Raw genomic sequence first — 45,087 nt, forward strand, 5'->3', positions numbered from 1 at the left:
ATTCAACACTATAAACGCGCTGCTTCTTAATGACTTGAATATTTGCTTTCATATAAATTGATTTTTTAGGTCAACCTATATCAGGGACGTACACGTGATTCGTGACTCGACTCCCGACTCCCGATTTTCGACTTCCGATTTCTGATCACTAAAAAACCATCTTAACAATTTGATCCAATTCCTTGGTCTCTCCAAGTTTAAAAACCATTCCTTCACCGTAGTTTATGGGGATCTTAAAAATGTTTTCCAAGGGAATATCCAATAAATAGGCCCAGATGCAACGTACCACACCGGCGTGAGTAACCAAGGTGATTCTACGGGCTTTGTGGCCGCGTAACTCATCTATAAATAAAGAAACTCTTTTGTATAGTAACTCGAGACTTTCTCCTTCAGGTGTTTTTGCATAAACAAAATCGTCCATCCATTCTTGCAATTGTAAGGCGTTGATGTTATCCCATAATTGATTTTCCCAAGTGCCAAAATGCATTTCCATTAGAGAATTGTGATATTCAATTTTAGCTGCTGTGATATGTTGTGCTAAGATGCGGCAACGTTTTAGTGGGCTACTAAAAACCTGATCGAACTCGCTGGGTAATTTAGATTTAACCTGGTCTATATGTTGCAGGTAATCGTTGCTTAATGCTACATCGGATTGTCCGTAGCAACTTCCTTTTTCTACATCGACTTCGGTATGCCTTATAACATAAATTTCCATAACACTAAGTAACTTAAGAGAATAATAATTTCCGATAATTGCTCTACGGCGCCCAGACAATCGCCGGTATATCCGTCAATCCATTTGTTGAAATATCGTTGAGAAAAATAATAAACGGCTGCAAGGGGTAGTAGAATGAGAATAAATGGCCACTGGTAAATGGTCAATGCAAAAAGAGGAAGTAGTCCAAAGCTGTAAACACCGAGTACTTCTTTATAGGAATAGGCTTTTGCGATGGGTTTAGATTTGCTGCTTTCATCCTCTCTGGAATAGCTTGAGGTAAAGGTGATATTTATAGCAGTAAATCGGGCAAGCGTATGATAATTGATAAATAGTAGGGCTATTAGGAGCGGATTATCAGTTGTGATAATCAATATTTCGCTGAGTGCAAGAAATTTTAGAGCAAACAAAAAAATCAAGGCTACGGAACCGTAAGTCCCGATTCGGCTGTCCTTCATGATATCTAAAATGCGCGATTTGGTCCATCCGCCACCAAATCCATCAAACCCATCGGCGAATCCATCTTCATGAAACGCACCTGTGATAAAAACACCGGCTGCTAATGAAAGTAGCACAGCAATTTCGATGCTAAATACAAAGCTACATAAATAGTATACTAGAAACGACAAGCCTCCGACGATCCAACCAATTATTGGAAAATATCGGGTGGATTTATTGAGTAATTCCGGAGTATAACCCACCCATTTTGGACAGGGAATCCTCGTATAAAACATTAGAGCGGTAAAAAATATTTTCAATTCGGTTTTCATCAGTCGTTTTTAGTAGATACACCAGCGCTGTCGAAACTAGCCATTTCGTTTAAGAAATGAACCGCACTTTTGATTAGAGGATAGGCCACAGCGCAACCGGTACCTTCTCCAAGTCGCATACGTAAATTCACAAGCGGATCAGCTTTTAAAAACTCGAGTACATGCTGATGTCCAGATTCGTCAGATAAGTGACAGAAAATGGCGTTGTTTTTTATTTCGGGAATGAGGTGTACCGCGATTAAATAGGCTGCGGTAGTAATAAAACCATCGACCATAATCAGCATATTCTTTTTATAGGCACTAAGCATGGCACCGCATATTTGCGCTACTTCAAATCCTCCGTATGTTTGGAGTACCTCCATAGGGTCGTTAATCACTCCATGAAAGTTTTGACAATCTTTTAGAATACGCACTTTGTTGGCCAATTGATCGTTGTTGCTTGCAGTACCTTTTCCTGTACAGACTTCTAAGGGGAGATTACAAATACTACTCATAATCATCGCAGCGGAAGAGGTGTTTCCAATTCCCATTTCACCAAATCCAATGATGTTACAACCTGTATCAAAAATTTTAGTTACGATTTGATCGGCCTTATTGAAACAGAGATCCAATTGTTCGGCAGTCATGGCTTTCTCGATCAGAAAATTTCCTGTGCCCATTCCGACTTTGGCTGTGATTAAATCGGGATGTGGTTCAAAATCGAATTTTACACCAGCATCTACAATTTTGATATCAATATCGTTTTGACGGCCAAAAACATTAATAGCGGCTCCTTTACTTAAAAAATTCAGCACCATTTGATAAGTAACCTCTTGCGGATATGCACTAACACCTTCTTCGGCAATACCGTGATCACCTGCAAAAATCACAACAGTAGGCTTGTTTAAAATCGGAGTTAAGCTCTGCTGAACCAATCCGATCTGTAAAGCGACGTTTTCAAGTATCCCTAAAGAACCTAGGGGTTTTGTTTTCATATCGATTTTATGCTGTAAATCTTGTATCATGAAGTAATCAATTATTTGTGAAGTCAATCAGTTTGTATTTTTAAGCAATGAGTCGCTTTCTATTTGGACTTTTTAGACTAAATCTAAAGTTAGAATCTCTTTTTTAATGCAAATTTTAAAACTGCGGTAAATATAAGTGGAATTTTTGTTTCGACTATTTTATAAATCACAAAATACCGTGGAGTTTTCGACTACTAATCGATAAGCCGTAGTCATGTTATTTACGAAAAACTGCCGCTACTCGACGTTTTAAATGAGGAGTGGCGGCAGTTTTGTCTGTGTTTTTTGAATAAATTCTCAATTTTAGCGTAGAAGCCAACAAGAATATCGATGTTTTTAAATTGTAAAATGCTGATAACTTTTCGTTTAGCTTTTTTAATACAACTCTTGAAAATAAAAAAATAAAAACTTTAAAAAACAGCCTTAAAACCAATTCAAAGTCATAATATTGCAGTGTTGATTAAGTTTGTTATTTGATCAACGTTACTCCCTATGTCAGGCTTCCAATTCTGCTTAGGGAGATTTTTTTTGTGGTAAATCGAGCAATGAAAAACTTCAATTATATAACTCCATTTTATAAGCCTTTTTGGCTCTTTTTTTTGAACATCTCGAACTTTCTTAAGTTTTGTCAACAGTCTTAATTCAACTAAAAAAAATCTGATCCATACAGATAAAACCCTAAACGAATCTTTGTATTTAGAGCAAGGTAGGTATTTCAATTTTATCAGTTAGAAATAATTGAGGTTGTTGTTGTAGTTTGCGTTCAGCAAAACGGTTAAATTCCTTGATATACTCTTGTTGATTATGTGCGTCCAAACCGATCTGATCTTTCCATATCTCGTAGAATACAAAGGTATTTGGATCTTTGACTCCCTGATGTAGATCATATTGTATACAAGCGATTTCCTTTCTGGTTTCAGTAACCATTTTTTGCAAAAGTATCGAAACAGCGGATTGATGCTCTGGCTTTACCTGTATAATGGCAGTTAAATAAATGCTCATATTAATTCTTTTTGATTAATAAATTGATTTTGAAGGTGGTTGTCATATAAAATGCGGTAATTTTCTACGCGTTCAGCGGTCGCATTTTTTTCTAGATCGTGAAAGTGGAATCCATCAATTCTCGTTAATCCTGCGAATTGGTTCATCTTGTGGAAACCAAATAAAATACCGTCATCAACACTGTGTTGGTCAAAAAATTCGCCTTCTAAGGTGAATGCCGTTTCTGGAGCATTCCATGAAGAAGTAACCATATAACTTTTACCCGTCATTAATCCACCTGTTCCGTAATTGATATCTGGATTGGTTCTGCTTCGTCCATCACTAGCGTAAATACCGTTGTTATGACCAGCTGTGAAAACTTCATCTATATATTTTTTAAAGCGATTTGGCACTTGAAACCACCAAATCGGTGTATGATAGATAATGACATCGGCCCATTTGAATTTTTCTACTTCCAAATGCGCATCATAATCTTCATTGATATTGGTAGTCTGTACCTTAAAACCATTTCGAGATAGCGTTTCGCTAGTCCATTGTGTAAGACTATTATTAAAAAGTCCTCCTGAATGTGCGAAGGTTTGTCCGCCATTTATAATAAGTATATGTTTCATTGTATTATTTTGATTATTGATACTGCAAAGTTCTATAATATTTATAACTCATAAAAATAATTTAAATAATACATTTATATCATAATAATAATAGTTGTAAATTTATTTATAAAACCAGGCAATCATTTATAGTAACTCTTATGAAAATGCTACTGTCGGGATTATTTACCGGATAGATTTATTGTTTTTTACTGTAAAATTTTGTAAATTAATGGTATACGATAGGTTTGTATGAAAGAATTTCCAATTTAGAGCACATATTGCTAAGATTAAAATAATTTAAATCATACATTTGTATCATATAAATTATAGGTATGAGATGGAATTTAGAGTGGTTACGAACTTTTAAAGCGATATATGAAACGGGAACCTTATCGGCTGCTGCGCAGCAACTATTCATTTCACAACCGGGGGTGAGTTTGCATTTAAATTCGTTGGAATCCTATACGGGATATAAATTGTTTGATCGGTCAGCTCGAAAAATGGTTCCCACTGAAAAGGGGAAGATTTTATATAATTGTGTTTTTGAGCCCTTGAAAAAGATGGAAAATGCGGAACAGCATTTTCACAAGCGTTCGAAAGAGGAGCGAGCAACTATTAGTGTAGGAATGTGTTTTGAGACTTTTCAATATACTTTAGAGGAACATATAGCGAGTTTACCGTTTAACTTGATTATAAAATTTGGCGAATATCCTCAGATGCAGCAGGATTTGGATAACGGTCTTTTGGATTTGATTATCACACCGCAAATCGGAACCCAATTAAATTTAGAGTATCTGCCGTTTTCCAAAGAACGTATTGTATTAATTGCAGGTAACAATACCGATACTACCGAAATAGAAAGTTTGTTGACCTCTAATAAAATTAAGGAGGTATCTAATTTTCTCAAGCAGCAGCTTTGGTATAGTACGGCTGCGGATATGGATCATTTAAAAAACTTTTGGATGACACATTTTGGCGAGCATCCCGATTTCAGTCCGAATTATATTGTTCCCAATATCAGTTCTATCATTCGCTGTTTAAGTGATAATATCGGATTTTCTGTTGTTCCTGATTTTCTGTGTCGTGAGGCTATCATCGAAGGAAAAATAAAACTGATTTGGGAGGGTGTTGTTCCCTTGGAAAACACCCTTTACTTTGGTACTAGAAAGAAAACCATGTATCACAAAGAGATCGAGCAACTGGAAAAATTATTGAGAAATAAATGGGAGAATGTAGTAATATCTAATCCATAGAGAAACTTTTAGATACAAACTAATGATTGTTTTTAAGTTGTTGTTGTTGCATCCAGTTTTTGATTTGGGTTAAATCACGTTCAAGTTGGTCAATACGTTCGAGTTGTGCACTGTTTACTTTTTCTAGCTGTTCATTTTTTGAAGCTAATTCTTGTATGGAGTTAATTACAGGGCCAAGTAAATCATTATAGCGAACGCTTAACATCTGTTCTGCATCTTGAGTATCAACGACGATTCCAGCATTTTTATAATGAATGTCTTGAAGCGTTTGTACTAAGTCTTGAGCGATGATTCCCCATTCTTTGGTTTGGCTGTTGTTATTCTTACGAATATATTCCACGGGTTGAAGTCGATTTATAAAATCGAGACCGAGAGGAAGTGGTGCTATTGCGTCTTTATACCGTCGATCAGAAGTTACTGTAAACGGCACTTGACCGGCAATGGTGGTTATCGCTGTATTTCCCAACTGTATGGTGTTAGAAGTTAGAACTTCTGCTTGGCTACCTACAGCAACAGTATTGGTCAGATCGTACTTTATCGGACCGGATTGGTATCCTATAGCCGTATTGTTATTTCCTGATGTGATATACATCATACTTCTATAACCAATTGCTGTATTGTTGCTAGCATCTGAGCTTTTAGGTAAGGATTCAAAGCCAATGGAGACATTATTGTTGCCCGTAGTATTGGTCTGTAAGGCATTACTTCCCAAAACAGCATTGTATGAACCACTGTTGTTTGACGACATGCTTGAAGTACCTACTGCCGCATTATCATTACCGTTGTTTCGATTTAAACTATATGCTCCATTCGCTACGTTATTATTTCCAATGGAATTGGTAACTAGGGCTTCATGACCGCTGGCTGTGTTATTGCTACCGTTGGTATTGCCTTTCATCGCCGCTGAACCCAAGGCGGTATTTCGTGCGCCATTGTAATTATTGGAAAGGCTATTGGCTCCCAAAGCGACATTATCATGACCGACAACCAAACCTTGCGAATTTCCGTGAAGGCTGTTGTAGCCTATAGCCGTATTATAGCGACCGTTAAAACTACCCGCCATGGTGCCTTTGTAGGAATTGACCCCGTAAGAGGTGTTGAAAGTGGTTTGAGTTAATAATCCCGCATGAATGCCATTTCTCTTGAAAACCAGATCGCTATCATCGGTGGTGCCGATAAAATGCTCACCAGCAACGGTACCGCTATTACCACTTAGGCTCCATCCGTCTGTTGGCGCTACCGCGTCAAGTAACCGAACCCATTTTGCTGTAGTTTCATTCCAATAATAATAACCTGGTGTAATATCCGCTGTTGTCGCCGTATTGTAAACCATTAAGGAATGAGTGGGATTCGCTATAGTGGTCATATCATCGATGCTTTTAAGTGCTACACGCGATAAAAGAACCCCTTTATCTGTGAATTTTATCTCCAAAGCAGAAGATTTATCGGGTTGCAAGGTGCCGATTCCAATTTGTGCATAACTACCGTAACTAAAAATGCTAAAGATAAAGATCAAAAACCTGTTTTTCATAATATGACCATTTAGGAACAGCTTTCTCGTATTTAAGATTTAACTGAAATAACTGTTCTAATTTTTAAAAATATAAGCTCGATGAATAACTCAAATTTATATAATATTATTGTGTTTTAATAATTAATGTTGATATATTATCAATTAAATGACGTTTTTTAGCAATAAATTATTTTTGTTACTCTACTTATTTTAGGTTTTTATTGTATTTAGTATTTTTTTGTTTTAAATTTTAAGGTAGAAGTATTATCAGTTAACGCTTTATATGTTTTTACTGTATAAGTGCTTAACTTTTAGTTTTTTTTAAGGTAAATATCGATTGTTTAGCAATAAAAAAAGAGCGTCATCGGTAGTTGCTTTTTTTGTGTGAAACAACCGTTGAATGCAAAGTGAGATCATATTTGCTTAAAAATCAATAACGGCATCACTTAGTATTAAAAAAGACTGTCCTTTTAGACAGCCTTCTTTAGATTAGCGATACGTGTTAAGTTCTCTTGTAAAATGGAGTATTTATGCTATGTCGCTTGTAATATTTCTATATCTACTCTTATCGCAGATTAGACACATAGTTCATCAGTTGTTTTTTGCCTGTTTCAAAGGTAAAACTATCGTATACTATATAGAAGTTCACCTTATCTGTGCATCGTGGAAATAGTATTTTACCCGCTTCTACTTTTTGATCGTCAAAGCTAAAGGTTTTCAAGAGGGTTTTAATCTGTTGTGCGGTAAACAGACTCACTCGCGCTTGTTGTGTGATCACAGTTAATTTGTCCTTGTCAAAAGAGGCTGTTTTTTTTAAGTTTTTGACGAAACGATCAAAAGATATTTGGTCCATGGTTTGCGAATTGGAATTTCCGGATTCCCAAGATTCATTGCCGTAGGGGTTGTTCCATACATCGTCCCATTGATTAAAACCGTATTGTTGTCCCTTTACCGCATAACTATCGAGGAGGTATAGTCCGTAATTGCTGAAATAATCCAACACCAATCGGCTGTCGTTACGCACTTGAATTTGACTGCGATATTGCAGATAACCGTCTTCATAAATCGAGATAGACATACTTCCCGAATTCAGATCGAAAAATCGGAACTTTCCCGATTGATTGGTCATCGATTGCGTTCCTATTTCAACAGTAAATTGGCCTCCCTCTGGGATTCTTACAAAAACTTCGGCATACCCATAATTTTGATTCCACTGGTATCGCTTTTTTGTTTCTCGATTGCTTTTGTTGGAACGCGAAGACTGGCGATTCGATGAATTATCATATTGATCGCCGCGACTGGATGTGTTGCTGTTTGTGTTGGATCGGGTTGATGATTCTTGATATCGGGCTGTGGTAGTGCCGCTGATTTCATTTTTAAGCAATTCACCGGTTTTACCAGCTTCTTGACCAAACAAGATTGTGGCTGTAAATAGGGCTAAAAGAGTAATGGTTGTTTTCATGTTGTTATGGCTTAGTTCTAAAGGCATATTTCAGTAACCGTGCCAAAAAGAATCGATGGATATGAATTTAGTAAACGTTATTTTAGGTGGACAACTTAACTTTTTTAGAATGAACGTGATACTGTTTTTTTAAAATAGTAATATTAACAACTGCGGATTCACGAGTAGATCAGTTGATAATTGAAACGAGGTTTGTTTTGCTTATATAGTACTATTGTTATTTTAATGGGCAAGGGCATTTTTCAAGTTTATGGTTTTTTATAACTATAAGTTCGACCGCTAAAAAAACCTTATTTTTGCAGTATAAATTTTATGCTATTGCCATGTTTTCTGAAAACCTATTAAAACAGTTAGACTTTATAAGGGAAATTGATAAAGTCAAATACATTCAACGTAAAACCAAATTGTTCGACAGTGACAGGAACGAAAATGATGCCGAACACAGCTGGCATCTGGCACTGATGGCATTGGTATTAGCAGAACATGCGAATGAGCCGATTGACCTTTTAAAAGTAGTAAAAATGGTGTTGATCCACGATATCGTTGAAATAGATGCAGGAGATATTTTTATATATGATACCGCAAAGAATCACAGCAATACCGATGCAGAAAGAGCGGTTGCACAGCGAATTTTTGGATTGTTACCCAAAGCGCAAGCTGATGAAATGTTAGCCATTTGGGAAGAATTTGAAGCGGGTAAAACCGCCGAAGCTAAGTTTGCCAGAACCATGGATCGATTGGAGCCCTTATTGCAGAATACTTCTAACAATGGCGGAACCTGGAAAGAATTTGATGTCAGTTATGACAAAGTCATCGAAAAAAAGAAAGTCATGGCCGAGGGGTCTGAAGTGATTTGGGACTATGCGGAGCAATTGATAGAGCAAAGCGTTGAAAAGGGTATACTTAAGAAAAAGTAATTTTTTGGGATTGCAGTTTGCATAAATAAAAGTATTGATGAAAAAAGAAGAAAGCGAAGCGTCGAGTTGGTTGATGTGCGAGGATTGTTTGGGTCGTGGAAAAAAAAGTAGAAAGCTCAGTACTCGAGCTCGGCGCGACTATGCTTTGTTAGTTGCTGAATTTGAACGATCTAATAAACAGGGAATAGCACCTATCCGACCAACAGGACACCAATATCCCTGTGAAAGTTGTGGGGGATCGGGATTGCTTTATTCTTCACATTATCCGATACCTGATAGAGAGAACCAACCTCATGTTGCGATTATTGGTGGGGGAATAGGTGGCGTAGCTTTGGCAGTAGCCTGCTTGCATCGCGGTATTCCGTTTACACTTTATGAGCGCGATTACGATTTTGAGGCGCGATCGCAGGGTTATGGATTAACCTTACAACAGGCGAGTAAAGCCATCGAAGGTTTGGGACTTTTTTCTTTAAAAGACGGGGTTATTTCTACACGCCATTTGGTACATACAACAGATGGAAAAGTCATTGGAGAGTGGGGCGTTAGAAAATGGATGCAGTCTGAAAGCATAACTTCTGCAAAGCGAAGTAATGTTCACATTGCTCGACAATCTTTGCGGTTGGCACTATTGGAACAGCTCGGTGGGCAGCAGATGGTCAAGTGGGGGCATCAATTAATTGATATAAAGCAAACGGACGGAGCGGGAGTAGACTTGTCATTTCGCGTAAATGGAGTTTTGCAACAAGCCAAAGCTGACTTGGTTGTTGGTGCCGATGGTATCCGCAGTTCGGTACGTCGATTGTTGATCGACGAGCAAATTAACCCATTGCGTTATTTGGGATGTATCGTGATATTGGGTATTTGTCCTTTAGCGGCTTTAGAAGGATTGCAAAGTACTTTACTCGATTCGGCTACGGTATTTCAAACCGCCAATGGCAACGAGCGCATCTATATGATGCCTTATACCAAAGACAGCATCATGTGGCAATTGAGTTTTCCGATGGATGAAGCAGAGGCGAAAATCCTTAGTGCTCAGGGGCCACAAGCATTAAAGGATGAAGCCTGTCACAGGACACCTTGGCACGATCCCATCACTCAGATTTTAGCGGCAACAGATCCGGCTCAGGTTTCAGGCTATCCTGTTTACGATAGAGAACTCTTACAGCCCGAGGACTTAGTCCATGCTGGAGCAGTAACGCTCATTGGCGATGCAGCACATCCGATGAGCCCATTTAAGGGGCAGGGTGCCAATCAGGCCTTAATAGATGCCTTGATGTTGGCACGCGGTATATCTAAGGGGTGTGGATTTTTTAATCCGTGGAGACAACAAGGACTAAGAAAAAGTGTGTTGTCCGAGTTTGAATCTAACATGTTAGAACGCAGTGCTGTTAAGGTACAAGACTCCGCCGCCGCTGCCGAATTTCTACATTCTGAAACCGTGCTCTTCGAAGGCGATGAACCCAGAGGACGCTGTTTAAAGTCGACTACGAACAATGATTAATGTTGAAGTGCTAATGCTGTCAGTGAAGTTGCTGTTTGAACAAAATAGTCGGGACAAATCTTTTAAAACATTCCGACAACATACCATTTTATTATAATTAATAGCGCATTAGATATTCGTTCGTTCGAGCGTTAATCTGAAATTAATAGTTGATCTTTAGTGTTATAATTCGTAAAAATTATGGATGAATAAAGGAGCTGATCGAATGAATAAAAAGCGAAAAACAGCGTAAATATTTGACTGAAATTAGAAGGTACTAGATAACTTTTTATGTCTAATTCTATTTTTATCATTTTTATTGTAGTTTATATTAATTTGTAAGTAGTTGATAGTGTTTGTTTTGAAAAATAATTTAATTTATTTTTGGAAGTATAAAATATTATTATATACATTTGTCCCACTTATGAAAAACATTTCACAAAATAATACGTGGTGGTGGCTAACTAAATCTTTCGGATTGAGTTGGTAAACGCTATTATATTATTTTGTATCTAAAATAACTATTAGAAGCCCGCTGGATCCAGCGGGCTTTTTTTGTGCCCAAAATTTCCATTTCATTTTATAATCTTTTAAATCAATTTCATGATTTATACTTTCAAAACCCTTGTAAAAAAGGGACTTAGCGATACGAACACGCCTGTAGAGTTGTATTTAAAATTGCGCGATCAGTTTCAAAACTGCTTTTTATTAGAGAGTTCAGAATACAAAAGCAGAGAAAATAGCTACTCTTACATCTGTTTACAACCGCTAGCATCGTTTATTGCAGAGCGGGATAGTACAAGCATACAATATCCAGATGGGCGTAAAGATGTTTTGGATAATAGCAAAATCGACCTCGCGGGTGAATTGAATGCATTCGCCAAATCATTTGATACTGTTGATTTAAATTTAGGTTTTGTAAACAACGGATTGTTTGGTTATACTTCCTATGATGCGATTCCTTTTTTTGAAGATATATCCTTTGAGAATAAATCGTTTAAATTGCCGCTATTGCAATATCACTTCTTTCGATTTCTTATCGTTTTTAATCATTTTAACAACGAAATTTTTCTTCTAGAACATTTACAAGAAGGCGAATCATCTCAACTGAATCATATTAGTGAGCTGATTTCAAAACGCGCAATCACTCCTTTTGACTTTAGTGCTGAAGCGGTAGAAAGCTCGAATTTCACGGATCCCGATTTTCTAAAAGCGATAGCTAGAGGTATTGAACATTGTTATCTGGGAGATGTTTTTCAAGTGGTGCTGTCGCGTAAATTTCGCAGGAAATTTAAAGGTGATGAATTCAATGTTTACCGCGCTTTGCGCTCTATAAATCCATCGGCTTATCTGTTCTATTTCGACTACGGCGATTTTAAGATCTTTGGTTCCTCACCTGAGGCACAATTAACCATTCACAACAATACGGCTGTCATTCACCCCATTGCCGGTACTTTTAGACGTAGTGGTGATGCTGCAGTAGATCAGCAGTTAGCGATTCAACTCCGTGAAGACGTCAAAGAAAATGCCGAACATATTATGCTGGTTGATTTGGCGCGAAATGATTTGAGTAAAAACAGCCAAAGGGTAAAAGTAGACGCCTTTAAAGAGGTGGAATTTTACTCTCATGTCATACACTTGGTTTCTAAAGTAAGCGCACAATTGAATCCGGGATTTAATCCTATTCGAATCTTTGGCGATACGTATCCTGCGGGCACTTTATCGGGAGCACCCAAACACAAAGCCATGCAAATTATCGATGCCAATGAACCGGAAAGCAGAGGGTTTTATGGTGGAGCAGTTGGATTAATTGGATTTAATGGATCGTTTAATCACGCCATTTTTATTCGATCGTTTTTAAGCCAACATCATGTTCTGACCTATCAGGCAGGATGTGGCGTAGTAGCCAAATCCAATGCTGAAAGCGAATTAGAAGAAGTTAATAATAAATTAATGGCTTTGCGCAAGGCTATTGAACTAGCAAATACCCTTTAGTTATGAAAATTTTAGTCATAGACAATTACGATTCGTTTGTATATAATCTGGTTCATATTTTATATAACCTCGGCTTAGAAGACATCGTAGTTTGTAAAAACGATAATATTGATTTGACAACCATCAACCAATTTGATAAAATCTTATTATCTCCAGGACCTGGTGTTCCAAAAGATGCCGGATTGATGCCTGAAATCATCAAGCGGTTTGGACCTTCAAAAAGCATCTTAGGCATCTGTCTGGGGCATCAGGCTATAGCTGAGAGCTTTGGTGTTAAACTCATCAATTTGCAAACCCCCTTACACGGTATTTCTTCCCAGTTGACCATTATCCATCCAGATTATTTATTTGAGGGAATTTCTTCGGGTATTAAAATCGGACATTATCATTCTTGGATCGTAGAAAATCAATTGCCACGCGAACTCGAAGTACTCGCCTTAGATGAGAGCGGTCATATTATGGCGATCAAGCATCGACAATATGATTTGAGGGGATTACAGTTTCATCCCGAATCCGTGTTGACTGAAATGGGCGTAAAAATGATAGCAAACTGGATAGGGGGATCTCAAATGGAGTCCAATGAATTTAAAGAAAAACAAAAATGAGAGACGTATTAGAACATTTATACCAGCATAAAACCTTTACAAAGAGTGAAGCCAAAGCGGTATTGACCAGCATTGCAACGGGGGTGTATGATTCCAATCAGATAGCCTCTTTTGTAACCACATTTATCATGCGGAACATCACCTTAGACGAACTCAGCGGGTTTCGAGAAGCGTTAATTTCATTGAGCCATACCGTCGATTTATCCTTTTGTAATCCGATGGATGTTTGCGGTACTGGAGGCGATGGTAAGAACACCTTTAATATTTCTACTCTAACTTCATTTGTCGTTGCGGGGGCAGGAATAGCAGTTGCAAAACACGGTAATTATGGTGTATCATCCATTTCGGGTTCATCCAATGTATTAGAATTTTTGGGAGTTCAATTCCAAACGAATGAAGTGCTTTTAAAAAAGCAGTTGGAGGAAGCGAACATCTGTTTTTTACACGCGCCCTTGTTTCATCCGGCACTGCAAGTAGTAGCGCCAATTCGAAAAGCATTGGGTGTAAAAACCTTTTTTAATATGCTGGGGCCCTTGGTTAATCCAGCTCAACCAAAAGTTCAAATGACAGGGGTTTTTAATCCGGAACTCGCGCGGATGTATCAGTACCTCTTTCAACAAGAAGATGTTCAATACTGTATTGTGCATGCTCTAGATGGGTATGATGAGATTACCTTAACAGCAAACACCAAGCTATTCAATAACCAAGGTGAACATATCATAAAACCCGAACAATTCGGATTCGACCCGTGTTTACCAGCCACATTATACGGTGGGAATACCGTTAGTGAAGCCGCCCATATTTTTATGAATATTATAGAAGGGAATGGAACAGTAGCCCAAAACCAGGTAGTACTCGCCAATGCGGCTACGGCTATTAAAACCTATTACCCCTCCAAATCCTATGAAGAGGCAATGGCTATGGCAACAGCGTCTTTGTTTGGATTAAAGGCCAAAAAAGCATTCACCACCTTAAGAGCAATACAATGAAAATATTAGAGACGATCAAACAGCAAAAAATTATAGAAGTTCGCGAACGCCGAAGTCTATACCCTATAAAATTATTAGAGCAAAGTAGGTACTTTGAAACAGCTTGTGTTTCATTAAAAGGGTATATCCACAGTGAAAAGCATCAGGGGATTATAGCGGAGTTTAAAAGAAAATCACCGTCAAAGGGAAATATTAATGTTTATGCCGATGTGGAGAAGATCAGTTTGGGTTATATGCAGGCTGGGGCCTCAGCCTTATCTGTTTTAACCGATGAAACCTTTTTTGGAGCAAAAAAACAGGATTTGCCTACGGCTAGAAAACTGAATTATTGTCCGATACTGCGAAAGGACTTTATCATTGACGAATACCAGTTAATCGAATCAAAAGCCATGGGAGCCGACACCATTTTGTTGATTGCCAAAATACTTACCCCAGCACAAATTGCCCAATTCACCACTTTGGCTCATCAATTAGGTATGGAAGTACTTTTGGAAATACACACCGAAACGGAGATTTTAGACAATATCCATACCCATGCGGATTTGGTAGGGATCAACAACCGCAACCTAAACAGCTTTGAAGTAGATGTTGAAAACAGCATCCGTTTGGCGGGTTTATTACCTGAGGGTGTTGTAAAAATTGCCGAAAGTGGATTGGAATCGGCTGCTGTGATTAAAACCCTTAAAAACAACGGTTTTTCAGGGTTTTTAATCGGAGAGTACTTTATGAAAACCGCTGATCCTGCGGCCAAATGTGCCGCATTAATAAAAGAATTACGACTGTGAAAATTAAGATCTGTGGAATGAAATATCTCGAAAATATTCGAGAAATCACCGCGCTAAGACCCGATTATTTAGGTTTTATCTTTTACGAGCAATCGCCGCGATTTGTAGGGGAGGATTTTGAAATTTTAGCATTGGAGGACTCTCAGAATCCCATAGAGAAAACGGCTGTTTTTGTCAACCAATCCAATGAGGTTATGGTAGCGAAACTCATGCAATACGGTATTAAAACCGTTCAGTTGCACGGCGGGGAATCCACACAACAGTGCCGGACTTTAAAACAAAAGGGATATACCGTTATAAAGGCATTTTCTATAGGTGCATATTTCGATTTCTCGACGTTAAAGGATTATGAGAAGGTCGTTGATTATTTCCTCTTTGATACACAGAGTATCGGTTATGGTGGTAGCGGTATTTCATTTAATTGGGATCTTTTACAGCAGTACCAATTGTCAACAGCTTTCTTTTTAAGCGGGGGCTTGGGACTGCATAATGTACAACAGCTTTTAGCGGTGAAACACCCTATGCTTTACGGATATGACTTTAACAGCAGTTTGGAAAGTGAACCCGGATTAAAAGACCGGGAACTCGTTCAATCAATAATAAAAATAATAAAGAAAAATGAGCGCATTTAGCCCTGATAGCAATGGATTTTATGGTGAATTTGGCGGAGCCTTTATTCCCGAAATGCTTTATCCAAACGTATTGGAACTGCAACAAAATTATAAGATAATTATCGATTCTAAAGATTTTCAAGAGGAGTTTCGCTCCTTATTGCGGGATTATGTGGGGCGACCTACACCCTTATATTTTTCAAAAAATCTCTCTGAAATGTTTCAAGCAAATATTTATCTAAAGCGGGAAGATTTAACACATACGGGAGCACATAAAATCAACAATACCATTGGACAGATACTCTTGGCAAAACGGTTGAATAAAAAACAAATCATTGCCGAAACCGGTGCGGGACAACACGGGGTCGCCGTGGCCACAACTTGTGCGTTGATGAATATGGAATGCACTATTTATATGGGTGAAATCGATATACAGCGGCAAAGGCCTAATGTCGAAAAAATGAAGATGCTCGGTGCTAAAATCGCTCCGGTTACCAGTGGAAGTAAAACCCTAAAAGACGCGACCAATGAAGCGATCAGACAATGGATCAACAACCCTGTTGATACGCATTACATCATTGGATCTGTAGTTGGACCCCACCCATATCCAGATATGGTATCGATTTTCCAATCGGTGATTAGCGAGGAAATCAGAATACAACTCAAGGACAAAACCGGGCGGGAGCAGCCCGATTGCATCATTGCTTGTTTGGGAGGGGGAAGTAATGCTATGGGGGCATTTTATCATTTTATAGGCGACAAAAAAACCCGACTTATCGCTGTTGAAGCAGGAGGAAAGGGAATTTATAGCGGTAAAACTGCGGCGACAATTGCTTTGGGTAAAAAGGGCATTATTCACGGAAGTAAAACCTATTTAATACAAACAGACGACGGACAGATTGTTGAGCCACATTCTATTTCAGCGGGTTTAGATTATCCGGGTATAGGTCCGGCTCATTCGTTCCTACACGATGCGGGTTTGTCAGAAGTGGTCCATGTTACGGATGACGAGGCTATGGCTGCGGGTTTAATGCTTTCGCAGAGAGAGGGAATCATACCGGCTTTGGAGTCGGCACACGCCTTGGCGTATTTACACAAGCTGCAATTTAAAAAAGATGATGTGGTGGTCGTCAACTTATCGGGTAGAGGAGATAAAGACTTATTAACTTATAAGAAATACTTGGGATTATGAAAAACAGAATTACAGCATTGTTTGAGAGTAAAAAAGAAAACATCCTCTCGATTTATATGACGGCGGGTTATCCGCTATTAGAGGATACTTTAAGTGTAGTCAAAGAATTGGATCGCGCTGGAGTGGATATGATAGAAATTGGATTTCCATTTTCAGATCCTTTGGCGGATGGACCGGTCATACAACAGAGCAGCGAAATCGCGATTGCGAATGGGATGAGTCTCAAAGTCCTATTTGAACAACTTAAGGAATTGAGAACGCTAACGCAATTACCCGTTTTATTAATGGGGTATCTAAATCCGGTGTTGCAATTTGGAGCAGAAGAATTTATAGCCAAGTGTGCGGAGGTGGGTATAGACGGTATCATTATTCCCGATATGCCTTTTGGATATTTCGAATCTAATTTACAGCAAAGTTGCAAGGATAAAGGAGTTTCTAATATCTTACTGCTAACTCCACAAACGGAGATTAAGAGAATACGTGAAATTGATCACCATGCTACGGGTTTTATTTATATGGTTTCGTCAAATAGTGTTACAGGAGGCACTAATACCAATCAATTAAACACGACCTATTTGGAGCGCACCCAAAAGTTGCAACTCAAAAATCCTTTGCTTACGGGATTCGGTATTCACGATGCTCTGAGCTTTAAAAGTGCAGCTCAGTTCAGTCGTGGTTGTATTATTGGAAGTGCCTTTGTCAAACACCTTACTGAAAACGGTATTACATCAGTTGGTATAAGTCAATTTATTAAAGAATTTCGACCATGATAATTCAATTAGAAAAAAATGTAAGTACAGAACAGCGCAATCGTTTGGCGGCTTTATTATCACAGCATCAGATAAAAGTTACGCCGGTAACTACAAGCGACAATACTTACCTGGTGGCAGTCTTGAGCTCCGATATAGATATTCGAGTTGTTGGCAATTTACCGGGCGTACTCGACGTACATCGAGTAACGGATAGTTATAAACTCGTTTCGAGAAAATGGAAGGTCGACCCCACTGAAATTAAGTTGGGCGATGGAGTGTGTATTGGTGAAAACGACTTTTCAGTAATTGCAGGACCTTGCTCTATTGAAAGTGAGCAGCAGATTGATCAAATCGTACAGCATTTGGTTAAAAACAACGTCAAAATCATGCGTGGAGGTGTTTACAAACCACGTAGTTCTCCTTATGCCTTTAGAGGTTTGGGCATAGCTGGATTAAAACTGTTTCACGCTAGTTGTCAGGCGCACAACATCAAGATCATCTCCGAAGTTATGCAGGTTTCACAAATTGATGATATGATCGATTATGTCGATGTATTTCAGGTGGGAGCTAGAAATGCGCAGAATTTTAACTTGTTAGATGCGCTGGGAAGGACCGCCAAACCGGTGATGCTCAAAAGGGGGATTTCGGGTACTATAGACGAGTTGTTACAGTCCGCAGAATATGTTTTCTCGGCGGGAAATGAGAAAATCATACTCTGTGAGCGCGGGATTAGAACATTTGAAAATGCCTATCGCAACACCTTTGACATCAATGCGATTCCCATCTTAAAAGAAAAGAGTCATTTGCCGGTCATTGCTGATCCATCGCATGGTATTGGTATCAGAAGTCACGTCAGTAAAATTGCCTTAGCGGCGATGGTTGCAGGAGCCGATGGTGTGATGACTGAGATCCATTACGAACCGGAAAAAGCACTTTCTGACGGGCAACAAACGTTGAATTTTGAAGAGTTTGATCAGTTGGTGACGCAAATTAATAAATTAAAAACAGCTATGCTTAAATAAGTTTGATAGAGATGTAACCGTACTTACAGTTAAATGATAAGACAGTTTATGAATTGTAACTTACTTCGGTGATGAATTGGATTGATGAGGTGGTCTAAGGGACGGTGCGAATGAGACTATACCCGATACCTTGTTGTGGTTTCGTGGTATATAATAGAATTCGCACCTTGGCGAGAGCCTAAAAGATGAGGAGGGACTCACAAGCTGTCGCCCAAAATACGGCTACACTTTTTACAACGAATTTGTTTAAAAGGTAATCCAATCCAAGCAAAGTAATAGCTCGATTATAAAATTCAATAGGTAGTATCCAATTTTTATCATGTGGGATTTTTATTAAATTATTGATTTATAAGAATTAAGGTAAAATGTAGTCCGTTGATTTTATGATTTTTTCTCTAATTTGTCAAGTATTTCTTGTTCCCATTTGTTGAGCGGACGGATATTTCTATCCTTCCAAAATTCAGTACTGTAGTTGCTTTTCTGTTTGTATAAATCACCTTTATACGGTTTTTCTTTGGGGATTTCCACATTTTTATATACTTGGTCAACCATAACTTCTTGGATGGTCTTCACTTGATGATTCTTGATTAATTTGCTCGTTATCGCAAAATCCATCAAATGGGATCTGTAAAATAAGTGATAGTGTTCGTCATCGATAAAAACAACATAGTTATTTATTTGTTGGATTTGGATTTTAAAAAACAAGAGTTTCAATATTTTAATTTTGTCGATATATTTATCGGCTAACTCATATTTATACTCTAATACTTTGGTTTGCGATTCATCGAAGACGATGTAGCCCTGAAAGACCAACCAATCTGTCAATCCATCTTTGGGTTCAAAGGTGACTATAATCTTCGATTTGTTGCCCGTCTCAGTTTTCTGTTGAACCGTGTAGTCATAGTTTTTGTTGTCCTTTAATATGTCCAGTAATTCAGTGATGTTTTTTTTAATAATTAATACATCTCTGATATCCATGCCGAAAGCGTTTAGTATTTCGTCCGTATCTGCATCTCGATCGATTTCCTCAGTACTCGTAAATACCCGATGCTCCAAGACAGCGGTATACGGCCTTTTGTTGGGGTGATTAACGTAAAAATCTACAATTCCATCCGCAAGATTTGTTTTTTCGTTATTGACCCTATTAAATTGGCGTATATAGGTTTTGTATAAATCTCCTTTGTCCATTGTTTTTAAAGCATTCCTAAAGGCTAGAGCAAAAACATCGCTTAAAGGTTTCTTGAAAATCAGTATTTCGTTTAATTGTGTATCGGAAAGTGGCATCCTCACAATCATATTTGCTGTGGACTGTTGCTCTTGTGATTGATATTGAATATGGCTAAAATATAAGGGCTCGCTCTCGCTTTCCGCCACCATGGTAAAGGCGCCATCTTCATTAGTGATTGTATGACTCTTGTTGTTGGTAATCAAGACCCCAAAAATGCCTTTCCCATCGTTCTGATCGACTACTTTTCCACTTATTTTATAAGTTTGGGCATTGGCTTGCAAGGGAAAGAAAATAACTAGTAGAATATAACAGTAATTAATGTAATTTTTTATTCTCATGTTCGGAAAGATTAGGGAAATAGTGATGTATTTGGTCTGTAGTTCAATCTTATACAATCGTTAATCTTCTTGATTTACAGTTTGAATTTCAGTAATTATAAGCTGTTTTTTTCGTTCGAGTATTAATGTGTAAATCATATAAAGAAAAGGAAAAACCATCAGGATCAAGGCGTATGGAAAGTGGAGCGTTTTGTTTAAAATAAAGTCAAGAATTAAAATACAAAAGCCGCTATAAAAGAAATACGACCAGTTTTTAGTAGAAACTGGATTGAGATCTACGGCTAATTTTTTATTTTCATCGGCTGTTATAGCTGTCGAAAACACCGGACTGCTACACCAATCTATAGTGGCCTGCAGTTGATGCGTACCAGCCGCATCGGTTATAAACGCTTTAGTTTCTCCATTACCAAGGGTACCGAGTAGTTTGCCATCTAAAAATATCTTATAATTTCTAAACCTGTTGGTAGCTCTATGGGGTCGTTTGATGGTAATCGTTGCCATGTGTACAATTATAAATTATTACACAAAACTAGGATGAAATAAAGGGCCAAAATTGTAAAACTGGGACATTTTAACTACACTTCTAAAAAATGCCAATATAAATCTTCGTTGCCTATTTGAATTATTTTGGGCAGCAGTGTTTTGGGGGATTCTTCGGTAATACTCTTAAAGTGTTTGATAAAATGCGACTGGTCGTAATACATACTATATAAAGCGACATCGGTTAGATTGACCAATTCTTTGTGTTGAAGCGCATAATTAAGTGAATTTCGAAACATCACTACTCTTTTGTATTCCTCTATCGTTGTACAGCTGTGTTTTTTAAACAAGCGCAGTAGGGTTTTTCTGCTGACTGCTGTGAGTGGCTCTAGTTCCTCAACCTTTATGGTGCCGTTGGATAATATAATCTCCTTAATGGCTTTTTGAAGGGTGTTTTCTTGAAACGGACGATAGACAGCTAGTAAGGCAGTTTCCAGTATTTCTAACTGCTCATGCACAGCTAGCGCCTTGTTCAGTGAGGCGATCTTAGAATTAAAAATTTCATTTAAAGCTACTTCTTGAAAAGATTGATTTATCCATTGATTCAAGGGCTTATCAATAAAATGATTGATTCCCATCGGATAAAATACGACACCTATTTTGTAAAAAGCACCTTGTATATCAACCTGAATTTTATTATTTACATTAATGGTATACAATAGGGTGGTTTTGTTTTCATCTGACGAAGTACGCACTTGTGAATTTAATTTATCAGAGGTTATGACGATGTCATTGCCCTTGTAAATAGTCAAAGCATGTAAGTAATTTGGATAGAAATAAAACGATTCCCTATGCATTTCGTTACTGGATGCATGGAAATAATAGTATGCAATATGTTTTTTTAATAGCTCGTTTGTGGGCTTTCGAGTAATTAAATAATTGTTTTTCTCCATGGACGAAAGATATGAATTATTAGCACAATAGCGTCCTACACTTTTTTTCAATAGGTTACAGTTAGTCAAATTGCTTGCATTTTCGTTTTACTGTTTTGAAATGTCTTGTCGTGTAGTTGATTTAAACTAGAGATTTGCAGTTGACTGGTAAATTACAAAATTAGTTGTAGATGAATTATTGATCATCAGCTGCCAGGGATGAGTCTGTTTTAGGAATTTCCTATTAATGCTAATGGATTTCAGACTTTGTAAAATTCATTATAAAGTGTTGATTTAGTTGGGATTAATGTAAATGTGTTGTTTGTAATATTTATTTGTATTTTTGAAAGAAAAAACAATGAATATTATCTTTTTCGTTTTTGGAACTAATATTAGTTATTATCAACAAGTGTTTTTCTCAATATACACAGTCTTAGCTAATAAGGATGAAACTGACGATATTATTGTAATAGCAGAAGATCCTACTCTTTTTAAACAACTTGGCGATCGTGTCAAAGTTATTCCAATCGATACAAAAATGATTTCGGATTGGAAAGGAGATTATGATTATTTTTTTAGAGTAAAAATCAAAGCCCTCGAATATATATCCCAAGAATACCCCGATAAACACATCTTATATCTCGATGGCGATACTTTTGTTTATCAGCCGTTGAGTATTATAAAGGCGGGATTGGCTAAAGGACATAATTTCTTACACCTCAATGAAGGAACTTTACCAACTTTAAAAACAAAAACCGAAAAAAAGTTATGGGAGCAAATCAAGTATAAAAAATTTGCGGATATCCTGATCGATGAAAATACCACGATGTGGAATTCTGGTGTTATTGGTATATCCACTCAAAATTTTGCAACCATTCCTCTGGCTCTGCAAATTACTGATGAGATGTGTGCGGCCAAGGTGACTTGTTTTACCATGGAACAATTGTCGTTTGGAATCGCGAGTAATCAATTGTCTACGGTAAAAGCTGCCGATCATATCGTAGGCCACTATTGGGGAAATAAGGACCAATGGAATAGTCTAATTTCAATATGGATCAGTAAATCCTTAATGACAAATTTAACGGAAGAAGAGATGATCGAATCAGCAAGGAAATTTCCATTTGTGGAAATCCCTTTTTACGTAAAGACATCCAATACCTACAAGCGATTGTCTAAAAGACTTCAAAGTGTTTTCAAAACGAAAAACGCCTGTTATATCAATAGTTAGTGCTTATAAAAATATCGAATTTTCACACTGGTAGCTGTAAAGTGTTATTGATTCTACAGTGATTTAGTTTGTAAAACAACGAGGAACTTCAATGAAGTTGCTCGTTGTTTTTGTTTTATAGTGTTTTATACTTTTCATTTTTTTTACGCAAGGCTCGACAGTTGACGCCAACTTGAATAGATAAATCACTATGCAAGTAAATAGCGCCTTTACGTAATTGAAAATCCTGCCGCTTCAGGTTTTTGGCGGTATTGATAAATGATTATTTTACGTTTAGTAAAAAGCAATTTCATCTTTCGTTCTGATTCTCGAATTAAAATTCAGACTCTTGCGGTAGGTTTCCACAGAAATATGACCGTTTTCCATTTCTATTTGCAATAGGTTTTCCAGATAAAGGTATAACGTTAGATTTAGGCTCATATCGAAGCGTTTTTGTTCGAGAAAATCGTGTAGTATCAGGATCAACTCATCGTTATAATAGGCTTTGGATTGTGTGGTGGTACATTCGGCATCTCGAATCAAAACCGCTACGGACAACAAATGACGATTGTCGACAAAAAAATAAGTGAGCTGGTCTATTTCTCCTTCATTGAGATTCTTTAAGTAGCTCTTAATACAGTAGAGTAGGTGTTTGTTGAAGGAGGGAGGAAGTGAATCAGTTAACGAACTTATAAAAGCTTTTGACAATAGAATGGGACTTTGTTTAGCATCGACAAACGGCTTGCCGGTAAGTATGCAGTTAATCAGCGGAAGCAGTACGGTGTAAAATTCTTTCGTTTTCATAAGCTGGGGAGTATGAAGAGTGAAAGCATAGCGTCGTTTTCCGTTGGTTTAAATCCTAAAGTGGAGATGGAGTCATAAGTTGCTGTTGTAACAGACAGGGTCGTTAAAATCGCATAAAAAAGGGGAGTGGTGTTGGTTGGGGTTTTCATCGTGCCGGTTTTTTAAGGTTAAAAAAGGCGTGAAGCTAAAGTCAATCGGCACAGAGGTACCGCGAAGAACCCAACAACCAGAAAGACTTAGCCCACGCCAATAGTTGGCACGAGCGTAAGTCTATCGAAATTATGGTTGTTTAGGAAAAATTCGCGGTTTCTCTGTTACCAAATTCGACAGCTTACGCTTGATCGTAATATTTTCTAAACCAAATATAAATATTTCTGGTTCCATACCCAAAATGAGCTAAAAATAATTGTGTTAAAGTTTTGGTAGTGAGTTGGTTGTTTGGAAGTGTCTTGGTGATTCTGAAGAACTGTTTGTCGTCGTTTTTTATTCTTGGAGGCTGAAAAGATTCTAATTGGGTACTAGTTATGAATTTCTTTTAGCTATCGGGTTTATTGGTGTCGGAGGAAGAGGGATTTACACTTTCTTCTGTATGCTTAATAAATAGGGCTGTTGACTTTTTGGGATTGTTGTGAGCACCTAATTAGGAAAGTTTTAAACTATGATTGGAATCTCCTGACTTACCAATTAATTATTGATTTTGAGGCAAAAGTGAATTTTCAATTTATTTACGGGAGTTTTGGGGAGATTGTGCATAATAGAAAAAGTATTGACGTATAGAAAAATAGAGTAGTTTAACTCTAACTTAACCCCGAATTTTGTCTATACAATTTTATCCGCAGATTATATAATTATATCATTTTCAGGAGACAATGACTATTAATTGGTATATTAACTAAACTTACCTCTACAAATGTTGCTTCGTGAATTTTATTCGCACAATTTTTGCCATTATATATTTCACCAGTTATATGATTACAATCAACATAATTTTCGTTACAAATGTTACAAATCGATTTTTCAGCAATTCCTGTCACGCTTGCACCTTTAATTTTACCACTTTTAATTTTTCTTTTTATAGTTTTATCCAAGATCTTACTTTCTTCGATTTCTAATTCTTCATCAGAAACTTTTAATCTTCCCCATCCAATAATATGAGGTTTATGTTCTATAAAAATTGGTGTTGGTAAATCTGGATAAGGACTTATTATCGAGAAGCACTTTTGAAAAGTTTCTTTTTTCTTGTTCGATTTTTTCTTTTTGTCTAAAATTTCACTTTTTGTAACTTTCTTATTATTTAGATTAACAGCTTCATTAATAGTTTGGTTAATAATGATTATGTTTTTTCTATTTTCATCAGTTTGACTCCATTTGTCAATACTCGTTTGAATGTAGTTACTTGCAATGTTAAATATTATACTTGTGGGAATTCCTGCTAAAAAAGCATAAAGAGGATCACTAAAGAACTCATGAATACCTTTTTTAAATAAATACTGAATTGGCTGATTATTTTCTGGTCTTACGATGATTTCGTAACCATTGCTTCTTAATTCTTTAATCAATTCTAATGTTCCTTTTGTAACTAATTTTTTGTCTGGAAATTTTGATGAATATGGATTAAATGAATCAATTGAAATTGTCTTTTCCATTATTAATGAGTGATTTTAGAATAATTTATATATACAATTTAGACAAAACCCAACGATTCTGCTAAACCCCTTGTTAATGACTGGCATTTTTTCCGACTTCTCGCACATTTTTATTCTCTTTATTTTGGTTTATATAATCAACAACAATTTTTCCAAATTCAGAATTTCTATCGTTGATTTGAACATATAATGTATCTATTACTCTTGTCAAAGCCATCAAAGCCCAAGTAGCAGCATACATACTTTTCCTTTGTTCGTTGTCTTGATTTAAAAACAAGTCTTCAATTAAATATTTTTCTGCATCATGGTCTTTTCTTTTTTGAGAAAAGAATTTGTCCAAAGCAAAACAAGCAACGGTCCACGCTTCTAAACCACGACATGATTCATAATAAATGACTCTTGATTCATTTGGACTAGGAACAATAAGTTGTGACTTATCGTCAGTAGTTCCATCCCAGAACATAAAGTCATTGTTTTCTAAAACTTCAAGATGTTTCCAATTTCCACGCTTTAATGATGTAGTATCTTCTATGTTATCGTATTCGTTTATAATTGCTGTTTCTCTCTTTGTTTCATTTACTCCTATTATGTTTTCTTTTTGTGAGTTAGATTCAAGTAAAACTAAAAGGTTTTCATAAGGTAAACAACCATTTATTTCACCTTTTAATTTTAGATGCTTGAAAACTTCTGTTACTTCCGTTTCATTGAGATTGAGTCTAAAGTCAAAAAGCAATTCACCTTCGTCTTCAGATTCTAATGGCTCTAAGTTCAAATCTATCTGAAAACGCTTTGCTACGTAATTACAGAAGTCAACTACGGTTTTCTTTACTCTATATGATTTATTTTTTGTGAAATGTTTTTTTACTTCAAGCTTTTTTGTTTGTGAAACTTCCCAATTACATAGTTCAACGTGTCGAATTAACTGTTCTTTTCCTCCATTTGCAACAACCACGTTGTTGCTACCATAAATGGAAATCAGAATTTCTTTTTCTAATCTATGGCAATCTTGGGCTTCGTCAATAAAAAGTGTTCTTTTTCTTCTGTGCCCGCCAATTCTTCTATTTTTAAATTCTACAAATCCTTCCTCTGTAATTGTTTTCCTGCCGTCTTTTTCTCCTATATATTTTTTATTTAACCCAATTGCAACGTCAAGCAGTTCGTGTTTGTTTTCTATATTGTATTTATCGTAAAATTGCTCGGGATTTTGGATTTGTAGCAGTGTATTTTCTAAAACGCCATAATAATCAGCTAAAAAAACTTCATTTGCACCAATATTTCCAATGATACTTTTTTTATGATTGTAAAAATTAATGCTTACTCTGTTAAGGTCTTTTACTGTCGCTCCATTTTTACTTTTTAGAAAGTTTAAAAAATCTATTCCTACTTCTTTTGTGCCAATATCTAACTTACTACTGTTCTGTATTATTTTTTTGATACCATCAATATTTGTATTTTTCGCGATTTCTGATTTTACAATATCATACGTTTTACGTATACGGTCTTTAAGAATATCTAAAAGGTTTTCGATTCTCACTTCACTTAATACGTGTAATACTCCCAACGACTTGCTTAATCTGTAAAAGAATGCGTGAAGTGTAAGAACAGATGCTTCACCTGGTTTTTCTCCTTTATTATTACTATTCGCTAATTTTACATTAACGTAAGATTTTACAGTTTTCGCAATATCTAAAATCAACAATTTGTTATAGGTTAAATACAAAGTGTTTTGTCCATTACTAATACATTTAATTGTCAGTAATAAAAGCTCACTTGATTTTCCTGTTCCTGCTTTTCCACTTACAATTACAAGATGTTTGTTTAACTCTTCATAAATTAATCTTGAGTTGGATAGTTTTTTACCAATTCTATCAACTTTCTTTTTCGTTAAATATCCAATTTCACTGTCTTTTGATGCTTGTTCTGTTATACGTTCTATGTCGTTGTTTAACGTGAATTGATAGCCAATTTCAGATCTCCAATTTTTATTTGCTATAAAAATTTCAACACCATTTTGGGCAAAATATTTATGAATTGTTTTAAAGTCAAAAGTTTCAGCAATTATTAAATTGTTTTGAATAAACTCGTTTTTGTTTTTTACAAAAATCAAGGGTTGAACAAATAATTCTTGTCTATTCATTCCACATTTGTATGATAGATAATTTATTAAACCAAATCTAATTGAGTTTATTTCTGTTGAATAATCAATATATTCTTCATTTGCAATAATTTGTTCATCATCTATTGTAATCGTGTCATCTTGGTATCGAGTAATAAATTTGAGCGGAATAATTTGATTATGGAAATAAACAGCTTTTCCATCACTATTTGATTTTGGTATATAAAAGTTACCTTTTTTATCTTCAATAGCAATTACAATTATCAAATCAATATTGGTTTCAAAAGAAACAGAAACAGGAAAGTTGTTGAAAAGAAAAACTTTTGCATCAGAACATCTTTTCCCAATAGTTTCTTCGATACTTTTTTCAAAGTTTTCATAGTCAAAATATTGACTTTTTCCGTTTATAGGAATTATCTCAATACTCATAATTCAATTTTCTGTTAGTAGTTGTGTGTTGCGATGTTATATGCTTGCCATTAACGTACCTGGGCTTTGCGAAGTTGTGATGAATAGAAAGCCGAAAACTTTAATTTTAGCCTTAACCCGTCATTTCGCCAACCCCTTTTGTTAATTGTAGTTTATTCATATTTATATTTAAACTCACCTGGTTTAATATTTAACTTTTCATTTTTATGACCTGAATTCCAACCTTTTTCATTAAATTCTTTTAGTAATAATTCCATTATTGATTCAAATAAATTTTCATAAATGGAATAATCTTTATCGAGAATGCTCACTTTTTGAATTTCATAATTTTCATTTAACCCTATTGGATACCTTGCTGTCGATACACTTATATGGCTAAGTTTTTTTAGAAAATCTATCTGTTCATTTATTAAATTTATTTCAGCTTTATTTAATAGTAAAATTAGATTATGGCTTTTTATTTCATCCTTTATTTTCCCAGTATTTACTAATTCCGGTTTTCTTAAAATTAACATTGCTTTTAATATGTTCTCTATTGCGAAACTCATTAACAAATAGATAGATTTTGAACAAAATGGTCTTGCAAATGTTTCAATATCCAAATGATAAGTATCTAAACAAAATCTTTTATTTTTTATTAAATTTAATTGGTTTATTGTTTCATTTAGTTCCATTGCAGTAGCAATCCAATTTTCTGGACTAGAGTAGTAAATAAATATCTCTTTTCTATTCAAGTATTTTTAGATTTAAATTACAGCTAATGGACCGCGGATTAGCGATAGTGGCGGATTAGAAAGCCAAAACTTTTAATCTTGTACTAACCTGAGCAATAGGTTTTTATTGTTTTCTAAATTTATGAAAAAAGAAAATATAAAAGGCTGTTGTGATAAAAAAGGGGAAACTTTCAATTTTTCCCTTAACTCGCCATTTCGCCAATACGATGTTAGCTACAGTTGTTATGTAGTTTCTACTTTTTCTTCATTATCCTCTGCAATAGCCAATTTTCTATCTATTGTTCTTTCAATTCCATCTGCTACTTGATTAATTTTTCGTTCAGATTTTTGTTCAATGATTTCAGCTACTTTATTAAGTCCTGGGAATTTTTGAATCTTTAGAATAGTTTTATCTAGTTTATTTGAATTTTCTAATAATTCCATAATTGGATGGTCAGACTTATTATAGTCAGAAATAAGTTTACCTGGATTCTCTGAATACATTTGTAAGAAATCTTGTAAAAGCTTTAATTTTAATTCTTTAGATATGTTATCTTCTTCCAAGTCGTGAATTTGTCGTGAAAGACCTTCAAATGTTTTACTTAAGACTTCTTTGTGTGCATATTCTTCAATTAATCTTTTAGATAAATTCATTTTTTTACTAGAAGATACTGATAACCATAAAACAGGTATATATAAAGGAAGAATTGCTATTACTAATTTAGGTGCTCTATTAATTATGACATCTAGAGTATCGTTACCAAACAATGTAAATAAAGAAATTAAAAAAGGGATTAATGAAACTACAATCATTCCAGTTATACCATATCCAAATTGTTTTTTATGTTTTTCATAAGATTGAACTTCATCTTCTTTCTTTGTAGAAAATGCGTGAGATAATCCCGCAGTAACTGCATTTGGCAATAAACTTTCAATCTTCTTATTTAATTTTTCGTATTTATCTTCCCAACCTTTTATTTGTTCTGATATCTTTTCGCTGTTAACTTTAAGAAGATTTGTTATATTTTCAGAAGTATTTTTTTTTAGTGTATCAAACTCTTCTTTGTAATTACTTATTCTATCCTCTAAACCTTCTAAAGATTCTAATAGTTCTTGTTTTGAGCCATTAATCTTAGTTATATTCCCTTCATCGTCTTCTTCCTCATAACCTAAAATTTCATTATATAAGGTTTGTAATTCTATTTTTCTATTCGTTATAGATTTAATTAATTGAGAAGATTTACTTTCATTTTCCTTAATTTTTGTAATCGATGTTTCTAATTCAATAATTTCTGTTTCAAGGTCTGGGTGATTTTCTATAGTTTCCTCAAACGCAGATATTATTTCATTAAGCTCCTCAATTCTATCATTAAGAGAATTTAAATTTTCAAGTGATGAATTATTATAGGTATTAAAAATTTCAAAATCATTTTTTATACTTTCGATTAATTCTGCTGAAATATTCTTATTTTCTTCAATGATAGAATTATTACTTTCTATTGAAGTAAGAAAGTTTTTAGCTTCTTCTAACGTTTGAAGAGATTTGTTTCGATATTCTGAGGTTCTTCTTGAAGCTTCTTTTGCTTCTTTTTCATATTCAGGACTAGATTTTGTAGCTTCAATGAAATCATTATTTAATTGTTTAATTCTATCAGCTAGAACACTATGATTATTAAACAATTTTTCGGTAGACTTTTCTAATGATTTAATTTTTTGAGCGTGCTCTTTATTGTCAAGAATTCCCATAAATTTTGATGTCATGTTGTTTTACAATTGTAGCTAGCGTTTCGGGGCTTGGCGATGGCGGGTAAATCGAAGTACAAAACGTGAACTTTGTGCTTTCCGCTCGCTATTGCCAAACCCTTGTTAGTGGCAGTATTTATTGTCTGATTATATATTTTATTGTCCATATTAAACTCCATCCTTTTAATTTTTCAATAAGATTATGGAATTGTCTGTGAGTTTGGAAAGCTCTTTCTTTTTTCATTTTAATTTCTACTAGTGCTTGTTTCGCAAGTGATTTTAAATAGCCACATTCTTGAAAGTGCTTTATCTCGTCTTCTATTTTTATTTTATCATCCTCCATATGTTGTCTAACTTTAATTTGATATTTCTCCCAAAGTTCTAACGGCATATAATCTCTCAAAAAGTCAATACTATACGAAATATCAAGTATAGTTATGTAATTATTTGTAGAGAAGGAAGTTCTTCTTAGTTCGTCTTGCGAAAAACTTTTGAAAATAGCACTTGTAAACATAGGCATAGCATCTACTCCATAATTGCTATTTTGAATTTCAGTTATTTCTTCTTCTGTTTCAGCAATGACGTATTTTTTAATAAAATCTAAATCTTCAATGTATTTATGTGATTTGTCAAGTCCAATATATCTCGAATAATCAAGCAAAACTTTTCTTTGTCGATTTAGTTTTAGTGCAGTTGAAATTCTGTCAAAAAAAGCTTTAAAAAAAAGACCAATTAATGATCCAATTAAAACACCTTCAATATTTATTTTAGAAAAGTCCATTTGTCTTTTGTTGTTTACACGGTTGTTGTAATATTGCCACTAACGTTTTGCGCATGGCGCAGCGGCGGATTTCGGAATACAAATCTGTCAGTACACCACAAAAGTTGATACTAGGTAGAATGTTCACTTAGCCACTTTGCCCGCCATTGAGCCAAACGCCTGTTAGCGGTTCGTTATTTTTTACTTTTCTTTTCAAGCAATGATTTCATGCTTTCGGTAAATCCTTTTGCTGATTCTTTACTTTGAATAATTTGGTTTATCAAAAATGTCAAAATGCTTTTAATATGACTTGCGTTTTCCAGACAAGCTTGGTCTGTTTCAGCGTGAAGACCTTCACTGAGTTCACTATGTAAAACACCAAGAGGATTCATTCCATTAGGTTTTAGAATTGATGGAAGCAAGTCTTTAACCAAGTCAATTTTGTCTTGCGTTACTCTCGTTTGTTTCGTTTTTTCTAACGCAATTTTGTATTCTACTTTATTTACTTCTTCAACTAAATCAGTAATAGAGTCAAGAAGTTCGTCAATTATTTCTTCAGTTATTCTTCGATAATAGGAAAATGCACCAATGCCATAGCCTTGAGATTCGCAAACAAGTCCTTTTCTAAATGTCTTAGCGTGTTTACCAAGAGTACTTTCAAGGTTTTTGTCCATTTTAATTTCCCATTCAGGATATTGCCCAAATTTATAAATGTAGTCTAATTCTGGACTTATGTATACGTCAAACTGTCGTTTAAACTGTCTACAAGATTGACACAGGTATATAAGTCTTACTTTTTCGTCAGCACTCTTTGGATTTGAATATCCATAAAACTGCGAATATTTATTAATCATATTAAATGTTTGGAGATTTCCACAGTTTCTACAAATCATATTTATTGGAGGTGTAGGAATTATATCCATGGTTCGTGGAACAGAGAAATTAAACCTTCTAAACAGTGAGTATTCTTCTAAAAATTCTTTATCCATATTTTATTGATGTCAATGTGGTTTTACACCTTTAATGTCGTTAATTAATGACCGCTAACGTTTCGGGGCTTAGTGTCAGTGGCGAAAATTGAAGCGAAAAGTTTCGATTTAGCGACACGGTAAGCAAAAGCCAATTAATTAAATAAATTTAATAAAAAAGTCAATGTAATTTGCTTTTTGCGGAATAGAAAGCCGAAACCTCGAATTTTTGCCTTAAACTGCAATTGCGCCAAACCCATGTTAGCTACAGTTATTTATGTTCTACTATTATAAGTAAGAAATCGCGAGTTTCCCTTAGTTTTTCTAAATCAGCAGTTCCCATTTCTTCTGGATTAAAATGCATGACTTCATTTCTTATTATGTTGACTTCAGAAAGCATTTTTTGCAAAATTACTCGGTCGATATTAATATTTAATTTTTTGAAAAGAGATTCATTTTCAATAATCCTAACATAATGACCGAAAGATAAATCAGATAAATGTTTAATTTCTTTGTCATACTTGTTTACATCCAAAACTGAATTAATGTCGTCAAAAGTCAGAATATCATCTAGTATTCGACGTATCAAATTTTCAATTTGTTCTATTAAAAAAAATGGTTCTGATAAAATTAAAAATTGCTCTCCTATATCTGTTGCAGTAATAATTCCAGAGATTTCTCTTTTATAATCTTTTATCATAACTACTTCTTTTTCAAGTATAATTTTGACAGCTTTAAATAATGGTTCATCATAGTTAAGAACTTCAACAGGTTCAAAACAATCCTTTACTTGTTTACAAGTTTTTCCAAGTGACAAGGCTTTTCCTATACTTTTCCAACTTACAAGTCCATAAACTTCATTTTTACTTGTTAAAATTGGGAGTTGTGAAAAATTATGTTTTATCATTAAAGTCACTGCCTCAACAAGTGATGTTTCTTTTTTTATTGAAATTAGCGAGACATTTTTTTCTTCAGAATTATTTAAATCAGATGATTTTATGATGCTCAATCTTGGTATTGCATCCGTATACTTTGGCTTTTTTAATTCACCATTAACCTGTAACGTTGGAATAGGAGAAATTTCGACAAATCCGTAAAAATTAGCGGCTTCAAAACTGGGTTCCATTATGAGTTCATGTTTTTCTAGCCAAGCATTTACATTATTAATAACTCTCCATCCTCTTCTTGAAACTCCATATTCATTAATTACCTGTCTTGTAGATAGTTTACTTGGTTTTTTACTTTTTTTAATCTCTTGAAAAGTAGCTTCTAATCTATTCATATTGTTTGGGAATAATTGCCGATAACATTGTTTTTTTACGATACAAAATACACTGTAGTTTCGTAAAACTCCACCTATATCCGTATTTCGTGAAATATGCTATCAAAATAATTAAATATTTGTAAATTAAACATTTAGCAAACTAATTTGTTGTGGATAGCGAAACAATATTATTTTAGCGCCAAACATAACATCTATATCTATATTATAAATACGGAAATCCGTAAACTCATCAATATTTTGAGTTTATTTACTTTGTAAACAAAAAACAACGACATCAGAGTAGTTTTCCAGGTCCAACTCGAGCCCTCGTTGCTGGTCAATATCACTGGAATTCGCAGTTTATCTAATTTTATATACTTTTTATTCACTTTGTTAATTTTATGGTATTTTTGTAAATAAAAAAACCATAGTTTTATTGGCTAAACAAATAGAGTAATGACTTCGATTGATTTTATCATAAAAACATACGAACTTTTAAATAGTCAAAATTATAGAATTACATTTTCCCCTGCCAAAAATAAAAACTGGATGATGCTGTGTAACAACCATTTTATAGGCGGATTATTTGATGAAGCGTTATACTTTGTTTATACAGAAGCAGTAAATAAATTGCTAGATAATCCCCCAGCAGTATATAAGGGCTATTCAACGCAAGCGCAACATAAAATGCTTTTAATACCTATCGAAAAGGCGGTGGATTTACTCGTTCTTACCTATAAAGAAAAATTTGATTGGGCCAATTTTGTTTGCGATATCTCCAGTCATTTTACGGCCAATAGAAAATATCCAGAACACATCGTCAACATCTACGAAATGTTTGTTGTGTTTCTTCGTTTTTGTTATGAGAAGGAATTATTAGTGCTAAATCCTTTGGATAAAAACAATCGCATTCTGTATATGAACTACAAAAACCAAGATCTCACTGATAGTGGAAAACTGGTTTTTACTGACCTTATGACAGATTGGTTTACGTATACAGATAGAACGAATAAGATTGATAACACTAAAATGTTGGAGAAATATTACTTGAAAATTATTCAGAAGAATGAATTAGTAGACTAAAAGGCGGAATCAACAATAAGGTGAAATCAAGCTTGTCGCAGAAAATATATACAGTTTTTTTTGTGTAATGTACTCAAGACCTGATAACGTTCGCCTAGGTTTAGCCTCAGAAATTTTAATTTTTGTAAATGCCTATACAGAAGAATCCATTTTTTATAAATCAAGTTAGCATGAAATTTACCAACGCCCACAAAATAGCTTTCAATCATTGCAAAACACAGCCAGCGTTTAAGCTGTTTTTAGATGATTTTGAAATAAATTCCATAGATGAAAGTTCTAAAAACATATTGCATTATTACCTCGGTAGTTTAATTTATGATAGCAATTTGGAGGAATTTGCAATAAATCGCCCATACCTATTAGATCCCATTCCAGTTATAGATGAGCTGCTAAAAAGAGGTATTGACATTAACGCACAGCCACAGCGAGGCCCTAGAATGTATACCGCATTATGTCTTAGTGTTGGTTTTACCTACAAATCAAAAGAAATATTTGATCACCTAATTAAAAATGGAGCCGATGTAAATAGGCGCATCGGACATGGAGGTACTGTCTTGACAAAAGCCATGTCGAGTACCGGAGTTAAAGCAAATGACGATTTATACTTTGTAGAAAAACTCTTAGAGCATGGAGCCGATATTTATGCAGAAAATAGTTTCGGTATATCGGCATTTAGCTTAGTTCAAGGATTTGCGGATGATGCCTTAACGCTTAAAAACTTGATCATGAAGCATCATCATCATCATCAGTAATTTGTTACTGCTTTAGATTTTTGAAGTGTGAGTAAAACGGTATTATACAACCGCAAGTCGCGTAGATATAATCCTCTTTTTGACAGTAAGTAAAACAAACCAAATCGTGTCGCAGTACCGAATGCTTAATTATAGTTGCCGTTCGAAGGGTAGCTAGCAAATAAAAGCAACACATAAAACAGACGAATGACAACAACAACAACAAACTTTGAAAATTGGGGTATAGAACTTGAAAAAGTTTGGGATTTAAAAACAGCGGAAGACTGTGTGAAATTTAGTGAATTAATGTATTCATTAAATGGCGAGGAGGAAAGTAATTACCTACATAAACTTATCGACGCGATAAGACTAAAAGACGATTCCGGTGTTTATGAAAGTTTGTATAATGCACTTTGGGTATTCCCTCCAAAGTTGGTCGGCGAGATTCTTGCCCAGAGACTATCCGAGCTTCAGAAAAGAATGGGGAAGTTTGACCAAGTTTTTCGATTTTATATTCCCCTTCCAACTGCTGAAGTCGCCTTGCAAGCCTTTTTGGAAGCAGCGAAGCAATGGACTATAGCTGAGAGAAGATCTTCTATGGCTGCGCTAAAAAAATGGTTTATAGCCGACGAAGCGTGGGAAAGCGTTTTGGAAAAATTAGGTAAACCCATCGCAAAAACGAAAGAAAGTGCTATTCCCGAATATTGGGACGAAAATTGGAGAAAAAGATTTGTAGAAGGACGGGAAAAAGGAGGCGAGTTTTCTATAAGTGGGATATTTTGGAAAAAAGGAAAAAAAGTATGGCTTGAAGATTTAGATTTTCTAATCGAAGTTTTAGCCTTAAACCTCGGTAAAGATTGGCGACAAATTGATACGATGACAAACCCTTTTTGGTTCTATGCTAATAAGACCGTTTATCCAACATTTATTGAAAAATTAAAAGAACTACCCAGTGAAAAACAAACGGAAATTCTGGACAATATAAAACGAGTTAATAAGAATAAATTTAAACAACTTAACACAGAAATAAACGGCAACTAAAAATTGGTTAGGAACAGTAGGGGGCAACGGTAATTTCTATCGTAGTTCATCCATTCCCTGTTTGTACTTAGATTGTTCAGAATCATTACACAACACCGAGACCTTAGCAGAAACTTATTGAACGATATGGCAGAGAAATTTTATCCGGTTAAAAAAAATGGGAAATATGCGTTTATAGACAAGCAGGGAAACCTGATTACAAAGTTTGAATTTGACTTCGCCAATATGTTTGGAGGCATAAAAGTTAATGAGGAGTTTGGATATATGGACGGTAAAGGTAATATCCATATAAACCCAAACTATAGATACGAATATGGCTTTGGAGGTTTTAACGATGGGTTAGCAATTGTGGAAGTTGACGGGAAATTTGGTTTCATCAATAGCGAAAATGATATCGTCATTGAACCTAAATACTATCGCGTAAATGAATTTCATAACGGAATAGCCTTAGTACAAGACAATATGTTTACTTCATCTTATTTCATAAATACAAGTGGCAAAACAATATTGAATAACCGGGAATTTGGCGTATCGGAATATAATGAAGGTCTGGTTAATTGTAAATCTTTAATAGAGAAGAAATGGGGCTTTGTTGATATGGATAACAACTTCATTATACCGCCCATATACCATTATACCAGCTCCTTTCATGAAGGCCTGGCAGCCGTAATACCAACGCTTATTGGTAAAAAAGCTAATAAAAAACAATTATCTGGCTTTGTAAATAGAAACAACGAATCTTTAATTCCGCCTGATTTTAATATAGCTAATGGACATTTTTCAGAAGGACTATGCTGTATTTGGGATAATGGCAATGGGTACATCGATACGAAGGGAGCCGTTGTTATTCCCTGCGAATACTTAGTAGGAGAAAATTTCTCAGATGGTTTGGCAAGTGTTCAGTTTAAAAAAAACAACAAACATGGATTTATAAATCGCGATGGAAACATGGTTATTAAACCAAAATTTGAACATGTAGAACGTTTTGAAAATGGGATAGCAAAAGTTACCATCGGAAAAGACCACGCTGTTTATAAAGATGGTTACATCAATAAAGACGGGGATTACATTTGGAAACCGACCCGGTAAAATTAGTGGGGAGAAACTATACAGTTCAACCATAGTTCTTCGACTAAATATTTATACCATATAGAAGATTTGTAATAAAACAGATTCTCTATATTTGTTACTGATTCGCGCGCTTGTAGCGTCTCTACATCCAATTATTAGCAGATTGTCGTTACTTTAAAGTGGAGTATACAAGTTAGCGGAAACCTAAAAAAAAATGTGTAATGACAGAATTAAATCAACTAATTGACAACTATCAATCCGAAGTGGACGAGGACGAAAAGGCTGAAATCATTATCACAGACTTCCAATTCTTGAATGACCATACTAAATGGAATTTTTTATTGGATTTAATAGAGCAAAGTGAAACTTACGACCTCGTAAAAGTGAATGTTTACAAGATTATTGAAATTGCAGACTTTAGCGATCTTAATCGTATAGCCATAAAAAACAGGATTTTAGAAGCTTTAAAAAATGAAACTGACGAAATGATTAGACAATATGGGTTTATGTCTTTGTCTTGGAGTTTTAGCAGTTTTCCCGACGTTATAGACTTTTCTATAAATGCTATGGAGAACATAAATGAAGATATAGATGTTAGACATGCTGCTTTTGGGGTGTTGACAAAATCCAAAGATTTCATAAAAATAGAGACGCTAAGAGAAAGGCTTTTACTAATAAAGGATTTTGAAAAATATGTAAAAACATTTTTTGAACAACGAGCGAAAGGCAACCGCTAGTAAAGGTTTAATTTCACCGAGGGCTTCACCGTCTTCAATAGTGAGGCGAAAGGTTTAACTTAGAAGATAGTACTTCGATTGAATTTTACAACCACATGGAAGATGAGTGCTTCGAGTGCGGTAGCATCCCAAGCCCTAGAAGCGTTAGCAGTAAACATACCACGACAGGTACAAATAATATATAAAGACACGAAAATGAACTTTGATTTTGCAGAACAAATAAATTCCGACCTTGAAAATCTTGACTTTCAGAAAGCCATTTCTACAGCGGAAAAAGAACTCAGTAATATTGCTACAACAGCATTCCACGAAATCATAGGTAAAACCTTTACAAATCCTACCGACGATTTAGTCAATTGGATGGACAGTTTTTACAAAGAAATTTCAAAGAAAATGGTTGTTAAAGCCATGTACTTTGAAATGAACGAATTTGATATAAATACCGATGTTTGGTACATCGATGGTGTTGCCTACAAAGAAGACGGCGGACTTGACCTAGAGGACATGGAATGGCTATCGGACTGCAAAAGTGATGTCATGACGACTAAGGAATTTGTCTTGACAGGTTACGAAAAATTTCAAAATCTCTTTGAAACGATTGAAGAAAAGGAAGAAAATGACGAATGGACCGATGAAATGCAAGATGCAAGAGATTGGTGTGAACAAATAATAATTTCCAGATTTATGGAAATCATGAAAAAAGCACACGAAGCGGCAAAGGAAAGAAAATTGGATTGGGGAAACATTCCTGTTTACTTTACCGAACACGCCTATGATTTTATCGTGAAATCCTAAATTTTAAAAAAAACCACTGCTAAAATGGGGCTGCCGAAGGCTTTATTCAGTTAGCTGCTTCGGTTATAGAAAATACCGGAAAAGAATTGGATATGCTGATCAAGCTGATCCCAGTACAGATTAAACGAAGTGAACGTACCATGATAAAATATTATAAAGCTGACGATAAAGAACAACTACTTTACAAAGAAACTTGGTTTGACGAAAAGAGAAAAGTAGCCGTTGTTCACTATGGAAAAGTGGGTTTTAAAGGAAAAGTAGAAGAGATTCCGATTGAAACAAACATGGCCAATGACGATTTTGTCCTTAATTTCTGTAAAGAATGTGAAAGTCAGGGCTATGCTCAAATAGATGAAGACCATCATCATTGGGTTGTTGTTCAGTTTCCTTTAAAGAGTGATTTGGGAAATAAAAGGGATTTATGGCTTAAAGACAAGGTGCAAGAATATCTAAAAGACCATCTAGGTTGGAATGGGGTAGGTGATGTGGATGGTTTTGATATGGGGCAAAAGAAATTAAATATTTTTTGTAGGGTTGTAGACAGTGAAAAAGCGGTTAGCAGTATCAAAACTTGTTTAAAAGAATATCGGCTTGACCTTAACCAAGCCCGAATTGCCACAAAAAAAGTAGGCGAATTATATTATACGCTGAAGTTTTCTCACAAAAAAGTAGCTGATTTTGAATTATGAAAAAGTTAGAATTACAAGAGATCGATTTCAAACAGTCCCTTCCAGTAGTTTATGAAGATTTAGAACCCATTATAATGGCGGAGCTCAATGCACTGCGCGACAAATTAAGGACACTTCCTGAAAATACAGAAAGTAGCGAAATACTTAATTTGTTTGAAAACTGTGTTTTATCGCTAAACAAAATTGAAGATAACGATGCTATTGAAAGTACCATCGACACAGAAGAAAGAGAAGGATTATGTGATGCCTTATATAAAATGGGAACGATAGTAGGACTTGATGAAACAACGGAATATATCGATAATTGGCGAGAGTGGTAACTAAAATAAAAAAAAAATATGTTTATAGAAAAATGGAAAGACACCGCATTTGGAAGTGATTATGGTGGAGACTTTCAACAATTTTTAGAGAAAATTCCGTGTAAAAAATTAACCTTGACGGAAATTTACAAACGGTGCGACTTAAAAAGATACTTGGATCAACCCGAACTGCTCGATGAACGCACGGATAACAACGTCCGGCTTGATAATCCAGACTTCGAACAGTTTGTACATTATGAAGATGCTGTGATTGCACTAACGGCAATTGTTGCTGAAAGTGAATTAAATGGAAGTGCTGATTTGACAACTGCCTACGGTTCAAAAATTATAACTTTTGACATCTCAAAAGAGGAATTGCTAACATTAAAAAATGCCCTGACTGATATTCACAATAATACAGAGAAATTTGTTTTATTTGAAATGCTGGGAGACTATAAAGAGGATACACTTGTTGATATTTTAGAAATTATTGACTGCATAAAAGAAAGTATTGATAAAAAGTAAAACGCTTTTGGTTACATTCGACAAAAGCGGAACAAAACCAGAATTTTGCAATAGGGAGATTTGAGTAGAAAAATTTCTTCTCGCTTTTTACCAGTAATTTTATAAAACACAACCAAATATAGAAGACACAATGAACATTGACGAAGTTTTTAACCATATAAAAAGTAATCCCAAACTCGCCTATATTATTGTTGGTCTTGTTTTTATAGTAATTTTAATAGGATATATAAAGCGATGGAAATGGGCAACAGACCCGACGGGAAACAGAAAAAGCGTGGTACTCGTTGAATGGTTTGGTTATGAAAACTACCGCAAAATAATGATCGTCATCCTTATCCTTGGCATAGTATCCATCAGTTCTCTATATCTACTAAGTACCTAACACATGAAGACACTAAAAGAATTGATAAACTTAGACGAACCGGGTTGGGAGTTAGTCTCCGAATGGATAAGCGAAGCCGAAAACGATTTTGAGATATTGCCAAGGGATGGCGCACGCGCAGAGCAAGAACTGGTAAATGCACAAGTGACAACCCGTTCGCCCATGGGTGCTGTAATCTACGAAACCGGCGGCATATTAATTGACCACGGATGGTTGCGGATTTTAGGTTCTGGCAGTGAAAAACTCGACAGAGGGTTGACAAGCTGGAACAAAGGTAAAACCTTTGAGAATTATGGCGATCAACCGTCTCATTTTTTAATTGCCGATGACATCATCGGGGGCTATTTTGCCTTAAATGCTGGCGGTATTGGAACTGAGATAGGGAAGGTGTACTATTTAGCTCAAGACAGCTTAGCATGGGAATGTTTAGATACCAGCTATTCTGAATTTCTTTATTGGGCCTTTACTGGCGATATTCATAAATTCTATAAACTTTTTAGATGGGAAAACTGGCAAGACGATATAAAAGCAGCCAACGGAAATGAAGTGTTTTCCTTTATGCCATTTTTGTGGACCGAAGAAGGAAAAGACATTGCGAAAACAACCAGAGCCTTAGTCCCAATCGAAGAGAATTACCGATTAACACTTGATTTTCAAAAAGAATTTAGCGACAAATAACACAGTTCTTTGCATAGTGTAATTCTTTATGAAATAGGGATCTTCACTTTTTGAATTGTGGTGAGGACCTAATTAGCAAAGTTTTAAACTGAGGTTGGCTCTTTTAATTATTTCTCTAGTAAGGAAAAATTCTTTAATGCTATTAAATGCGAAGTTATGCGCTGTCTTTATGATTACTATAGATTAAGATTTGGAGGTGAAATTTCTTTTACAAAGATTAACCCGTCATAGGTCTCGTAATATATCTTATTAATTAAAATTCTATGCAAAGGTTCAGGTTGATACCCACCTCCACCAATCATTATATGTCTTGATTTTTTGGAGAAAAAATTAGTTGGTTCATTTAAATGAGAATCTTCCATATCTATAAAAAATATATTTTTATTTATTGACATTAACGTATTGGCATATGTCTTTGGAAAAGGTTTTGTTATATGGTAAGTTTTCCAATAATTTCCTTTTTTCTTATCATTTACAGAACCATTTATTTTACCTGTACCGAAGTCGAATCCTATACTGTAATAATCATCTTTATAATAATCCTTTAGATATTTCCCTAAAGTAAGTATTCCGCTAGCAGTATAGTACATTTCCTTTTTGTTTATATGTTCATTATGTGCCCATATAAAAAATTTTTCACTATTCGATTGTTGATCGACAAGGTACTTTACATTTTCAAACATTTTTAAATCCCGGAATTCAACGTAAGCAGGATATTTCTCTTTAGTGGAAGACGCAAATTCGGCATAACTGATTAAATAATTTAAAGATTTTTCAATAGGTTGATATTTTTTCTTTTCTAAATTTGAATGCAATATTTGTTGCTTAAGCTGATTTAATTTAGGAACTTGAAGTTGCCACCAATCAGTAGGTTTTTGATAATCAATCTTTTTATTTGAACAACTGTCTGCGACAATTAATAGATTTTCATCAATTTTAATCTTATTCAACAAAACAAAATCTCGTATTTCAAGATTAATTTTATCACCTGATTGTATGTCCATACCATAAAACTTTATTTGTTCCTCTTCTGGTTTTCCAATATTGTAATTACGCATCCATTCCAAAAGATCTGTGATTTCTTTGGTATGCCAAAATCCATTATTAAAGTTATTTGCTATTGTTTTTTTATCACCTTTACCTCCTTTTAACCATTCGTTTATGCCTTCTTCGGCTTGATAACTCTCTTCCATTATAAAAACTTTAAGGCCTTTATTTTTGACTAAATACTTAAAAAACTTTGCTTTTATATCAAAAAATTCTTTTGTATTATGCGAAGCTTCTCCAAATCCATATATTTTAGCATTTTCGAATTTAATAGGCGTATTGCTATTGAAGATATCTAGTTCAGAATCTGGATTTGCATCTTCAATGGTAATGGAGTTATCACTTATCCAATTTATAGTTTCTTTATTTTGTGAATAGAAAAGAACTGGAATAAGGAGTATTATAATTGAAATTATCTTCTGCATATTATTTAAAAGTAGGTGTAGAATTGCTTTTTGTACAAAATAAAAACACATCTTAGTTTTGTTCAATCATTTCTAGATCTGCATTTCGTATAGTACATAGCTAATATAGTTAAATCTTTATGTAGATGATACTTGAAAAACTTATACAACCTGCGTAATTTAGTTTTTATGACAAAATGGGAGTTGAGCAAGCATTACCTTCGCTTCGCTACGGTGTTCCCTGTAGGGGGAAGTGAGCTCAAAGAAAGACCATGGTCTTTTTTGTTTTCAGTACGCTTTTGAGTGAGTAGAATATTAAAGACAGGATTACCTCCGCTTCGCTGCGGTGTTCCCTTGTAAGGGAAGCGGTTCAGTGGTGGGCATAGTGAATTTGCATGGAACTTATGATAGGGGGTGTTAAGATGGGATTACCTTCGCTTCGCTGCGGTATTCCCTGTAGGGGGAAGTGAGCTCAAAGAAAGACCATGGTCTTCGCCCTTGGTCTTTTATGTTTTTAGTTCGCTTTTGAAATAGGGAATAAAGATGGGATTACCTTCGCTTCGCTGCGGTGTTCCCTTGTGAGGGAAGCGGTTCATAAAAACGACACTGTTATTTAGATAATCGGGATTACCTTCGCTTTGCTGCGGTGTTCCCTGTAGGGGTGAGCGGTTCATAAAAATGACAGCATTACTTCGCAATGCTGTTTTTTTGTTTTTCAAAAATGTTGTTTCGAGCGAGCTCGACAACATTTTTATAAAACAAAAAACCCGACCAAGGTCGGGTTTCATTTTTATGGCGGAGAAAGAGGGATTCGAACCCCCGGACCTGTTACAGTCAACAGTTTTCAAGACTGCCGCAATCGACCACTCTGCCATTTCTCCAGTGCAATTCATTGCTGTATTGCGAGTGCAAATATAGAGCTTTTTATGGGCTTTGCAAATCTTATATAGAAGTTTTTTGATGTTTTTTCAATGTGATTTACTAAGTTTTTAAGAATCAGTAGTATAAAAATAATTTTTTATTGGGATTTGAAAAGGATTTTTAATTTGAACTTACTTTGAGGGGAGTAGTGGAACATTTTTTCCAGTAGCCGTAAGGAATGGACGCGTTAAGGAGTGAGTTATAATAGCGATCGAATAGGCGAATATGAATTCAATTTGATAGTTCCAGCCGCAAAAAAACATAAAACAGAAGAAATATCATAATGCCAATGAAATAGAACGCGTAAATTTATATTGTTTTTGTATTGGTGCATGGTCTGAACTATAAACTTAGATGAGAATATATGAAAAATTATAAAGAAAAAGTTATTTGGGTGATAGGCGCCTCTTCGGGCTTCGGTGAGGCATTGGCTTATCAATTCGCTAAACAGGGTGCAAATGTGATCTTATCGGCTCGCAGGGCTCAAGAGTTGAGCGCGGTGCAGTCTAATATAAAAGATTCGCGCGTTTTGGTTTTGGATTTGTTGGAATCCTATAGTTTTTATGAGAAAGTAAAGGAAGCGATTAGCTTTTTTGGTTGTATCGATATGGTTGTCCATTGTGGCGGGGTGGGGCAGAACGGTACCGCTCTCGAAACGTCGGAAGAGGTGTCAAGAACCATTTTTGATACCAATTACTTTGGTGTGGTCGAACTAACGCGACATCTGTTACCTCATTTTATAGAACGCCGCCTAGGGCATATCGTCGTGGTGTCAGGTGTGTTGGCCCAGGTAGCCTTACCAGGTCGTTCGTCTTATTGCGGTGCAAAAGCGGCACTACACGGTTATTTCAATAGTTTGCGAGCCGAGTTGGCTAGAATCCCAATAGATGTGACCATTTTAATCCCCAGTTTTCTACAAACAACCCTGACGAAAAAATCCCTCAATGAATTCGGTCAAGCCTCAGGTAAAGAATCGGATGCACCGGGTTGTAAGGTAGATAAAGCCGCACAACAAGCTGTTAGGGCAATAGCCAAACGGAAATATCAGTCTTATATAGGTAATCGGGATAAGGGAAAACTGTTGTTAGTGCTGAATCGGTGGGTTCCGAATTTCGTCTTCCGTGTAGTTCGATAGTCGTAATTCGATAGTCGTAATTCGATAGTCGTAATTTGAGAGTCGTAATTTGAGAGTCGTAATTTGAGAGTCGTAGTTCGATAGTCGTAATTCGATAGTCGTAATTCGATAGTCGTAATTCGATAGTCGTAATTCGATAGTCGTAATTCGATAGTCGTAATTCGATAGTCGTAATTTGAGAGTCGTAATTTGAGAGTCGTAATTTGAGAGTCGTAATTTGAGAGTCGTAATTTGAGAGTCGTAATTTGAGAGTCGTAATTT

At 35.3% G+C, this 45,087-nt stretch carries 46 protein-coding genes and 1 tRNA gene; 24 read left to right on the plus strand and 23 right to left on the minus strand.

The features are described from left to right. Window positions 1–148 precede the first annotated feature (148 nt). From cobC to L1275_RS15425, 5 genes are all read right to left on the minus strand, one after another. Window positions 149–715: an alpha-ribazole phosphatase gene (gene cobC / locus L1275_RS15405; protein ID WP_253475448.1), complete on the minus strand. Its 567-nt coding sequence runs from the start codon at window positions 713–715 to the stop codon at window positions 149–151. After that, window positions 697–1,485, minus strand: a complete 789-nt coding sequence (locus tag L1275_RS15410; RefSeq protein ID WP_253475451.1) for an adenosylcobinamide-GDP ribazoletransferase — start codon at window positions 1,483–1,485, stop codon at window positions 697–699. Before L1275_RS15410 ends, cobC begins: the two co-directional genes overlap by 19 nt. Then, window positions 1,485–2,489 carry a nicotinate-nucleotide--dimethylbenzimidazole phosphoribosyltransferase gene (cobT, locus tag L1275_RS15415; protein WP_253475454.1) on the minus strand — a complete coding sequence of 335 codons (1,005 nt, stop codon included), beginning with the start codon at window positions 2,487–2,489 and terminating at the stop codon, window positions 1,485–1,487. Before cobT ends, L1275_RS15410 begins: the two co-directional genes overlap by 1 nt. Window positions 2,490–3,185: 696 nt before the next feature. Further along, window positions 3,186–3,491: a putative quinol monooxygenase gene (locus tag L1275_RS15420; RefSeq protein WP_253475457.1), complete on the minus strand. Its 306-nt coding sequence runs from the start codon at window positions 3,489–3,491 to the stop codon at window positions 3,186–3,188. After that, window positions 3,488–4,102: an NAD(P)H-dependent oxidoreductase gene (locus L1275_RS15425; RefSeq protein ID WP_253475459.1), complete on the minus strand. Its 615-nt coding sequence runs from the start codon at window positions 4,100–4,102 to the stop codon at window positions 3,488–3,490. Before L1275_RS15425 ends, L1275_RS15420 begins: the two co-directional genes overlap by 4 nt. Before the next feature lie 314 nt (window positions 4,103–4,416). Here L1275_RS15425 and L1275_RS15430 point away from each other — a divergent pair, with 314 nt between their 5' ends. Beyond that, window positions 4,417–5,337 carry a LysR family transcriptional regulator gene (locus L1275_RS15430; protein WP_253475461.1) on the plus strand — a complete coding sequence of 307 codons (921 nt, stop codon included), beginning with the start codon at window positions 4,417–4,419 and terminating at the stop codon, window positions 5,335–5,337. 19 nt (window positions 5,338–5,356) lie between these two features. On the opposite strand, the gene L1275_RS15435 is transcribed toward L1275_RS15430, so the two are convergent. Beyond that, window positions 5,357–6,868: a tail fiber domain-containing protein gene (locus tag L1275_RS15435; RefSeq protein WP_253475463.1), complete on the minus strand. Its 1,512-nt coding sequence runs from the start codon at window positions 6,866–6,868 to the stop codon at window positions 5,357–5,359. 547 nt (window positions 6,869–7,415) lie between these two features. After that, window positions 7,416–8,312 (minus strand): DUF4476 domain-containing protein, encoded by an 897-nt coding sequence (locus tag L1275_RS15440; RefSeq protein WP_253475465.1) that lies wholly within the window; start codon window positions 8,310–8,312, stop codon window positions 7,416–7,418. 323 nt (window positions 8,313–8,635) lie between these two features. Between L1275_RS15440 and L1275_RS15445 the strand changes: the two genes are divergently transcribed. From L1275_RS15445 to L1275_RS15490, 10 genes are all read left to right on the plus strand, one after another. Further along, window positions 8,636–9,229: an HD family hydrolase gene (locus tag L1275_RS15445; RefSeq protein WP_253475575.1), complete on the plus strand. Its 594-nt coding sequence runs from the start codon at window positions 8,636–8,638 to the stop codon at window positions 9,227–9,229. Between the two features lie 37 nt (window positions 9,230–9,266). Beyond that, complete coding sequence (locus L1275_RS15450) at window positions 9,267–10,730, plus strand: NAD(P)/FAD-dependent oxidoreductase (protein ID WP_253475467.1); 1,464 nt, start codon at window positions 9,267–9,269, stop codon at window positions 10,728–10,730. Between the two features lie 582 nt (window positions 10,731–11,312). Next, entirely contained in the window at window positions 11,313–12,704 is a 1,392-nt protein-coding gene (locus tag L1275_RS15455) for an anthranilate synthase component I family protein (RefSeq protein ID WP_253475469.1), read from the plus strand. 2 nt (window positions 12,705–12,706) lie between these two features. Then, window positions 12,707–13,309 carry an aminodeoxychorismate/anthranilate synthase component II gene (locus L1275_RS15460; RefSeq protein WP_253475471.1) on the plus strand — a complete coding sequence of 201 codons (603 nt, stop codon included), beginning with the start codon at window positions 12,707–12,709 and terminating at the stop codon, window positions 13,307–13,309. Then, the gene (gene trpD, locus L1275_RS15465) at window positions 13,306–14,298 is read left to right on the plus strand and encodes an anthranilate phosphoribosyltransferase (RefSeq protein ID WP_253475473.1); all 993 of its coding nucleotides are present in this window, start codon (window positions 13,306–13,308) and stop codon (window positions 14,296–14,298) included. The genes L1275_RS15460 and trpD overlap by 4 nt, the downstream gene beginning before the upstream one ends. Continuing rightward, window positions 14,295–15,083: an indole-3-glycerol phosphate synthase TrpC gene (trpC, locus tag L1275_RS15470; protein ID WP_253475477.1), complete on the plus strand. Its 789-nt coding sequence runs from the start codon at window positions 14,295–14,297 to the stop codon at window positions 15,081–15,083. Before trpD ends, trpC begins: the two co-directional genes overlap by 4 nt. A 17-nt stretch (window positions 15,084–15,100) precedes the next feature. Continuing rightward, entirely contained in the window at window positions 15,101–15,715 is a 615-nt protein-coding gene (locus L1275_RS15475) for a phosphoribosylanthranilate isomerase (protein ID WP_253475480.1), read from the plus strand. Then, window positions 15,702–16,886: a tryptophan synthase subunit beta gene (trpB, locus tag L1275_RS15480; protein WP_253475483.1), complete on the plus strand. Its 1,185-nt coding sequence runs from the start codon at window positions 15,702–15,704 to the stop codon at window positions 16,884–16,886. The genes L1275_RS15475 and trpB overlap by 14 nt, the downstream gene beginning before the upstream one ends. Continuing rightward, window positions 16,883–17,656 (plus strand): tryptophan synthase subunit alpha, encoded by a 774-nt coding sequence (gene trpA, locus L1275_RS15485; RefSeq protein ID WP_253475486.1) that lies wholly within the window; start codon window positions 16,883–16,885, stop codon window positions 17,654–17,656. Before trpB ends, trpA begins: the two co-directional genes overlap by 4 nt. After that, a complete protein-coding gene (locus L1275_RS15490) occupies window positions 17,653–18,660 on the plus strand; it encodes a bifunctional 3-deoxy-7-phosphoheptulonate synthase/chorismate mutase (protein ID WP_253475489.1) in 1,008 nt (335 codons plus the stop codon). Before trpA ends, L1275_RS15490 begins: the two co-directional genes overlap by 4 nt. Before the next feature lie 381 nt (window positions 18,661–19,041). Here L1275_RS15490 and L1275_RS15495 read toward each other — a convergent pair whose 3' ends face one another. The 3 genes from L1275_RS15495 to L1275_RS15505 all read right to left on the minus strand — a co-directional run bounded on the left by L1275_RS15495 (window position 19,042) and on the right by L1275_RS15505 (window position 21,659). Beyond that, window positions 19,042–20,226 (minus strand): carboxypeptidase-like regulatory domain-containing protein, encoded by a 1,185-nt coding sequence (locus L1275_RS15495; protein WP_253475492.1) that lies wholly within the window; start codon window positions 20,224–20,226, stop codon window positions 19,042–19,044. 60 nt (window positions 20,227–20,286) lie between these two features. Next, the gene (locus L1275_RS15500) at window positions 20,287–20,727 is read right to left on the minus strand and encodes a hypothetical protein (protein WP_253475496.1); all 441 of its coding nucleotides are present in this window, start codon (window positions 20,725–20,727) and stop codon (window positions 20,287–20,289) included. A 74-nt stretch (window positions 20,728–20,801) separates the two neighbouring features. Further along, a complete protein-coding gene (locus L1275_RS15505) occupies window positions 20,802–21,659 on the minus strand; it encodes a helix-turn-helix domain-containing protein (RefSeq protein WP_253475499.1) in 858 nt (285 codons plus the stop codon). A gap of 337 nt (window positions 21,660–21,996) precedes the next feature. Between L1275_RS15505 and L1275_RS15510 the strand changes: the two genes are divergently transcribed. Next, entirely contained in the window at window positions 21,997–22,866 is an 870-nt protein-coding gene (locus tag L1275_RS15510) for a hypothetical protein (protein ID WP_253475502.1), read from the plus strand. 273 nt (window positions 22,867–23,139) lie between these two features. Here L1275_RS15510 and L1275_RS15515 read toward each other — a convergent pair whose 3' ends face one another. From L1275_RS15515 to L1275_RS15555, 9 genes are all read right to left on the minus strand, one after another. Continuing rightward, the gene (locus L1275_RS15515; RefSeq protein WP_253475505.1) at window positions 23,140–23,649 is read right to left on the minus strand and encodes a hypothetical protein; all 510 of its coding nucleotides are present in this window, start codon (window positions 23,647–23,649) and stop codon (window positions 23,140–23,142) included. Then, complete coding sequence (locus tag L1275_RS15520) at window positions 23,646–23,798, minus strand: hypothetical protein (protein ID WP_253475508.1); 153 nt, start codon at window positions 23,796–23,798, stop codon at window positions 23,646–23,648. The genes L1275_RS15515 and L1275_RS15520 overlap by 4 nt, the downstream gene beginning before the upstream one ends. Before the next feature lie 699 nt (window positions 23,799–24,497). After that, window positions 24,498–25,295 (minus strand): hypothetical protein, encoded by a 798-nt coding sequence (locus L1275_RS15525; RefSeq protein ID WP_253475511.1) that lies wholly within the window; start codon window positions 25,293–25,295, stop codon window positions 24,498–24,500. Window positions 25,296–25,368: 73 nt separating this feature from the next. Next, complete coding sequence (locus L1275_RS15530; RefSeq protein WP_253475514.1) at window positions 25,369–27,840, minus strand: AAA family ATPase; 2,472 nt, start codon at window positions 27,838–27,840, stop codon at window positions 25,369–25,371. 152 nt (window positions 27,841–27,992) lie between these two features. After that, window positions 27,993–28,574, minus strand: coding sequence for a hypothetical protein (locus tag L1275_RS15535; protein WP_253475517.1), 582 nt, complete (start codon window positions 28,572–28,574; stop codon window positions 27,993–27,995). Between the two features lie 222 nt (window positions 28,575–28,796). Further along, window positions 28,797–30,314 (minus strand): hypothetical protein, encoded by a 1,518-nt coding sequence (locus tag L1275_RS15540; RefSeq protein ID WP_253475520.1) that lies wholly within the window; start codon window positions 30,312–30,314, stop codon window positions 28,797–28,799. A gap of 118 nt (window positions 30,315–30,432) precedes the next feature. Next, a complete protein-coding gene (locus tag L1275_RS15545) occupies window positions 30,433–31,077 on the minus strand; it encodes a hypothetical protein (protein WP_253475523.1) in 645 nt (214 codons plus the stop codon). A gap of 173 nt (window positions 31,078–31,250) precedes the next feature. Next, entirely contained in the window at window positions 31,251–32,045 is a 795-nt protein-coding gene (locus L1275_RS15550; protein ID WP_253475526.1) for a hypothetical protein, read from the minus strand. 250 nt (window positions 32,046–32,295) lie between these two features. Beyond that, window positions 32,296–33,306: an HPP family protein gene (locus L1275_RS15555; RefSeq protein ID WP_253475530.1), complete on the minus strand. Its 1,011-nt coding sequence runs from the start codon at window positions 33,304–33,306 to the stop codon at window positions 32,296–32,298. 438 nt (window positions 33,307–33,744) lie between these two features. Here L1275_RS15555 and L1275_RS15560 point away from each other — a divergent pair, with 438 nt between their 5' ends. The 11 genes from L1275_RS15560 to L1275_RS15610 all read left to right on the plus strand — a co-directional run bounded on the left by L1275_RS15560 (window position 33,745) and on the right by L1275_RS15610 (window position 41,319). After that, window positions 33,745–34,371 carry a hypothetical protein gene (locus L1275_RS15560; protein WP_253475533.1) on the plus strand — a complete coding sequence of 209 codons (627 nt, stop codon included), beginning with the start codon at window positions 33,745–33,747 and terminating at the stop codon, window positions 34,369–34,371. Window positions 34,372–34,541: 170 nt separating this feature from the next. After that, window positions 34,542–35,123 (plus strand): ankyrin repeat domain-containing protein, encoded by a 582-nt coding sequence (locus L1275_RS15565; RefSeq protein ID WP_253475537.1) that lies wholly within the window; start codon window positions 34,542–34,544, stop codon window positions 35,121–35,123. A gap of 186 nt (window positions 35,124–35,309) precedes the next feature. After that, window positions 35,310–36,143, plus strand: a complete 834-nt coding sequence (locus L1275_RS15570) for a hypothetical protein (RefSeq protein WP_253475539.1) — start codon at window positions 35,310–35,312, stop codon at window positions 36,141–36,143. A gap of 126 nt (window positions 36,144–36,269) precedes the next feature. Beyond that, complete coding sequence (locus L1275_RS15575; RefSeq protein WP_253475542.1) at window positions 36,270–37,232, plus strand: WG repeat-containing protein; 963 nt, start codon at window positions 36,270–36,272, stop codon at window positions 37,230–37,232. 203 nt (window positions 37,233–37,435) lie between these two features. After that, window positions 37,436–37,951: a hypothetical protein gene (locus tag L1275_RS15580; RefSeq protein ID WP_253475544.1), complete on the plus strand. Its 516-nt coding sequence runs from the start codon at window positions 37,436–37,438 to the stop codon at window positions 37,949–37,951. Window positions 37,952–38,053: 102 nt separating this feature from the next. Next, entirely contained in the window at window positions 38,054–38,746 is a 693-nt protein-coding gene (locus L1275_RS15585; RefSeq protein ID WP_253475547.1) for a hypothetical protein, read from the plus strand. Between the two features lie 140 nt (window positions 38,747–38,886). Next, window positions 38,887–39,435 (plus strand): hypothetical protein, encoded by a 549-nt coding sequence (locus L1275_RS15590; protein ID WP_253475550.1) that lies wholly within the window; start codon window positions 38,887–38,889, stop codon window positions 39,433–39,435. Next, on the plus strand, window positions 39,432–39,755 hold the full coding sequence (locus L1275_RS15595; protein ID WP_253475552.1) for a hypothetical protein: 324 nt from the start codon (window positions 39,432–39,434) through the stop codon (window positions 39,753–39,755). Before L1275_RS15590 ends, L1275_RS15595 begins: the two co-directional genes overlap by 4 nt. A gap of 18 nt (window positions 39,756–39,773) precedes the next feature. Continuing rightward, window positions 39,774–40,259: an imm68 putative immunity domain-containing protein gene (locus L1275_RS15600; protein WP_253475555.1), complete on the plus strand. Its 486-nt coding sequence runs from the start codon at window positions 39,774–39,776 to the stop codon at window positions 40,257–40,259. Between the two features lie 130 nt (window positions 40,260–40,389). Further along, complete coding sequence (locus L1275_RS15605) at window positions 40,390–40,641, plus strand: immunity 17 family protein (RefSeq protein WP_253475558.1); 252 nt, start codon at window positions 40,390–40,392, stop codon at window positions 40,639–40,641. Between the two features lie 3 nt (window positions 40,642–40,644). Beyond that, complete coding sequence (locus L1275_RS15610) at window positions 40,645–41,319, plus strand: DUF2625 domain-containing protein (protein ID WP_253475561.1); 675 nt, start codon at window positions 40,645–40,647, stop codon at window positions 41,317–41,319. Between the two features lie 176 nt (window positions 41,320–41,495). Here L1275_RS15610 and L1275_RS15615 read toward each other — a convergent pair whose 3' ends face one another. The 3 genes from L1275_RS15615 to L1275_RS15625 all read right to left on the minus strand — a co-directional run bounded on the left by L1275_RS15615 (window position 41,496) and on the right by L1275_RS15625 (window position 43,651). Further along, window positions 41,496–42,791 (minus strand): erythromycin esterase family protein, encoded by a 1,296-nt coding sequence (locus L1275_RS15615; RefSeq protein ID WP_253475564.1) that lies wholly within the window; start codon window positions 42,789–42,791, stop codon window positions 41,496–41,498. A gap of 485 nt (window positions 42,792–43,276) precedes the next feature. Continuing rightward, window positions 43,277–43,489, minus strand: a complete 213-nt coding sequence (locus L1275_RS15620; protein WP_253475567.1) for a hypothetical protein — start codon at window positions 43,487–43,489, stop codon at window positions 43,277–43,279. Between the two features lie 74 nt (window positions 43,490–43,563). Continuing rightward, window positions 43,564–43,651: transfer RNA gene (locus tag L1275_RS15625), tRNA-Ser, on the minus strand. Window positions 43,652–44,055: 404 nt separating this feature from the next. On the opposite strand from L1275_RS15625, the gene L1275_RS15630 reads away from it, so the two are divergent. Further along, the gene (locus L1275_RS15630; protein ID WP_253475569.1) at window positions 44,056–44,826 is read left to right on the plus strand and encodes an SDR family NAD(P)-dependent oxidoreductase; all 771 of its coding nucleotides are present in this window, start codon (window positions 44,056–44,058) and stop codon (window positions 44,824–44,826) included. Here the strand turns inward: L1275_RS15630 and L1275_RS15635 are convergent. Next, the coding region (locus tag L1275_RS15635) for a hypothetical protein (RefSeq protein WP_253475572.1) at window positions 44,776–45,087 on the minus strand (312 nt) is incomplete at its 5' end. The two genes, L1275_RS15630 and L1275_RS15635, sit on opposite strands and share 51 nt — an antisense overlap.

The sequence above is a fragment of the Flavobacterium sp. HSC-61S13 genome (assembly GCF_024171535.1).
Lineage (GTDB): Bacteria > Bacteroidota > Bacteroidia > Flavobacteriales > Flavobacteriaceae > Flavobacterium.

What these genes read in the sequence shown, in the direction of transcription:
- cobC (WP_253475448.1), bottom strand. Translation starts at nt 715, where the DNA reads ATGGAAATTTATGTTATAAGGCATACCGAAGTCGATGTAGAAAAAGGA.
- L1275_RS15410 (WP_253475451.1), bottom strand. Translation starts at nt 1,485, where the DNA reads ATGAAAACCGAATTGAAAATATTTTTTACCGCTCTAATGTTTTATACG.
- cobT (WP_253475454.1), bottom strand. Translation starts at nt 2,489, where the DNA reads ATGATACAAGATTTACAGCATAAAATCGATATGAAAACAAAACCCCTA.
- L1275_RS15420 (WP_253475457.1), bottom strand. Translation starts at nt 3,491, where the DNA reads ATGAGCATTTATTTAACTGCCATTATACAGGTAAAGCCAGAGCATCAA.
- L1275_RS15425 (WP_253475459.1), bottom strand. Translation starts at nt 4,102, where the DNA reads ATGAAACATATACTTATTATAAATGGCGGACAAACCTTCGCACATTCA.
- L1275_RS15430 (WP_253475461.1), top strand. Translation starts at nt 4,417, where the DNA reads ATGAGATGGAATTTAGAGTGGTTACGAACTTTTAAAGCGATATATGAA.
- L1275_RS15435 (WP_253475463.1), bottom strand. Translation starts at nt 6,868, where the DNA reads ATGAAAAACAGGTTTTTGATCTTTATCTTTAGCATTTTTAGTTACGGT.
- L1275_RS15440 (WP_253475465.1), bottom strand. Translation starts at nt 8,312, where the DNA reads ATGAAAACAACCATTACTCTTTTAGCCCTATTTACAGCCACAATCTTG.
- L1275_RS15445 (WP_253475575.1), top strand. Translation starts at nt 8,636, where the DNA reads ATGTTTTCTGAAAACCTATTAAAACAGTTAGACTTTATAAGGGAAATT.
- L1275_RS15450 (WP_253475467.1), top strand. Translation starts at nt 9,267, where the DNA reads ATGAAAAAAGAAGAAAGCGAAGCGTCGAGTTGGTTGATGTGCGAGGAT.
- L1275_RS15455 (WP_253475469.1), top strand. Translation starts at nt 11,313, where the DNA reads ATGATTTATACTTTCAAAACCCTTGTAAAAAAGGGACTTAGCGATACG.
- L1275_RS15460 (WP_253475471.1), top strand. Translation starts at nt 12,707, where the DNA reads ATGAAAATTTTAGTCATAGACAATTACGATTCGTTTGTATATAATCTG.
- trpD (WP_253475473.1), top strand. Translation starts at nt 13,306, where the DNA reads ATGAGAGACGTATTAGAACATTTATACCAGCATAAAACCTTTACAAAG.
- trpC (WP_253475477.1), top strand. Translation starts at nt 14,295, where the DNA reads ATGAAAATATTAGAGACGATCAAACAGCAAAAAATTATAGAAGTTCGC.
- L1275_RS15475 (WP_253475480.1), top strand. Translation starts at nt 15,101, where the DNA reads ATGAAATATCTCGAAAATATTCGAGAAATCACCGCGCTAAGACCCGAT.
- trpB (WP_253475483.1), top strand. Translation starts at nt 15,702, where the DNA reads ATGAGCGCATTTAGCCCTGATAGCAATGGATTTTATGGTGAATTTGGC.
- trpA (WP_253475486.1), top strand. Translation starts at nt 16,883, where the DNA reads ATGAAAAACAGAATTACAGCATTGTTTGAGAGTAAAAAAGAAAACATC.
- L1275_RS15490 (WP_253475489.1), top strand. Translation starts at nt 17,653, where the DNA reads ATGATAATTCAATTAGAAAAAAATGTAAGTACAGAACAGCGCAATCGT.
- L1275_RS15495 (WP_253475492.1), bottom strand. Translation starts at nt 20,226, where the DNA reads ATGAGAATAAAAAATTACATTAATTACTGTTATATTCTACTAGTTATT.
- L1275_RS15500 (WP_253475496.1), bottom strand. Translation starts at nt 20,727, where the DNA reads ATGGCAACGATTACCATCAAACGACCCCATAGAGCTACCAACAGGTTT.
- L1275_RS15505 (WP_253475499.1), bottom strand. Translation starts at nt 21,659, where the DNA reads ATGGAGAAAAACAATTATTTAATTACTCGAAAGCCCACAAACGAGCTA.
- L1275_RS15510 (WP_253475502.1), top strand. Translation starts at nt 21,997, where the DNA reads ATGAATATTATCTTTTTCGTTTTTGGAACTAATATTAGTTATTATCAA.
- L1275_RS15515 (WP_253475505.1), bottom strand. Translation starts at nt 23,649, where the DNA reads ATGAAAACGAAAGAATTTTACACCGTACTGCTTCCGCTGATTAACTGC.
- L1275_RS15520 (WP_253475508.1), bottom strand. Translation starts at nt 23,798, where the DNA reads ATGAAAACCCCAACCAACACCACTCCCCTTTTTTATGCGATTTTAACG.
- L1275_RS15525 (WP_253475511.1), bottom strand. Translation starts at nt 25,295, where the DNA reads ATGGAAAAGACAATTTCAATTGATTCATTTAATCCATATTCATCAAAA.
- L1275_RS15530 (WP_253475514.1), bottom strand. Translation starts at nt 27,840, where the DNA reads ATGAGTATTGAGATAATTCCTATAAACGGAAAAAGTCAATATTTTGAC.
- L1275_RS15540 (WP_253475520.1), bottom strand. Translation starts at nt 30,314, where the DNA reads ATGACATCAAAATTTATGGGAATTCTTGACAATAAAGAGCACGCTCAA.
- L1275_RS15545 (WP_253475523.1), bottom strand. Translation starts at nt 31,077, where the DNA reads ATGGACTTTTCTAAAATAAATATTGAAGGTGTTTTAATTGGATCATTA.
- L1275_RS15550 (WP_253475526.1), bottom strand. Translation starts at nt 32,045, where the DNA reads ATGGATAAAGAATTTTTAGAAGAATACTCACTGTTTAGAAGGTTTAAT.
- L1275_RS15555 (WP_253475530.1), bottom strand. Translation starts at nt 33,306, where the DNA reads ATGAATAGATTAGAAGCTACTTTTCAAGAGATTAAAAAAAGTAAAAAA.
- L1275_RS15560 (WP_253475533.1), top strand. Translation starts at nt 33,745, where the DNA reads ATGACTTCGATTGATTTTATCATAAAAACATACGAACTTTTAAATAGT.
- L1275_RS15565 (WP_253475537.1), top strand. Translation starts at nt 34,542, where the DNA reads ATGAAATTTACCAACGCCCACAAAATAGCTTTCAATCATTGCAAAACA.
- L1275_RS15570 (WP_253475539.1), top strand. Translation starts at nt 35,310, where the DNA reads ATGACAACAACAACAACAAACTTTGAAAATTGGGGTATAGAACTTGAA.
- L1275_RS15575 (WP_253475542.1), top strand. Translation starts at nt 36,270, where the DNA reads ATGGCAGAGAAATTTTATCCGGTTAAAAAAAATGGGAAATATGCGTTT.
- L1275_RS15580 (WP_253475544.1), top strand. Translation starts at nt 37,436, where the DNA reads ATGACAGAATTAAATCAACTAATTGACAACTATCAATCCGAAGTGGAC.
- L1275_RS15585 (WP_253475547.1), top strand. Translation starts at nt 38,054, where the DNA reads ATGAGTGCTTCGAGTGCGGTAGCATCCCAAGCCCTAGAAGCGTTAGCA.
- L1275_RS15590 (WP_253475550.1), top strand. Translation starts at nt 38,887, where the DNA reads ATGATAAAATATTATAAAGCTGACGATAAAGAACAACTACTTTACAAA.
- L1275_RS15595 (WP_253475552.1), top strand. Translation starts at nt 39,432, where the DNA reads ATGAAAAAGTTAGAATTACAAGAGATCGATTTCAAACAGTCCCTTCCA.
- L1275_RS15600 (WP_253475555.1), top strand. Translation starts at nt 39,774, where the DNA reads ATGTTTATAGAAAAATGGAAAGACACCGCATTTGGAAGTGATTATGGT.
- L1275_RS15605 (WP_253475558.1), top strand. Translation starts at nt 40,390, where the DNA reads ATGAACATTGACGAAGTTTTTAACCATATAAAAAGTAATCCCAAACTC.
- L1275_RS15610 (WP_253475561.1), top strand. Translation starts at nt 40,645, where the DNA reads ATGAAGACACTAAAAGAATTGATAAACTTAGACGAACCGGGTTGGGAG.
- L1275_RS15615 (WP_253475564.1), bottom strand. Translation starts at nt 42,791, where the DNA reads ATGCAGAAGATAATTTCAATTATAATACTCCTTATTCCAGTTCTTTTC.
- L1275_RS15630 (WP_253475569.1), top strand. Translation starts at nt 44,056, where the DNA reads ATGAAAAATTATAAAGAAAAAGTTATTTGGGTGATAGGCGCCTCTTCG.